General features: G+C 70.2%; 48 protein-coding genes and 2 tRNA genes (1 of these 50 running past the window's edge). 42 read left to right on the forward strand and 8 right to left on the reverse strand.

What is annotated here, in order from left to right; genetic code table 11:
• Positions 1-107: 107 nt before the first annotated feature.
• On the reverse strand, positions 108-242 hold the full coding sequence (locus tag ACGF8B_RS27820; protein ID WP_392712731.1) for a hypothetical protein: 135 nt from the start codon (positions 240-242) through the stop codon (positions 108-110).
• On the opposite strand from ACGF8B_RS27820, the gene ACGF8B_RS27825 reads away from it, so the two are divergent.
• Positions 228-1037, forward strand: a complete 810-nt coding sequence (locus ACGF8B_RS27825) for an Fpg/Nei family DNA glycosylase (protein WP_392712730.1) — start codon at positions 228-230, stop codon at positions 1035-1037. The two genes, ACGF8B_RS27820 and ACGF8B_RS27825, sit on opposite strands and share 15 nt — an antisense overlap.
• Positions 1038-1080: 43 nt before the next feature.
• On the opposite strand, the gene ACGF8B_RS27830 is transcribed toward ACGF8B_RS27825, so the two are convergent.
• Entirely contained in the window at positions 1081-2310 is a 1230-nt protein-coding gene (locus ACGF8B_RS27830) for a GNAT family N-acetyltransferase (RefSeq protein ID WP_392712728.1), read from the reverse strand.
• 107 nt (positions 2311-2417) lie between these two features.
• Here ACGF8B_RS27830 and ACGF8B_RS27835 point away from each other — a divergent pair, with 107 nt between their 5' ends.
• Positions 2418-3563 carry a PP2C family protein-serine/threonine phosphatase gene (locus ACGF8B_RS27835; protein WP_392712727.1) on the forward strand — a complete coding sequence of 382 codons (1146 nt, stop codon included), beginning with the start codon at positions 2418-2420 and terminating at the stop codon, positions 3561-3563.
• Positions 3564-3598: 35 nt separating this feature from the next.
• Positions 3599-4093 carry an HD domain-containing protein gene (locus ACGF8B_RS27840; protein WP_392712726.1) on the forward strand — a complete coding sequence of 165 codons (495 nt, stop codon included), beginning with the start codon at positions 3599-3601 and terminating at the stop codon, positions 4091-4093.
• On the opposite strand, the gene ACGF8B_RS27845 is transcribed toward ACGF8B_RS27840, so the two are convergent.
• Positions 4035-5201 carry an acyltransferase family protein gene (locus ACGF8B_RS27845; RefSeq protein WP_392712725.1) on the reverse strand — a complete coding sequence of 389 codons (1167 nt, stop codon included), beginning with the start codon at positions 5199-5201 and terminating at the stop codon, positions 4035-4037. The two genes, ACGF8B_RS27840 and ACGF8B_RS27845, sit on opposite strands and share 59 nt — an antisense overlap.
• A 423-nt stretch (positions 5202-5624) precedes the next feature.
• On the opposite strand from ACGF8B_RS27845, the gene ACGF8B_RS27850 reads away from it, so the two are divergent.
• Positions 5625-5819 carry a hypothetical protein gene (locus tag ACGF8B_RS27850; RefSeq protein WP_392712724.1) on the forward strand — a complete coding sequence of 65 codons (195 nt, stop codon included), beginning with the start codon at positions 5625-5627 and terminating at the stop codon, positions 5817-5819.
• 201 nt (positions 5820-6020) lie between these two features.
• Here ACGF8B_RS27850 and ACGF8B_RS27855 read toward each other — a convergent pair.
• Positions 6021-6094: transfer RNA gene (locus ACGF8B_RS27855), tRNA-Gly, on the reverse strand.
• Positions 6095-6259: 165 nt separating this feature from the next.
• Between ACGF8B_RS27855 and ACGF8B_RS27860 the strand changes: the two genes are divergently transcribed.
• The 5 genes from ACGF8B_RS27860 to clpX all read left to right on the forward strand — a co-directional run bounded on the left by ACGF8B_RS27860 (position 6260) and on the right by clpX (position 11030).
• Positions 6260-6336, forward strand: a tRNA-Pro gene (locus ACGF8B_RS27860).
• Between the two features lie 211 nt (positions 6337-6547).
• Positions 6548-7942, forward strand: a complete 1395-nt coding sequence (tig, locus tag ACGF8B_RS27865) for a trigger factor (protein ID WP_392743862.1) — start codon at positions 6548-6550, stop codon at positions 7940-7942.
• 265 nt (positions 7943-8207) lie between these two features.
• On the forward strand, positions 8208-8813 hold the full coding sequence (locus tag ACGF8B_RS27870) for an ATP-dependent Clp protease proteolytic subunit (RefSeq protein ID WP_164495234.1): 606 nt from the start codon (positions 8208-8210) through the stop codon (positions 8811-8813).
• Positions 8814-8890: 77 nt separating this feature from the next.
• On the forward strand, positions 8891-9574 hold the full coding sequence (locus ACGF8B_RS27875) for an ATP-dependent Clp protease proteolytic subunit (protein WP_392743865.1): 684 nt from the start codon (positions 8891-8893) through the stop codon (positions 9572-9574).
• Positions 9575-9731: 157 nt separating this feature from the next.
• Positions 9732-11030 carry an ATP-dependent Clp protease ATP-binding subunit ClpX gene (gene clpX / locus ACGF8B_RS27880; RefSeq protein ID WP_072483632.1) on the forward strand — a complete coding sequence of 433 codons (1299 nt, stop codon included), beginning with the start codon at positions 9732-9734 and terminating at the stop codon, positions 11028-11030.
• 66 nt (positions 11031-11096) lie between these two features.
• Here clpX and ACGF8B_RS27885 read toward each other — a convergent pair whose 3' ends face one another.
• Positions 11097-12158, reverse strand: coding sequence for a hypothetical protein (locus ACGF8B_RS27885; protein WP_392744606.1), 1062 nt, complete (start codon positions 12156-12158; stop codon positions 11097-11099).
• Between the two features lie 153 nt (positions 12159-12311).
• On the opposite strand from ACGF8B_RS27885, the gene ACGF8B_RS27890 reads away from it, so the two are divergent.
• From ACGF8B_RS27890 to ACGF8B_RS28005, 24 genes are all read left to right on the forward strand, one after another.
• Complete coding sequence (locus ACGF8B_RS27890) at positions 12312-14933, forward strand: valine--tRNA ligase (protein ID WP_392743869.1); 2622 nt, start codon at positions 12312-12314, stop codon at positions 14931-14933.
• A 348-nt stretch (positions 14934-15281) separates the two neighbouring features.
• The gene (locus ACGF8B_RS27895; protein WP_392743871.1) at positions 15282-16814 is read left to right on the forward strand and encodes a bifunctional folylpolyglutamate synthase/dihydrofolate synthase; all 1533 of its coding nucleotides are present in this window, start codon (positions 15282-15284) and stop codon (positions 16812-16814) included.
• A gap of 3 nt (positions 16815-16817) precedes the next feature.
• Complete coding sequence (locus ACGF8B_RS27900; protein ID WP_392743874.1) at positions 16818-17177, forward strand: DUF4233 domain-containing protein; 360 nt, start codon at positions 16818-16820, stop codon at positions 17175-17177.
• A gap of 96 nt (positions 17178-17273) precedes the next feature.
• On the forward strand, positions 17274-17687 hold the full coding sequence (ndk, locus tag ACGF8B_RS27905; RefSeq protein ID WP_342283052.1) for a nucleoside-diphosphate kinase: 414 nt from the start codon (positions 17274-17276) through the stop codon (positions 17685-17687).
• Positions 17688-17977: 290 nt separating this feature from the next.
• Positions 17978-18997, forward strand: coding sequence for a rod shape-determining protein (locus ACGF8B_RS27910; protein WP_124717728.1), 1020 nt, complete (start codon positions 17978-17980; stop codon positions 18995-18997).
• A 117-nt stretch (positions 18998-19114) separates the two neighbouring features.
• The gene (gene mreC, locus ACGF8B_RS27915) at positions 19115-20149 is read left to right on the forward strand and encodes a rod shape-determining protein MreC (RefSeq protein WP_392743878.1); all 1035 of its coding nucleotides are present in this window, start codon (positions 19115-19117) and stop codon (positions 20147-20149) included.
• 11 nt (positions 20150-20160) lie between these two features.
• Complete coding sequence (mreD, locus tag ACGF8B_RS27920) at positions 20161-20823, forward strand: rod shape-determining protein MreD (RefSeq protein ID WP_392743880.1); 663 nt, start codon at positions 20161-20163, stop codon at positions 20821-20823.
• 61 nt (positions 20824-20884) lie between these two features.
• On the forward strand, positions 20885-23050 hold the full coding sequence (mrdA, locus tag ACGF8B_RS27925; RefSeq protein ID WP_392743883.1) for a penicillin-binding protein 2: 2166 nt from the start codon (positions 20885-20887) through the stop codon (positions 23048-23050).
• Positions 23050-24240, forward strand: a complete 1191-nt coding sequence (gene rodA, locus ACGF8B_RS27930; RefSeq protein ID WP_124717732.1) for a rod shape-determining protein RodA — start codon at positions 23050-23052, stop codon at positions 24238-24240. The genes mrdA and rodA overlap by 1 nt, the downstream gene beginning before the upstream one ends.
• Positions 24241-24291: 51 nt before the next feature.
• The gene (locus ACGF8B_RS27935; RefSeq protein WP_392743885.1) at positions 24292-25857 is read left to right on the forward strand and encodes a CHAD domain-containing protein; all 1566 of its coding nucleotides are present in this window, start codon (positions 24292-24294) and stop codon (positions 25855-25857) included.
• Between the two features lie 50 nt (positions 25858-25907).
• A complete protein-coding gene (locus ACGF8B_RS27940) occupies positions 25908-27833 on the forward strand; it encodes a TIGR03960 family B12-binding radical SAM protein (protein ID WP_392743888.1) in 1926 nt (641 codons plus the stop codon).
• A 181-nt stretch (positions 27834-28014) separates the two neighbouring features.
• Positions 28015-28179 carry a hypothetical protein gene (locus ACGF8B_RS27945; RefSeq protein WP_392743891.1) on the forward strand — a complete coding sequence of 55 codons (165 nt, stop codon included), beginning with the start codon at positions 28015-28017 and terminating at the stop codon, positions 28177-28179.
• A gap of 437 nt (positions 28180-28616) precedes the next feature.
• Positions 28617-29399 carry a TIGR03936 family radical SAM-associated protein gene (locus ACGF8B_RS27950; protein WP_392743893.1) on the forward strand — a complete coding sequence of 261 codons (783 nt, stop codon included), beginning with the start codon at positions 28617-28619 and terminating at the stop codon, positions 29397-29399.
• Positions 29400-29630: 231 nt separating this feature from the next.
• Positions 29631-33530 carry an Rne/Rng family ribonuclease gene (locus ACGF8B_RS27955; protein WP_392743896.1) on the forward strand — a complete coding sequence of 1300 codons (3900 nt, stop codon included), beginning with the start codon at positions 29631-29633 and terminating at the stop codon, positions 33528-33530.
• A gap of 450 nt (positions 33531-33980) precedes the next feature.
• Complete coding sequence (gene rplU / locus ACGF8B_RS27960; RefSeq protein WP_030921216.1) at positions 33981-34301, forward strand: 50S ribosomal protein L21; 321 nt, start codon at positions 33981-33983, stop codon at positions 34299-34301.
• Between the two features lie 14 nt (positions 34302-34315).
• Positions 34316-34573: a 50S ribosomal protein L27 gene (gene rpmA, locus ACGF8B_RS27965; protein WP_018103204.1), complete on the forward strand. Its 258-nt coding sequence runs from the start codon at positions 34316-34318 to the stop codon at positions 34571-34573.
• Positions 34574-34735: 162 nt separating this feature from the next.
• Positions 34736-36172 (forward strand): GTPase ObgE, encoded by a 1437-nt coding sequence (gene obgE / locus ACGF8B_RS27970; protein WP_392743899.1) that lies wholly within the window; start codon positions 34736-34738, stop codon positions 36170-36172.
• A 380-nt stretch (positions 36173-36552) separates the two neighbouring features.
• On the forward strand, positions 36553-38052 hold the full coding sequence (locus ACGF8B_RS27975; RefSeq protein WP_392743902.1) for a D-ribitol-5-phosphate cytidylyltransferase: 1500 nt from the start codon (positions 36553-36555) through the stop codon (positions 38050-38052).
• Positions 38053-38200: 148 nt separating this feature from the next.
• The gene (locus ACGF8B_RS27980) at positions 38201-40231 is read left to right on the forward strand and encodes a hypothetical protein (RefSeq protein WP_392743904.1); all 2031 of its coding nucleotides are present in this window, start codon (positions 38201-38203) and stop codon (positions 40229-40231) included.
• Between the two features lie 157 nt (positions 40232-40388).
• A complete protein-coding gene (locus tag ACGF8B_RS27985; RefSeq protein WP_392744609.1) occupies positions 40389-41600 on the forward strand; it encodes a glycosyltransferase family 2 protein in 1212 nt (403 codons plus the stop codon).
• A 137-nt stretch (positions 41601-41737) separates the two neighbouring features.
• Complete coding sequence (locus ACGF8B_RS27990) at positions 41738-42808, forward strand: glucose-1-phosphate thymidylyltransferase (RefSeq protein ID WP_392743906.1); 1071 nt, start codon at positions 41738-41740, stop codon at positions 42806-42808.
• Positions 42805-43791 (forward strand): dTDP-glucose 4,6-dehydratase, encoded by a 987-nt coding sequence (gene rfbB / locus ACGF8B_RS27995; RefSeq protein ID WP_124717742.1) that lies wholly within the window; start codon positions 42805-42807, stop codon positions 43789-43791. Before ACGF8B_RS27990 ends, rfbB begins: the two co-directional genes overlap by 4 nt.
• Positions 43788-44672, forward strand: coding sequence for a dTDP-4-dehydrorhamnose reductase (gene rfbD / locus ACGF8B_RS28000; RefSeq protein ID WP_392743908.1), 885 nt, complete (start codon positions 43788-43790; stop codon positions 44670-44672). The genes rfbB and rfbD overlap by 4 nt, the downstream gene beginning before the upstream one ends.
• Positions 44673-44828: 156 nt before the next feature.
• Positions 44829-45623: a class I SAM-dependent methyltransferase gene (locus ACGF8B_RS28005; RefSeq protein WP_392743910.1), complete on the forward strand. Its 795-nt coding sequence runs from the start codon at positions 44829-44831 to the stop codon at positions 45621-45623.
• A 72-nt stretch (positions 45624-45695) separates the two neighbouring features.
• Here the strand turns inward: ACGF8B_RS28005 and rfbC are convergent, their stop codons facing one another.
• Entirely contained in the window at positions 45696-46295 is a 600-nt protein-coding gene (rfbC, locus tag ACGF8B_RS28010; RefSeq protein WP_392743912.1) for a dTDP-4-dehydrorhamnose 3,5-epimerase, read from the reverse strand.
• A gap of 84 nt (positions 46296-46379) precedes the next feature.
• Entirely contained in the window at positions 46380-48416 is a 2037-nt protein-coding gene (locus ACGF8B_RS28015) for a glycosyltransferase family 2 protein (protein ID WP_392743914.1), read from the reverse strand.
• Between the two features lie 308 nt (positions 48417-48724).
• Here ACGF8B_RS28015 and proB point away from each other — a divergent pair, with 308 nt between their 5' ends.
• The 5 genes from proB (at position 48725) to ACGF8B_RS28040 (ending at position 54348) form a co-directional block, all read left to right on the forward strand.
• On the forward strand, positions 48725-49810 hold the full coding sequence (gene proB, locus ACGF8B_RS28020) for a glutamate 5-kinase (RefSeq protein WP_392744612.1): 1086 nt from the start codon (positions 48725-48727) through the stop codon (positions 49808-49810).
• A 143-nt stretch (positions 49811-49953) separates the two neighbouring features.
• Positions 49954-50454: a hypothetical protein gene (locus ACGF8B_RS28025; protein ID WP_342283070.1), complete on the forward strand. Its 501-nt coding sequence runs from the start codon at positions 49954-49956 to the stop codon at positions 50452-50454.
• Positions 50455-50729: 275 nt separating this feature from the next.
• Positions 50730-52013 carry a glutamate-5-semialdehyde dehydrogenase gene (locus ACGF8B_RS28030; protein ID WP_392743917.1) on the forward strand — a complete coding sequence of 428 codons (1284 nt, stop codon included), beginning with the start codon at positions 50730-50732 and terminating at the stop codon, positions 52011-52013.
• Positions 52014-52080: 67 nt separating this feature from the next.
• The gene (locus ACGF8B_RS28035; protein ID WP_392743920.1) at positions 52081-52683 is read left to right on the forward strand and encodes a hypothetical protein; all 603 of its coding nucleotides are present in this window, start codon (positions 52081-52083) and stop codon (positions 52681-52683) included.
• Between the two features lie 522 nt (positions 52684-53205).
• Complete coding sequence (locus ACGF8B_RS28040) at positions 53206-54348, forward strand: hypothetical protein (RefSeq protein ID WP_392743923.1); 1143 nt, start codon at positions 53206-53208, stop codon at positions 54346-54348.
• Here the strand turns inward: ACGF8B_RS28040 and ACGF8B_RS28045 are convergent.
• Positions 54260-55402 carry a M48 family metallopeptidase gene (locus tag ACGF8B_RS28045; RefSeq protein WP_392743926.1) on the reverse strand — a complete coding sequence of 381 codons (1143 nt, stop codon included), beginning with the start codon at positions 55400-55402 and terminating at the stop codon, positions 54260-54262. The two genes, ACGF8B_RS28040 and ACGF8B_RS28045, sit on opposite strands and share 89 nt — an antisense overlap.
• A 110-nt stretch (positions 55403-55512) precedes the next feature.
• On the opposite strand from ACGF8B_RS28045, the gene ACGF8B_RS28050 reads away from it, so the two are divergent.
• The 4 genes from ACGF8B_RS28050 to ACGF8B_RS28065 form a co-directional block, all read left to right on the forward strand.
• On the forward strand, positions 55513-55665 hold the full coding sequence (locus ACGF8B_RS28050) for a hypothetical protein (RefSeq protein WP_326765550.1): 153 nt from the start codon (positions 55513-55515) through the stop codon (positions 55663-55665).
• Positions 55666-55749: 84 nt separating this feature from the next.
• The gene (locus ACGF8B_RS28055) at positions 55750-55914 is read left to right on the forward strand and encodes a hypothetical protein (RefSeq protein WP_164495212.1); all 165 of its coding nucleotides are present in this window, start codon (positions 55750-55752) and stop codon (positions 55912-55914) included.
• Between the two features lie 38 nt (positions 55915-55952).
• Positions 55953-56570 carry a nicotinate-nucleotide adenylyltransferase gene (nadD, locus tag ACGF8B_RS28060; RefSeq protein ID WP_124717753.1) on the forward strand — a complete coding sequence of 206 codons (618 nt, stop codon included), beginning with the start codon at positions 55953-55955 and terminating at the stop codon, positions 56568-56570.
• Positions 56571-56589: 19 nt separating this feature from the next.
• Positions 56590-57671 carry the 5' portion of an LCP family protein gene (locus tag ACGF8B_RS28065; RefSeq protein WP_392743931.1) on the forward strand. It continues 709 nt past the right edge of the window, so only the first 1082 of its 1791 coding nucleotides appear in the window; the start codon lies at positions 56590-56592; its stop codon lies off the right edge, out of view.

Below are 57671 nucleotides of genomic sequence, written 5' to 3' on the forward strand. Positions count from 1 at the left end.
CGAGCTCCCCCCGATCCCGGCCCACCACCCGCAGCAGGACTGAGCCCGTCCCACCCCGTGCCGCCGGATCCGTCCGGCGGCACGGCCGTGCCGCTGCCCACCAGCCGTCAGCAGCGGGTCGCCGGCAGCCAGCCGCCGGTCCTCAGCAGCCAACCGGTCCCCAGCAGCCAAGTCGTCAGCAGTCGGCCGCTCAGCCGCCAGTCGTCACGCCAGGAGAGCCACCCGCCATGCCCGAAGGGCATACGATCCACCGCCTCGCCGAGGACCACCTCGCGCGGTTCGCCGGCGGAGACGTCCGCGTCACCAGCCCGCAGGGCAAGTTCTCCGACAGCGCCGCCCTCCTCGACGGCCGCGTCCTCGACGGCGCCGAAGCGCACGGCAAGCACCTCTTCCTCGGTTTCCGGGACACCGGCTGGGTCCACATCCACCTCGGTCTCTTCGGCAAGCTCGGCTTCGGTACGGCACCGGCCCCGCCGCCCACCGAGACCGTACGGCTCCGCCTGCTCAACACCGGCCACTACGCCGACCTGCGCGGCCCCACCACCTGCGCCCTGATCACCGAGCCCGAGAAGCGGGCGATACACGACCGCCTGGGCCCCGACCCGCTCCGCGACGGGGACGACCCGGCCAAGGCGTGGCGCAGGATCTCGAAGAGCCGTACCACCATCGCCGCCCTGCTCATGGACCAGAAGGTCATCGCGGGGGTCGGCAACGTCTACCGCGCCGAGGTCCTCTTCCGGCACGGCATCGACCCGTACCGCCCCGGCAGGGACCTCACCGAGCGCGAGTGGACGGCGATCTGGGACGACCTCGTCGCCCTCATGCGCGAAGGCGTACGGCACAACCGCATCGACACCGTCCGCCCCGAGCACACCCCGGAGGCGATGGGCCGCCCGCCGCGTGTCGACGACCACGGCGGCGAGGTCTACGTGTATCGCAGGGCCCGTATGCCCTGCCACATCTGTGGCGGCGAGATCCGCACCGCCGATCTCGCCGCCCGCAACCTCTTCTGGTGCCCGGCCTGCCAGCCGGCCTAGCCCGCGCGGCATGCCCGGCGGGGCCCGCGGGCCCTCCGCACGGTCAGAACCCGTGCGGCAGCCACGGCTCGACCGGCGACCCGAACGCCACCGACGCCTCCGTCAGCGCCCCTTCGCGCAGCTCCCTCACGCGCCCGGCGGCGGCCATCGACGTCAGCGAGAAACCACCCAGGTACGCCGCGCCCAACTCCCTTACCGAAAGCGCCAGATCGGGCGCGTCGTCCGTACGGACGCAGGTAGCCCCCTTCGTGTCGCCGATCAGCCGCCAGCGGCCCGCGTTCCAGGGGCAGAAGGCGTCGTCGACGTCCAGGACCACGTCCACCGGCGTCTGGTACGTCCGGGCCTCCAGCGCCGCGCCCACCTCCACCAGCCGGACGTACATCCCGTCCTTCGGGCTGAGCCGGCAGCGGCGGACGTCGGAGACCAGGTGCTGCAGGGCGTCGTCCGCCGGGCGGTTCAGCGTCTTCAGCGTCGACGTCAGATCGATGCCGAACAGATAGCGCCACAGCGCGGCGTTCGACAGCGGGTCCACGGCACCCAGGTACTCCAGCCACACCGTGCCCCGGGGACCCGCCGCGTCCCAGTCCGGCTTGACGCGGTACAGCGCGTACCCCGTGACCTCGCCGTCCAGCTCCGCCAGCACGCACCGCAGCGGCGAACCGCCGTCCCGCTCCGACGGCGGGTCGAGCAGCGGAAGCCGCTCCCAGCCGGGCTGCCGGGCCGGCATGCCCGGCCGCTCCGGCACCATCCGCGCGTACACGGCCTCGCACGCCCCGGACGCGTCGGCGGGCGCGGCGAGCCGCAGCCGTACGCGATCCGTCCCCTCCGGGACGGACAGGGCGACCCGGGCCGTGTCGATCTCCGCCCGCAACTGCCGCGTCGCGGCGCCGTATCCGAACCGGCCGTAGATGTCCGGTTCGGACGCCGTCAGTACGGCGACCGGTTCTCCCCACGCGCGTACGTCGTCCAGTTGCCGTCGCATCATCGAGGTGAGGACCCCGCGCCTGCGGTGCGTGGGCGCCACCGTGACCATCGTCACGCCCGCCGCGGGCACCAGTGCGCCTCCCGGGACCGACAGCCGGAACGTGAAGGCTCCCGCCGTGCCCACACAGGTCTCACCGTCCCAGGCTCCGAGCGAACGGTCGCACTCGGTGAGCGCCTCCCAGAGCGCCCGCGCCTCCGGACTCTCGGGGACACCACCGAACCCGAGCTCCAACTGCCCGTACCACGGCTCCCATTCGGCCGGGTCGAGGACCCGCAACTCCGTCGTCATATGCCATGGGTACCAGGCCCCCGAACGCCGGGGCGACCCGATTTCGAACGCAATGTCACAGGGGTCCCCCTGCACGGGACCCGTCCGGGTGGATAGGGTCCAGGCCAATGGCCCACGGCGCACGAGTCCACGCGTTCACGGCCCGGTACCGGAAGTCGGTGCACCGGGCCCGCATCGCCCTGCGCAAATCAGCCGTCGACTACTTCCGCGGCGACGGCTCCGACTGGATCGCCATGGCAGGTCTCCTGCTGACCATCCCGGCGATCACCCTCGCCACGCTCGCCACCCCGGTGTGGTGCGCGCCCGAGGCGCTCGTCCTGCCGATCGTGGCGGGCGGACTGCTGCTGCGGCCCGCGAGCCTCCTCGGCCTGTACGCGGCGGCAGCCGCCGCGCTCATCGTCGAGTCGGTCATCCTCGGGCCGTACACCGAGGGCGCCGCGCGCGTCACTCCCGGCACCGTCCTGGTCGTGGCCGCGTGCGGGCTGTTCGGGCTGCTGATCGCCCAGTTCAGGGCGCGCGTCGGCGTGCCCTGGCGGCGCGGCGGCACGATGCTGTTCGACCTGCGCGAGCGCATCCGCGTACAGAGCGCGCTGCCGTCCCTGCCCAAGGGCTGGCACCGGGAGATGGCGCTGCGACCGGCCGGCGGCCAGTCCTTCTCCGGCGACTTCGTCGTCGCGGCCCGCACCCACGGCGGGCGCACCCTGGAGGTCGTGCTCACCGACGTGTCCGGCAAGGGCATGGACGCCGGCTCCCGGGCGCTGCTGCTGTCCGGCGCCTTCGGCGGCCTGCTCGGCTCCCTCCCGCCGCACGGCTTCCTCCCGGCGGCCAACGGCTATCTGCTCCGGCAGGACTGGGACGAGGGGTTCGCGACCTCCATCCACCTGGTCCTCGACCTGGAGTCCGGCGACTACGAACTGCTGTCGGCCGGCCATCTGCCCGCGCTCCAACTCCACGCGGGCAGCGGCCGCTGGGAGGAGAAGGCCGCGGACGGGCCGCTGCTCGGTGTGTACGACGGGGCCGAGTTCCACCCGGTCAAGGGCTCCCTACGGGCCGGTGACGTCCTCATGCTGTTCACGGACGGCCTCGTGGAAGCCGCCGACCGGGACATCGCCGAGGGCATCGACCGGCTCACCGGCGAGGCCGACCGCTATGTCTCCTCCACTTTCGAGGGCGCCGCCTGGCACCTCATCGAGGCATGCGCCCGCGACGTCAACGACGACCGCGCGCTGCTGCTGATCACCCGCGACTCCTGAGGCGCCCCGGCGCGGCGCGGGCGTACCCTCGCCCCATGCCGAACCTCACCCTCGCCCAGGTCGAAGCCCTCGCCCGGCACGCCCACGCGGGCCAGACCGACAAGGCGGGCCGGCCCTACGCCGAGCACCTCCGCGCCGTGGCCGAAGGGGTGAGGGCGCGGGGCGGCGACGACGAGCAGATCGCCGCGGCGTGGCTGCACGACGCGGTCGAGGACGACGCGCTGTCCGACGAGTGGCTCGCGGGCGCCGCGCTGCCCCAGCGGGTCAAGGACATCGTCCTCGCGCTCACCAAGCGGCCGGGCGAGGACCTCGCCGCGTACACGGGCCGCATCCTCGCCCAGCCGGGCGCCCGCCTCGTCAAGGAGGCGGACCTCGCGCACAACGCCGACCCGGACCGCCTCGCCGTCCTGGACGAGGCGACCCGGGCGCGGCTGACCGCGAAGTACGCGACGGTACGGCGGCTCCTCGGCCTCACGGACGGCGGGGGACCGCCTCAGGGCGGAACGCCCACGTCATCCGGGGCTCGGTGACGCAGCGCAGCGCCCGCCGCACCGGCGGCGTGCACAGGAGCGTCACGCCCACGGCCGCCGCCACCGTCACGGCGACCCGCCCGGCCGGCGCGGCCAGCCAGGGGTGGGCGTCCACGAGGCCCCAGTAGTCGACCGTCTTCACGGCGAAGCCGTGCAGCAGGTAGCCGCAGATCGACCCCGCCCCGAGGGCCGTGAACCAGGTCGCGCGGCCGGGCACCCAGGCGAGGAACGCCGCCGTCAGCACCAGCGCGCAGCCGCCGACGACCAGGGTCATCAGGGGCCCCGTCCACCAGGGCGCCCCGAGCTCCTCGGCGCTGGTGCTGCGGTAGAACCAGCCCATCCGGACGGTCGGCGCCACCTGGTAGGCGAGCGCGAGGGCGCCCAGCGCCACCGGCACCGCCGCCAGCCGCACCGCCCGCAGCCGCACCAGCCGGAAGTGCTCGGGCCGCAGCGAGAGACCCAGCACGAAGAACGGCAGGAACTGCAGCACCCGCTGAAGATCCAGGTCGGAGCCGATGCCGGGGGTGAGCGAGGCGAGCGCCGCGATCACCAGGGCCACCGGCAGCGGATGGCGCAGGGTGCGCCACAGGGGAGTGGAGAGCCGCCAGACGAACAGGGCCGCCAGGAACCAGGTCAGATAGAACGGGTCGGTCAGCGAGAACGGGTGCGCCGGGTCGTCGGCGGCCCAGCGCCTGAACAGCGAGTACGCCGTCTCGAACACCAGGTACGGCACGACGACCCCGGTGACCAGCCGCTTCACCTGGTCGGGGCGCCCGGTGAAACTCCGCGAGAAGTAGCCGGAGATCACGATGAACGCGGGCATGTGGAAGGTGTAGACGAGCAGGTAGAGGGCGCGGGTGGCCCGGCTGCCCTCCATGACCGGCTCCCAGGCGTGGGCCACGGCGACGAGCACGATCGCGAGGTACTTGGCGTTGTCGAACCAGGGGTCCCGCCGCGCCGCCGACGCAGGGGCCCTTTCCACGGCGGGTGCGGGTGCGGGTGCGGGCGCGGGTGCGGCGGGGGACGGTCCGGTCGGATCTGCGAAGGGTCCCGGTTCCTTGGCCGGGGGCGGTGGAGACGTGCGGTTTCCAGGCGGAGCGTGGAACATTCCCGGCACGCTAGTGGCGCCCGCCGGATGACGGGAAACGCGTCGTGAATCGCCTTCACAGGAATCCGGCACCACCGTTGCATTGCCGTAATGCCCGGATTAATCCGTACCGAACGGGACATTTCTCTGTCCTTCAGGTGAGGATTGCGTGACGGTGAATCGCCCCGCCCGGCCGCCTGGGAACGTCCTGTGCCCGACATGTGAGCGCCCGGAAACGATCGCGTCGCATTCCCGGCGGAAATTTCCCCCGGTCGTGCCTCATGCGTCCGGCAGTGCAGCCGCCGGCCCCCTGTGACGTGTCTCGCGATCCGTCACGGGGCAGAACCGGAGGGGCTGTTGATGGCACGATGGCCCGAGCGGGGGCGCGCTGGGCCGTGTGAGCCCCCGGGCGGCAAGGCGGACCGACCGAGGGTGGGATCAGTTGTGGCCATTTCACTGTCCGTGGTGCTGCTGTTGGCGATCGTCCTCGTGGTGATGATCCGCGGCGGCGCACTCAAAGCGGGTCCGGCGGTCGTCGCCGCCCTGTTCGGTTTCTTCCTGGCGTCCTCGGGCATGGCGCCGTCGATCAATCGTTTCCTCAACTCGATAGCGGAAACGATCAGCCGCATCACCTTCTAGCGCCCGCGCACCTTCTAGCGCCTGCTCACCTTCCGGCGCCGCGCACCCGCCGGAGCCGGTCGCCTTCCAGCCCCCGCGCACCCGCCGGAGCCGGTCGCCTTCCGACCTCCGGCCTCCGGCCCCTCGGCACGGAACTCCCCGGTCCGGGAAACACCTCGGGCCCTGTCCGGTGACGAGGTCACAGGACAGGGCCCGAGGCGATGGAGCGGGCGACGGGAATCGAACCCGCGTAGCTAGTTTGGAAGACTAGGGCTCTACCATTGAGCTACGCCCGCAAAGCCGCACCGCAGGCCCGGGGGCCGACGGCACGTGAAGCATCGTAGCGGGTCGCGGGCGCCGCCCGCACACCCGATTGCTGTCACCCGGTGTCGCGTTCGGTGACGCCCGCGCAAAGCGGCCGATGCACCGCCCGACTGCATGTACCCTACGTGTCGCACCGACGGGGTGTGGCGCAGCTTGGTAGCGCGTCCGCTTTGGGAGCGGAAGGTCGTCGGTTCGAATCCGGCCACCCCGACCACCGGCAAGATCCAGGGACCACCGCAAGCAGGATCAGGGACCACCCGCAAGATCGCAGACCACGGGCAAGATCGCATTGTGGGAGTCCGACCCCTTGCCGTTACTATGCAAAATGCGTGCCCGTGTGTCTGATGTACCGGGCTCGGTCCGCGAAGCCGCCTCCAGTGCGGTGGAGCAGAACCCCAAGAAGTCAGCCACAAGGAGACCGAACCGTGAAGAGCGCCGTGGAGACCCTGAACCCGACCCGGGTTCGGCTCACTGTCGAGGTGCCCTTCGAGGAGCTCAAGGACAGCCTCGACGCGGCGTACAAGAAGATCAACCAGCAGGTCACGGTGAAGGGCTTCCGCAAGGGCAAGATCCCTGCCCGGGTCATCGACCAGCGTTTCGGCCGCGGTGCGGTGCTGGAGGAGGCCGTCAACGACGCCCTTCCGAAGTTCTACACCGAGGCCGTCAACGAGGGTGAGCTGAACGTCCTCGGCCAGCCCGAGGTCGACATCACCGAGCTGAAGGACGGCGAACTGCTGGCCTTCACCGCCGAGGTTGACGTACGCCCCGAGATCGAGATTCCGGACTACTCCGGCATCGAGGTCACCGTCGACGCCCTTGAGGTCAGCGACGAGGACGTCGAGAAGGCCGTGGAGCAGCTCCGCGAGCGCTTCGCCTCCACCAACCCGGTCGAGCGCGCCGCCGCCGAGGGCGACGTCGTGACGATCGACCTGCAGGCCAAGGTCGACGGCGAGGTCCTGGAGGACGGCGTGGCCGAGGGTGTCTCGTACACCATCGGTTCCGGAGAGCTCCTCGACGGCATCGACGCCGCCGTCACCGGCCTGGAGGCGGGTGGCGAGGCCACCTTCACCTCCGAGCTGAAGGGCGGCTCCGCCGAGGGCAAGGAGGCCGAGGTCACCGTCAAGGTCGCCACCGTCGCCGCCCGCGAGCTCCCCGAGCTGGACGACGAGTTCGCCCAGATGGCGAGCGAGTTCGACACCCTCGACGAGCTGAAGGCGGACAGCCGCAAGCGCCTGGAGAGCACCAAGCAGTACGACCAGGCCACCCAGGCCCAGGAGCGCGTCCTGGAGGAGCTGCTCAAGCTCGCCGAGGTCCCGATCCCGGAGAAGCTGCTCGCGGACGAGGTCCAGACCCGCAAGCACAACCTGGAGCACCACCAGCTCGGCCAGATGGGCCTGACCCTCGACAAGTACCTGGAGATCCAGGGCAAGACGGCCGAGGAGTTCGACGCCGAGACGTCCGAGCAGGCGGTCAAGGGCATCAAGACCCAGTTCGTCCTGGACGAGATCGTCAACAAGGAGAAGCTGAACGTCAACCAGGAGGAGCTCACCGAGCACCTCATGCGGCGCGCTGCTTCCTCCGGCATGAGCCCCGACCAGTTCGCCCAGGCCGTCGTCGAGGGCGGCCAGGTGCCGATGCTCGTCGGCGAGGTCGCCCGCGGCAAGGCGCTGGCCGTGGTCGTCGAGGCCGCCAAGGTCGTCGACACCAACGGTGAGCTCGTCGAGCTGGAGGACGACGAGGACGTGGCGGAGGAGACCATCGAGGCCGTCGAGGCCGCCGAGGGCACCACCGAGGCCGCCGAGGAGAAGAACGAGGCCTGAGCCTCGCGCTGAACCCGAACGACGGGCTCCGGACGCATGTGCGTCCGGAGCCCGTCGCCGTATGGCATACGGTGCCCCACAACCCTTGCGCGGACTGCGGACCTTGCGCTCCCAGCGAACAGTTGCGGAAGCGGGATGGCGTTGTCCCACCTGCGCGTTAGGGTCCATGAATAGGAAGGGCAGGGGAGCCCCCGCCCACCCGGTACGAAGACGCTGAGACGGCCGGAGCCGTCAGAGACGAGCAGGTGGATACGTGACGAATCTGATGCCCTACGCCGCCGGAGAGCCGTCCCTCGGTGGAGGCCTCGGTGACCAGGTCTACAGCCGGCTGCTCGGCGAGCGCATCATCTTCCTCGGTCAGCAGGTCGACGATGACATCGCCAACAAGATCACCGCGCAGCTGCTCCTTCTCGCCGCGGAGCCCGAGAAGGACATCTACCTCTACATCAACAGCCCCGGCGGTTCGGTGACGGCCGGCATGGCGGTCTACGACACCATGCAGTACATCCCGAACGACGTGGTCACCATCGGAATGGGCATGGCGGCCTCGATGGGCCAGTTCCTGCTCACCGGCGGCACCGCGGGCAAGCGCTTCGCGCTCCCGAACACCGACATCCTCATGCACCAGGGTTCGGCCGGCATCGGCGGAACGGCCTCGGACATCAAGATCCAGGCCCAGTACCTGCTGCGCACCAAGCAGCGGATGGCGGAGATCACCGCCCGTCACTCCGGCCAGACCGTCGAGACGATCATCCGCGACGGCGACCGCGACCGCTGGTACACCGCGGAGGAGGCCAAGGAGTACGGCCTCATCGACGAGATCATCACGATCGCATCGGGCGTTCCGGGCGGCGGCGGCACCGGCGCCTGATCCGGTCACCGGATCCGGCTCCACCGCCCCGCGCACCTCTCGTACGCCGAGACACCCAGCCACAGAACGCCACCAGGATGGTGAACACCCACATGAACAACTTCCCCGGCGCCTCCGCGAGCGGCCTCTACACCGGCCCGCAGGTGGACAACCGCTACATCGTGCCGCGCTTCGTGGAGCGCACCTCGCAGGGCGTGCGTGAGTACGACCCGTACGCGAAGCTCTTCGAGGAGCGCGTGATCTTCCTCGGCGTGCAGATCGACGACGCCTCCGCCAACGACGTCATGGCGCAGCTGCTGTGCCTGGAGTCGATGGACCCGGACCGGGACATCTCGATCTACATCAACAGCCCCGGCGGCTCGTTCACCGCCCTCACCGCGATCTACGACACGATGCAGTTCGTGAAGCCGGACATCCAGACGGTCTGCATGGGCCAGGCGGCCTCGGCCGCCGCGGTGCTGCTCGCCGCGGGCACGCCCGGCAAGCGGATGGCGCTGCCCAACGCCCGGGTGCTGATCCACCAGCCGTCCTCGCAGACCGGCCGCGAGCAGCTCTCCGACCTGGAGATCGCGGCCAACGAGATCCTGCGGATGCGCACCCAGCTGGAGGAGATGCTGGCCAAGCACTCCACCACCCCGCTGGAGAAGATCCGCGACGACATCGAGCGCGACAAGATCCTGACGGCCGAGGACGCCCTCGCCTACGGTCTCGTCGACCAGATCGTGTCGACCCGCAAGAGCGCGGCCGGAGCGGTCGCCTGACATCCGCCTTCACCCCTTGGCACACCACGTTCGCCCGGTCTCTGCCGTGTGAACCGTGCCAAGGGGGGCCCGAACGGGGGGCAAGGCAAGGTACCGTCGGATAGAGGCACCAGGAGCCGCTGAACCAAGCTGCTCCCAGGCGAAGGGGAAGCACCTCGTGGCACGCATCGGTGATGGCGGCGACCTGCTCAAGTGCTCGTTCTGCGGAAAGAGCCAGAAGCAGGTGAAGAAGCTCATCGCGGGACCCGGTGTGTACATCTGCGACGAGTGCATCGATCTCTGTAACGAGATCATCGAGGAGGAGCTCGCCGAGACCTCCGAAGTGCGGTGGGAGGAACTTCCCAAGCCGCGCGAGATCTACGAGTTCCTTGAGGGGTACGTCGTCGGGCAGGAGCCCGCGAAGAAGGCCCTCTCGGTCGCTGTGTACAACCACTACAAGCGGGTCCAGGCAGGCGAGAACGGCGGCGCGCAGGGCCGTGACGACGCCATCGAACTGGCCAAGTCCAACATCCTGCTGCTGGGCCCCACCGGCTCCGGCAAGACGCTGCTCGCGCAGACCCTGGCCCGCATGCTCAACGTCCCGTTCGCCATCGCCGACGCGACGGCGCTGACGGAGGCCGGCTATGTCGGCGAGGACGTCGAGAACATCCTGCTGAAGCTGATCCAGGCCGCGGACTACGACGTCAAGAAGGCCGAGACCGGGATCATCTACATCGACGAGATCGACAAGGTCGCCCGCAAGAGCGAGAACCCGTCGATCACCCGCGATGTCTCCGGCGAGGGCGTCCAGCAGGCCCTGCTGAAGATCCTGGAGGGCACCACCGCCTCCGTACCGCCGCAGGGCGGCCGGAAGCACCCGCACCAGGAGTTCATCCAGATCGACACGACGAACGTGCTGTTCATCGTGGGCGGTGCCTTCTCCGGCCTGGAGCGGATCATCGAGTCCCGGGCGGGTGCCAAGGGCATCGGCTTCGGCGCCACGATCCGCTCGAAGCGGGAGATCGAGGCGAGCGACCAGTTCCAGGAGGTCATGCCGGAGGATCTGGTGAAGTTCGGGATGATCCCGGAGTTCATCGGCCGTCTCCCCGTCCTGACCTCGGTCCACAACCTGGACCGCGAGGCGCTGCTGCAGATCCTGGTCGAGCCGCGCAACGCGCTGGTGAAGCAGTACCAGCGCCTCTTCGAACTCGACGGCGTCGAGCTGGACTTCGACCGCCCGGCCCTGGAGGCCATCGCCGACCAGGCGATCCTGCGCGGCACCGGCGCGCGTGGCCTGCGGGCCATCATGGAGGAGGTCCTCCAGTCCGTGATGTACGAGGTGCCGTCCCGCAAGGACGTCGCCCGCGTCGTCATCACGGCCGACGTCGTCCGCAACAACGTGAACCCGACGCTGGTCCCGCGCGAGCCGCGGACGATCGGCAAGGGTGACGGCGGGCGGCACGAGAAGTCCGCGTAGCGGCAGACGCAGATACGGAAGAGGGGCGCCCGGCCGGGCGCCCCTCTTCCGTATGCCGCGGTCCGATCAGACCTTGGTGCGGGACGTGTTGTAGAGCTTGGCGGCGAGGGCCGCGACATCGTCCGTGGGCATGGCCTTGTTGGTCATGGCCGAGCCGACGTCGAAGCCGATGACTGCGCCGACAGTGCTGTAGTCGGCCCAGATGCAGACGGGCATGACCATTTCCTTGGGGCCGCCTGCCGCGGTGCCGTCGGCCTTGTCGTTGACCATCTTCAAGTTCTGACATTTCATCAATGCGTCCTTGAAGCCGGGCGGCGTGACGCTCTCGGGGCTGCCGACGAGAGAGGTCTTGGCATCGTCGTTCTTGGACATCCCCATCTTGGCTTGGGCGAACATGCCGTCGAGGGCCTTCGCCGGGTCGGTCACGTCGCCCCAGTTGCCGTAGACCATGAGCATCTTGGTCGTGAGCGGGTTCTTGTCAAGGTCGCCGCTCGCGTACTGGGCCTCGGCCTTGTGGGCGTCCTTGATCCCCAAGGCTTCGGCCTCGGACTTCTCCTTGCTCGTCATCTCGCCTGCTGACGACTTCGCGCTGTCCTTCTTGTAATCGTCCACCGCGGCGGCGAACGTCAGCTTGTACCCCTTGGTGGAGTCCGCCACGTCGCTGTTGCCCCCGCCCGACGTCAGGAAGTACGCGCCGCCCGCGATGACCGCCAGCGCCACGACCACGCCGACGACGATCAGGCCGGTCTTCTTCTTCGGCTCGGCCGGGGGCATCGGCATCGTGCCGTAGGCGGGCTGGCCGCCGTACGGGGGAGTGGGCGGCTGCTGGCCGTAGGGGCCGGGCTGCTGGGCCTGGGGGTAGCCGTAGCCCGGCTGGGGCTGCTGCTGGGGCGGGACACCCTGGGGAGCCTGCTGGGGATAGCCGTAGCCGGGCTGGCCCTGCGGGGGCTGCTGGCCGTACGGGCCCGGCTGCTGACCGTACGGGCCGGGCTGGCCCTGCGGACCGGGCTGGCCCTGCGGCGGCTGCTGGCCGTACGGTCCCGGCTGGCCCTGGGGCGGGCCACCGTAGGGTCCGGGCTGGCCCTGGGGCGGCTGGCCGCCGTACGGTCCCGGCTGGTTGTAGCTCATCTGCGGTGTCCCCTGTTCGGAAAAGCTCATCGGAATGCTTATGCGTTCCGAACATCCTGGCGGACGGCTCGCCCGGATGGAGCACCGGGAGTCACACCGTTACTCAACAAACCGGTTTCAGTGCATGACTGTGACGGCCCTAAACTGTCCCCCGTGACCGAGAAGACTCAGCAGACGCCAGCCAGCAACCCCGAACTGCCGACCCAGTACACACCGGCCGAGGTAGAGGGGAAGCTGTACGAGCGCTGGGTGGAGCGGGGTTACTTCGAAGCCGACGAGCACAGCGAGAAGCCGCCGTACTCCATCGTCATCCCGCCGCCGAACGTCACGGGCAGCCTGCACCTCGGGCACGCCTTCGAGCACACGCTGATCGACGCCCTCGTCCGCCGCAAGCGCATGCAGGGCTTCGAGGCGCTCTACCAGCCCGGCATGGACCACGCCGGCATCGCCACCCAGAACGTCGTCGAGCGCGAGCTCGGCAAGGAGGGCAAGTCCCGCCACGACCTGGGCCGCGAGGCCTTCGTCGAACGCGTCTGGAAGTGGAAGAACGAGTCCGGCGGCCAGATCTCCGGCCAGATGCGCCGGCTGGGCGAGGGCGTCGCCTGGTCCCGCGAGCGCTTCACCATGGACGAGGGCCTGTCCACCGCCGTCCAGACCATCTTCAAGCGGATGTACGACGACGGTCTGATCTACCGCGCCGAGCGCATCATCAACTGGTGCCCGCGCTGTCTGACCGCGATCTCGGACATCGAGGTCGAGTACCAGGACGACGACGGCGAGCTCGTCTCCATGACGTACGGGGAGGGCGACGACACCATCGTCGTCGCGACGACCCGCGCCGAGACGATGCTCGGTGACACCGCCGTCGCCGTCCACCCCGACGACGAGCGTTACAAGCACCTCGTCGGCAAGCAGATCAAGCTGCCGCTGACCGACCGCACGATCCCCGTCGTCGCCGACCACCACGTCGACCCGGAGTTCGGCACCGGTGCCGTCAAGGTCACCCCCGCCCACGACCCGAACGACTTCGAGATCGGCAAGCGCCACGACCTGCCGTTCCTCACGGTCATGGACGAGCGCGCGGTCATCACCGTCCCCGGCCCGTTCGAGGGCCTGGACCGGCTGGAGGCCCGTTCCGCGATCGTCGGCGCGCTGCGCGCCGAGGGCCGGATCGTCGCCGAGAAGCGTCCGTACGTCCACTCCGTCGGCCACTGCTCGCGCTGCAAGACCACCATCGAGCCGCGCCTCTCCCTCCAGTGGTGGGTCAAGGTCGCCCCGCTCGCCAAGGCGGCCGGTGACGCCGTCCGCGACGGCAAGGTCAAGATCCACCCGCAGGAGATGGAGAAGCGGTACTTCGACTGGGTCGACAACCTCCACGACTGGACGATCTCGCGCCAGCTCTGGTGGGGCCACCGCATCCCCGTCTGGTACGGCCCGAACGGCGAGGTCGTCTGCGTCGGACCGGACGACGAGGCACCCACCGGCGAGGGCTGGACGCAGGACAGCGACGTCCTGGACACCTGGTTCTCCTCCGGCCTGTGGCCGTTCTCCACGCTCGGCTGGCCCGAACGGACCGACAGCCTCGCGAAGTTCTACCCGAACTCCGTCCTGGTCACCGGCTACGACATCCTCTTCTTCTGGGTCGCCCGGATGATGATGTTCGGCCTGTACGTCAACGAGGGCGTCCCGCCCTTCGGGACCATCGTCCTGCACGGCATGGTCCGCGACGAGCACGGCAAGAAGATGTCGAAGTCCTTCGGCAATGTCGTCAACCCGCTGGACTGGATGGACAAGTACGGCTCCGACGCGCTCCGCTTCACCCTGGCGCGCGGTGCCAACCCCGGCGTCGACGTCCCGATCGGAGAGGAGTGGGTCCAGGGCTCCGCCAAGTTCTCCAACAAGATCTGGAACGCCACCCGCTTCGCCCTGATGAACGGCGCCACGATCGAGGGCGAGCTGCCGTCCGCCGACGAGATGTCGGTGACCGACCGCTGGATCCTGTCCCGCCTCAACCGGACCGTCGCCGAAGTCGACGCGTACTACGACGACTTCCAGTTCTCCAAGCTCAGCGAGGCGCTGCGGCACTTCGCCTGGGACGAGGTCTTCGACTGGTACGTCGAGCTGTCCAAGACCACGTTCTTCGCGGGCGGCCGTCCGGCCGAGGTCTCGGGCCGGGTCCTCGGCGAGGTCCTCGACGTGATGCTGCGGCTGCTGCACCCGGTCGTCCCGTTCGTCACGGAGACGCTCTGGACCGCGCTCACCGGCCGGGAGTCCGTCGTCATCGCCGACTGGCCCACCGACTCGGGCTTCCGCGACGGCGCGGCCGAGCAGGAGATCGCGCTCGTCCAGCAGGTCGTCACCGAGGTCCGCCGGTTCCGCTCCGACCAGGGCCTGCAGCCCGGCCAGAAGGTCCCGGCCGAGCTCACCCTGACCGGCACGCCGCTCGCCCCGCACGAGGCGGCCATCCGCCAGCTGCTGCGTCTCCAGCCCGCCGAGGAGGGCTTCCACGCCACCGCGTCGCTGCCCGTCGCGGGGGTCACGGTCGCCCTCGACCTCTCCGGCACCATCGACGTCGAGGCCGAGCGCAAGCGCCTGACGAAGGACCTGGGCGCCGCCGAGAAGGAGAAGGCCCAGGCCCTCGGCAAGCTCTCCAACGAGGCGTTCCTCGGCAAGGCCCCGGACAACGTGGTCGACAAGATCCGCGGCCGGCTCGCCAAGGCCGAGGCCGACATCGAGCGGATCTCCGGTCAGCTGGCGAACCTGCCGCAGAGCTGATGACCTGAGCACGGAGCCCCCGTACCCCTGACCGACCAGGGGCACGGGGGCTTCGCCCTTTCCGCGTACGGCGGGACCGCCCGTGCGGCAGCCGCCCGGGTACACCAGGACTCCGGCGCCACCGGGCCCGCGGTCACCGGCTCCGCGTCGCGCCGCGCCTTCGCCGGGCCGTTGCGGCCGCGCGCAGCCTCCGCCGTCGGGTGCGGCGAGCAGGACCAGTGGCCGGGACGCACATCTGCGCCATGTGCCCGCCCGGCGCGACATGCCGACGGCGCTTCCCGCGTGGGTGAACCGGGCCCGCCGCCGGGCGCTGCGTGCGATGTCCGTGCCCATCCGTAGACTGGCCCCGTGAGTGAGCCCCGCCCTTCCGACCGGCATGACGACTCCGATCCCGACGAGACCTTCGCGGAGATCGTCGACGAAGAGACCCAGCGCGACCCCGACCTGGCGGTGATCGAGGCCGGGAGCCGCACGCTGCGCACCCGCTCCGGACCCCCGCAGGGCGACGAGGTCCCGGCCCGCCCCGCCGACCCCGAGGTGGACAAGGCGCTGCGCGCCGTGGAGCAGGAGCTCGCCGGACGCTGGGGCGAGACCAAGCTGGAGCCCTCCGTCGCGCGCATCGCCGCGCTGATGGACGTGCTCGGCGAGCCCCAGCGCGCGTACCCCTCGATCCACATCACCGGGACCAACGGCAAGACGAGCACGGCCCGCATGATCGAGGCGCTGCTCGGCGCCTTCGACCTGCGCACCGGCCGCTACACCTCGCCGCACGTCCAGTCGATCACCGAGCGGATCAGCCTGGACGGTTCCCCGATCGACCCCGAGCGGTTCATCGAGGCGTACCAGGACATCAAGCCGTACGTCGAGATGGTCGACGCCCAGCAGCCCTACCGGCTCTCCTTCTTCGAGGTGCTGACGGGCATGGCCTACGCGGCCTTCGCCGACGCGCCGGTCGACGTCGCGGTCGTCGAGGTCGGCATGGGCGGCAGCTGGGACGCGACCAACGTCATCGACTCCTCGGTCGCCGTCGTCACCCCCATCTCGCTGGACCACACCGACCGGCTCGGCACCACGCCCGCCGAGATCGCCGGTGAGAAGTCCGGGATCATCAAGCAGGGCGCCACGGTCATCCTGGCCCAGCAGCCGGTGGACGCCGCGCAGGTCATGCTGAAGAAGGCCGTCGAGGTCGACGCCACGGTCGCCCGCGAGGGCATGGAGTTCGGCGTCGTCCAGCGCGAGATCGCGGTCGGCGGCCAGCTGCTGACGCTGCGCGGCCTCGGTGGCGCGGCCACCGAGTACACAGAGATCTTCCTCCCGCTGTACGGCGCCCACCAGGCGCACAACGCGGCGGTGGCGCTCTCCGCGGTGGAGGCGTTCTTCGGGATCGGTGCGGAGCGGCCCGGTTCGCTCGACGCCGACACGGTCCGTCGGGCGTTCGCCTCGGTGGTCTCCCCGGGCCGCCTCGAAGTCGTCCGCTCCAGCCCCACCGTCGTCCTGGACGCGGCGCACAACCCGGCGGGCGCCCGCGCCACCGCCGACGGCCTCTCCGAGGCGTTCGGCTTCTCCCGGCTGATCGGTGTGGTCGGCGCCAGCGGCGACAAGGACGTCAAGGGGCTCCTCGAAGCCTTCGAGCCGATCTTCGCCGAGGTCGTCGTCACCCAGAATTCCACCGCCCGCGCGATGGACGCCGACGAGCTGGCCGCCGTCGCGGTCGAGGTCTTCGGCGAGGACCGCGTCCAGGTGGAGCCGCGCCTGGACGACGCCCTGGAGGCGGCGATCACCCTCGCCGAGGAGGAGGACGAGTACGCGGGCGCCGGGGTGCTGGTGACCGGTTCCGTGATCACGGTCGGCGAGGCCCGGCTGCTTCTGGGAAGGCGCTGACCCATGCGTACGCTCTGTGCATCCACGCTGATCGGTGAGTTCTTCGTGATCGGCTTCGCCGGACTCGTCGCCATGAAGTCCGACGATCTGACCCATGCCACGGTCTGGACGGTCTGCGGCGTCGGCATGCTGCTCGCCGTGCTGCTCTGCGGGATGATCACCCGGCCCGGCGGGGTGCAGCTCGGCTGGGCGCTGCAGATCGCCCTGGTGCTGAGCGGCTTCGTCGTCCCGATGATGTTCATCCTCGGCGTGGTCTTCGCCGGTCTGTGGTGGGCCTCGGTGCACTACGGCCGCAAGATCGACGAGGCGAAGGCCCGGTGGGCGGCCGCGCAGGAGGCGGCCGGGGCCCCGGCCGGCGGCTGACCCGGTGCCCGGTGGCCAAACCCGGCCGCCGGGCCGCCCCCGTACCCCTGTAGCCTCGGTTCACCGCACCCGCATGCCTGCAAGGAGCCGCACACCATGACCCAGCGCACCCTCGTTCTCCTCAAGCCCGACGCGGTCCGGCGCGGACTGGTCGGCGAGATCGTCGGGCGGATCGAGCGCAAGGCCGGCTGGCGGATCACCGCACTGGAGCTGCGCACCCTCGACCGCGCCACGCTGGAGCAGCACTACGCCGAGCACGTCGGCCGCCCGTTCTACGAGCCGCTCGTCGAGTTCATGCAGTCCGGCCCGATCGTGGCGCTGGTCGCCGAGGGCGAGCGGGTCATCGAGGGCATCCGTACGCTGGCCGGCCCCACCGACCCGATCGCCGCCGCGCCCGGATCCATCCGGGGCGATTTCGGCACCATCACCCGGGAGAACCTCATCCACGCCTCGGACTCCGAGGAGTCCGCGGAGCGGGAACTGAAGCTCTTCTTCCCCGGAATCGTCTGATCCGCGATCAGCCGAACAGCGCTCATGACCTGGGGCGACCGAAGTAATTCGGTCGCCCTTCGGTATAGGGTCCCAGATCGCGGGAACGCATCCCTCCGACGTAACGTCACCATGAGTGGAACGGCCACCCGTTCCGCCCACAATGGCGAAGGACCCTCGCGCGGTGTCCGTCAATACGGCACTACGATGGAATCTTCCACGCCCACAGCGCTCACCTCGCCGTCCAGAACAAGCCACATCGCTTTCTCGGAAGGCCCGACGCATCCTCAATGGGGAACAAGGGGAAATCAATGTCGTTCATCGGCCGTGACATGGCTATCGACCTCGGGACTGCCAACACGCTGGTGTACGTCAGGGGGCGCGGCATCGTTCTGAACGAGCCGTCCGTCGTGGCCATCAACACCAACACCGGCGGCATCCTGGCGGTCGGCTCCGAGGCCAAGAAGATGATCGGGCGTACACCGGGCAACATCGTTGCCGTACGGCCCCTGAAGGACGGCGTGATCGCCGACTTCGAGATCACCGAGCGGATGCTCCGCTACTTCATCCTGAAGATCCACAAGCGTCGCTACCTGGCCCGCCCGCGGGTCGTGGTCTGCGTGCCCTCCGGTATCACCGGGGTCGAGCGACGCGCCGTCATCGAGGCGTCGACGCAGGCCGGTGCGCGCCAGGTGCACATCATCGAGGAGCCCATGGCCGCGGCCATCGGTTCCGGGCTGCCGGTCCACGAGGCCACCGGCAACATGGTCGTCGACATCGGTGGCGGCACCACCGAGGTCGCGGTCATCTCGCTGGGCGGAATCGTCACTGCCCAGTCGATCCGCGTCGCCGGCGACGAACTGGACAACGCGATCATCCAGCACGTCAAGAAGGAGTACTCCCTCCTCCTCGGCGAGCGCACCGCCGAACAGATCAAGATCACCATCGGTTCGGCGTACGACATGGACAAGGACGAGCACACCGAGATCCGCGGCCGCGACCTGGTCTCCGGGCTGCCCAAGACCGTGGTCATCTCGGCCGCCGAGGTCCGCAAGGCCATCGAGGAGCCGGTCAACGCGATCGTCGACGCCGTGAAGACCACGCTCGACAAGTGCCCGCCGGAGCTCTCCGGCGACGTGATGGACCGCGGCATCGTCCTGACCGGCGGCGGCGCGCTGCTGCGCGGACTGGACGAGCGGCTGCGCCGCGAGACCGGCATGCCGATCCACATCGCGGAGGACCCGCTGGACTCGGTGGCGCTCGGATCCGGCAAGTGCGTCGAGGAGTTCGAGGCGCTCCAGCAGGTGCTGGACGCCCAGCCCCGCAGGTGAGCAACTCCGCAGGTGAACAACACAATCGGTCCGCCGTACGGAACACTTCCGTTCCGTACGGCCGATCGTTGATATACAGGCACGAACATTCCGACGAGGAAGGCACGGCCGCCGCACGTGAGGGACACACGAGAGAGCCGGCTGCTCCTGGTGCTGCTGATCGCCATCGCGTTCGCATTGATCACGGTGGATATCCGCGGGGGCGAGGAGTCACCGGTGGACGGCGCCCGGCGGGCCGCCGCAGCGGCCTTCGGGCCGGTGGAGAACGGCGTCGCGGCAGCCGTCGACCCGGTGGGCAACGCCATAGGGGCGGTACGCGACTCCGGTGAACGGCACAACCGGATCGCCCAGCTGGAACAGCAGAACGCCGCGCTCAAGACGAAGCTCGGCAGCGACGACCGCAACCGCAACCGGGTCCGCGAGCTGGACCGGATGCTGAAGAAGTCGGCCGCCGGCCAGTACGGCATCAAGGGCGCCGAGGTCATCGCCATAGGAGCGGCCCAGGGCTTCTCCTGGACGGTCACCATCGACGCGGGTTCCAGCGACGGAATCAAGCGCGACATGACGGTCATCAACGGTGACGGCCTGGTCGGCCGGGTCACCACCGTCGGCCCGGACACCGCCACGGTGCTCCTCGCCAACGACCCCGACTTCACGGTCGGCACCCGCATGGAGAAGACCGACGAACTGGGCTTCGCCACCGGGCAGGGCTCCCAGCCGCTGTCCGTCCAGTTCCTCAACGGCAAGGCCAAGGTGAAGAAGGGTGACCGGCTGGTCACCTTCGGCTCCAGCAAGGACAAGCCCTTCGTGCCCGGCGTCCCGGTCGGCGAGGTCGTCCGCGTCGACCCGTCCGGCGGCGGCCTGACCCGTACCGTCTACGTCCGCCCGTACGTCGGCTTCACCAAGCTCGACATCGTCGGCGTCGTCGTCCAGGCCCCGCGCGAGGACCCTCGCGACATGGTCCTGCCGAAGCAGCCCGCCAAGCCCGCGAAGCCGAAGCCCACCCCCACGGTCACCGTCACCATCTCGCCCAACGGCGACGTCGTCGACACCGAAGGAAACGTGGTCGGGAACATCCACGAGAGCCCGGACCCCAGCGGCAGCACGGACGCCACACCGAACGCCGGCAACGCGGTCAACGAGCAGAGGTAGAGCTGATTCCCATGCGTCTGAACCGGATTCTGCTCTCCACCGTCCTGGTCGTCGTCGCCCTCGTCGTCCAGGTCTCCGTGCTCGCCCGCCTCCAGCTCCCCGGCGCCGTGCCCGACCTGCTGCTCCTCGTCGTCCTCGCCCTGGCCTTCGTGTACGGGCACGTCAGCGGCGCGCTCATCGGCTTCGGCGCGGGACTCCTCGCCGACCTGGCGCCGCCCGCGGACCACGCGGCCGGACGCTACGCACTGGTCCTGTGCGTCATCGGCTACCTCGCCGGACTGGCGAAGCCGGAGAACGGGCAGCTGAAGTCGGCGATGGTCCCGATGATCGGGGTGGTCACCGCGGCGATCGGCTCGACCCTGCTGTACGCGCTGGTCGGCGCGCTCGTCGGGGACACGGCGGCCCGTCATGTCGGCCTCGGCAGCCTGCTGTTCACCGCGGCCGTCTACGACCTGCTCCTCGCCCCCTTCGTCGTGCCGCTGGTCATGGCGATCGCCAGACGCACGGTGAACGACCCGCTCGCCGACTCCTCCGGCGGCGGCGACGTGGCCGCGGGCTGGCTCGCCTCCGGCACCGGACTGCGGATCGGCGGCCAGCGCGGCGGACTGCGCGTCAAGGCCGCCCGCAACCGAGCCTCCCGCGCCGGACGGATCAAGGGGGTCAAGCGACTGTGAGGCCGCACCACAGGCGGGACACCGCGCGTACCCCCGGCCCGACCACCACCGGGGGCGCCCCGTGACCAACATCCCCGAGACCGGCCGGACCCAGCGGGTCCAGATCCGGCTCATCGTCATCCAGGTCCTCGTCTTCTCCCTGCTGCTCACCCTCGGCGGGCGCCTCTGGTACCTCCAGATCCGCAACGGCCAGGAGTACAGCGACGAGGCGAAGAACAACCACGTACAGCAGGTCGTCCAGCCCGCGGTCCGCGGCTCCATCCTCGACGCGCGCGGTGTGCCGCTGGCCGACAACGAGACCCGTCTCGTCGTCTCCGCGAGCCGCACCGAGCTGATGAAGATGAAGGACGACGGCAAGAGCGTCCTGACCCGGCTCGCCGGCGTCCTCGGCATGAAGCCCAAGGAAGTCCTCGACAAGGTCCGGCTCTGCGACTCCAAGACCCCGCAGCCCTGCTGGAACGGCTCGCCGTACCAGCCGATCCCGGTCACCGACGAGGCCACCACCCAGCAGGCCCTGACGATCCGCGAACGCGCCGAGGACTTCCCCGGCATCACCGCCGAGCCCACCGCCGTCCGCCGGTACGCAGCCCCCGGAAAGGCCAACACCGCCCAGGTCCTCGGCTACCTCTCGCCGGTCACCGACGAGGAGATCACCAAGGCCCAGGACACCGACTCGCCGTACCTGCGCTCCGACCAGGTCGGCCGTTCCGGCCTGGAGCGCACCTACGACAAGGAACTGCGCGGCAAGGCCGGCGTCACCCGCTACGAGGTCGACAACCTGGGCCGGGTCATCGGCCAGGCCAAGAACGACAAGGCGGAGCCCGGCTCCAGCGTCGTCACCTCGATCGACGCCCGGGTCCAGGCCGTCGCCGAGTACGAGCTCAACGGGGCCATGAAGGAGGCCCGCAAGTCCTTCGACAAGAACACCGGCGAGAACTACAAGGCCGACTCCGGCGCCGTCGTCGTCATGGAGGCCAAGACCGGCCGCGTCGTCGCGATGGCCTCCCTGCCGAACTACGACCCCAACTCCTGGGTCGGCGGCATCTCCGCCAAGGACTACGCCAAGCTCACCGGCAAGAACTCCAACTTCCCGCTGCTGAACCGGGCCATCCAGGGCCAGGCCGCCCCCGGCTCGATCTTCAAGGTCATCTCCTCGACCGCCGCGGTCAACGCCGGATACCCCTTCAACGGCCACTACCCCTGCCCCAGCTCGTACAACGTCGGCGGGCAGACCTTCAAGAACTTCGAGTCCCAGGGCTACGGCGACATCACCATCGGCCGGGCCCTCGAAGTCTCCTGCGACACCGTGTACTACGGCATCGCGCACAAGGAGTGGCTGAAGGACGGCGGGATGAGCCCCAAGAAGGGCGCCAAGGACTGGTTCTACAAGACCGCCCACCAGTTCGGCCTCGGCAAGGAGACCGGCATCGACCTCCCCAACGAGGTCAGCGGCCGGGTCCCCGACCGCAAGTGGAAGCAGGACTTCTACAAGGCGAACAAGGACGCCTGGTGCAAGCAGGGCAAGAAGGGCGGCACGTACGTCGAGCAGATCGCGTACGAGAACTGCCTCGAAGGCAACAAGATGCGCGCCGGTGACTCCGTCAACTACTCGATCGGCCAGGGCGACACGCTCGTCACCCCGATCCAGATGGCCACCATCTACGCCGCGATCTCCAACGGCGGCACCCTCTACGACCCCACCGTCGGCAAGGCGGTCGTCAGCGGCGACGGCAGGACCGTCCAGGAGATCAAGCCCGAGTCGCACGGCAAGCTGCCCTTCACGCGCAAGACCCGCAACGAGATAGACGGCGCCCTCGCGGGTGTCGCGACCCGCGGTTCGGCCGCCTGGCGATTCGGCGGCTGGCCGCAGGACAAGATCCCGATGCACGCCAAGACGGGTACGGCCGAGGTCTACGGCAAGCAGACGACCTCCTGGTTCGCCACGTACACCAAGGACTACTCGATCGTCATGACGATCTCCCAGGGCGGTACGGGCTCCGGCGCCTCCGGGCCCGCCGTGCGCAACATCTACGACTCCCTCTACGGTCTCGACGACTCCGGCAAGCAGGACCTGAAGAAGGCGCTGCTGCCCACCCCGCAGAAGTCCCTGCCCAAGATCCAGCAGGACGGCTCGATCGACGCCCCGGAGATCAAGCCGTACAACCCGGCCTCGCAGAAGGCCCCGGAGGAACAGACCCTCGCCGCGATCCTGGGGAGGCGTGACTGATGGCCGGCTTCTCCGTCCAGCGGTACGCCCCCGAGCGGTCCGCCTGGGGCAAACTCACCGCCCGCGACTCCGTCGTACGCAAACTCGACTGGCCGCTGCTCGGGTCCGCGATCGCGCTCTCCTTCATCGGTTCGCTGCTGGTCTACTCGGCGACCCGGGGGCGCGACTCGCTCACCCACGGCGATCCGTACTACTTCCTCTTCCGGCATGCCCTGAACACCGGCATCGGCTTCGCCCTGATGGTCGGCACGATCTGGCTCGGCCACCGCACCCTGCGCGGCGCCGTCCCGATCCTCTACGGCCTCTCGGTGCTCCTGGTGCTGGCGGTGCTCACCCCGCTCGGCGCCACGGTCAACGGCGCCCACGCCTGGATCATCATCGGCGGCGGATTCTCGCTCCAGCCGTCCGAGTTCACCAAGATCACCATCATCCTGGTCATGGCGATGCTGCTCGCCGAGCGCGTCGACGCGGGCGACCAGCTCCACCCCGACCACCGGACCGTAGCCAAGGCCCTCGGCCTGGCGGCCGTCCCGATGGCCGTCGTCATGGGAATGCCGGACCTCGGCTCCGTGATGGTCATGGTCGTCATCGTGCTCGGCGTACTGCTCGCCTCCGGCGCGTCCAACCGCTGGATCGCCGGACTGCTCGGCGCGGGCGTGGCCGGCGCGATCGCGATCTGGCAGCTCGGCCTGCTCGACGAGTACCAGATCGCCCGCTTCGCCGCCTTCGCCAACCCCGCGCTCGACCCGGCGGGCGTCGGCTACAACACCAACCAGGCACGCATCGCGATCGGCTCCGGCGGACTCTCCGGAACGGGCCTCTTCCACGGCACCCAGACCACCGGCCAGTTCGTCCCCGAACAGCAGACCGACTTCGTCTTCACCGTCGCGGGCGAGGAGCTCGGCTTCCTCGGCGCCGGCCTGATCCTCGTGCTGCTCGGAGTCGTCCTGTGGCGCGCCTGCCGGATCGCCCGCGAGACGAGCGAGCTGTACGGCACGATCGTGGCCGCCGGAATCATCGCCTGGTTCGCCTTCCAGGCCTTCGAGAACATCGGGATGACGCTCGGCATCATGCCGGTTGCCGGGCTCCCGCTGCCGTTCGTGTCGTACGGAGGATCCTCGATGTTCGCCGTCTGGGTGGCCGTCGGACTGCTCCAGTCGATCAGGGTGCAACGGCCGATAAGCGCCTGAGCCGGTACCGCAGCACTGCCCATTCGCGCACATCACGTCTAGATTCGGGTCATGGCGGACTCGAAGCGTGAGATCGAGCGGAAGTACGAGGCCACCGCGGCCACCCGGCTCCCGGACCTGAGCCGGGTCGCCGGGGTCGTCGCCGTCGCCCACCGCGGCGTCACCGAACTGGACGCCGTCTACTACGACACCGAGGACCTCCGGCTCGCGGCGGACTCCCTCACCCTGCGCCGCCGCACCGGCGGGAGCGACGCGGGCTGGCACCTCAAGTTCCCGGTCGCCTCCGGCATCCGGGACGAGCTGCAAGAACCCCTCTCCGACGCCCTGCCCCGCTCCTTCGCGGAGCTGCTGCGCTCCCGGGTCCGCGGCCGCGGCCTCGTCCCCGTCGTCCGGCTGGTCTCCGCCCGCGACGTCCACCACCTCCTCGACGCGGAGGGCGCCCTGCTCGCCGAGGTGAGCGTCGACCGGGTGCGGGCCGAACGGCTGACGGGCGGCGGCTCCACGGCCGCCTGGACCGAGATCGAGGCCGAACTCGCGGACGACGGCGACCCCGCGTTCCTCGACGCCGTGGAGCGCCGGCTGCGCAAGGCCGGGATCCGCCCGTCCGCGTCCCCGTCCAAGCTGTCCAGGGCGCTCGCCGAGACCGCGCCGAAGCGGAGGAAGAGCCGGGCGGGCCGGGAAGAGGCCCCCACGGGCCGGAGGAAGAGCCCCACGGGCAAGCCACGGCGGAAGCCCACCGCGGGCGATCACGTTCTCGCGTACGTCCGCCACCAGGCCGAGGCGATCGTCGCCCTGGACCCCGCCGTGCGCCGCGATCTCCCCGACTCCGTGCACCAGCTGCGGGTCGCCACCCGCAGGCTGCGCAGCGCGCTGCGGACGTACCGGAAGATCCTCGACCGCGACATCACCGACCCGGTGGGGGCCGAGCTGAAATGGCTGGCCGCCGAGCTGGGCGTCGAGCGCGACCAGGAGGTGCTCGACGCCCGGCTGCGCTCCGGCCTCGACGCCCTGCCCCGCACTCTGGCCCGCGGCCCGGTCCGCGGCCGGCTCCGCGTCTGGGCGGTGGCCCGCCGCGACAGCTCCCGCCGCCGCACCCTCGCCGTGCTCGACGGGAAGCGCTACCTGGCCCTCCTGGAGAGCCTCGACGCCCTCCTCACCGCCCCGCCCCTGCTGCCCGCCGCGTCCCGCGCCCCGGAGCGGGCCCTGTCCCGCGCGGTGCTGAAGGAGTACCGGCGCCTCGCGACCCGGGTCGGCCGCGCCCTGGAGCTGCCGCCCGGCCACGGCCGGGACCTGGCCGTGCACGAGGCCCGCAAGGCCGCCAAACGCGTCCGGTACGCGGCGGAGGCGGCCCGGCCCGCCCTCGGCGGTCCCGCCAAGCGGTTCGCCAAACGGATGAAGGCCGTCCAGAGTCTCCTCGGCGACCACCAGGACAGCGTGGTGGCCCGCGAGGCGCTGCGCACCCTGGCCGCCCGGGCGCACGCGGCGGGGGAGCCGGCCTTCACCTGGGGACTGCTGTACGGACGGGAGGAAGCGGCCGCCGCCGCCCGCGAGCGGGAACTGCCGGAGGTCTGGGAGCGGGCGTCGCGGGCGGAACTCCGGGCGGCGCTGGGAGGCTGAGCATCGGGGTACGCTTGATGGTCACCCTTGCCGGCTCTCGAAAGTTCGCGATGTCTGTCGATTCGGTCTTCCCACAGCTCGAAGCTCTGCTCCCGCATGTGCAGAAGCCCATCCAGTACGTCGGCGGTGAACTGAACTCCACCGTCAAGCCGTGGGACGAATGCGACGTCCGCTGGGCGCTGATGTACCCGGACGCGTACGAGGTCGGGCTCCCCAACCAGGGCGTCATGATCCTCTACGAGGTACTCAACGAGCGGCAGGGCGTGCTCGCCGAGCGCACCTACAGCGTGTGGCCGGACCTCGAAGAGCTGATGCGCGAGCACCAGGTCCCGCAGTTCACCGTGGACAGCCACCGCCCGGTCAAGGCGTTCGACGTCTTCGGGCTGAGCTTCTCCACCGAGCTCGGCTACACCAACATGCTCACCGCGCTCGACCTCGCGGGCATCCCGCTGGAGGCCCGGGACCGCACGATCGACGACCCGATCGTCCTCGCGGGCGGCCACGCCGCGTTCAACCCCGAACCGATCGCCGAGTTCATCGACTGCGCGGTCATCGGCGACGGCGAGCAGGCCGTCCTGGAGATCACCGAGATCGTCCGCGCCTGGAAGGCCGAGGGCCGCCCCGGCGGCCGCGAGGAGGTGCTCTTCCGTCTCGCGAGGACCGGCGGCGTCTACGTGCCGGGCTTCTACGACGTCGAGTACCTCCCGGACGGCCGCATCGGCCGTGTCGTGCCCAACAGGTCGGGCGTGCCGTGGCGGGTCTCCAAGCACACCGTCATGGACCTCGACGAGTGGCCGTACCCGAAGCAGCCCCTCGTCCCCCTCGCCGAGACCGTCCACGAGCGGATGTCCGTCGAGATCTTCCGCGGCTGCACCCGCGGCTGCCGTTTCTGCCAGGCCGGCATGATCACGCGCCCCGTGCGGGAGCGAAGCATCACCGGCATCGGCGAGATGGTCGAGAAGGGCCTCAAGGCGACCGGCTTCGAGGAGGTCGGCCTGCTCTCGCTCTCCTCCGCGGACCACACCGAGATCGGCGAGATCGCCAAGGGCCTCGCCGACCGGTACACCGAGGACAAGATCGGCCTCTCGCTGCCCTCCACCCGCGTCGACGCGTTCAACGTGGACCTGGCCAACGAGCTGACCCGCAACGGCCGCCGCTCCGGACTCACCTTCGCCCCCGAGGGCGGCTCCGAGCGGATGCGCAAGGTCATCAACAAGATGGTCTCGGAAGAGGACCTCATCCGCACCGTCGCCACCGCGTACGGCAACGGCTGGCGCCAGGTGAAGCTGTACTTCATGTGCGGCCTGCCCACCGAGACCGACGAGGACGTCCTCCAGATCGGCGACATGGCGGTCAACGTGATCGCCAAGGGCCGCGAGGTCTCCGGACAGAACGACATCCGCTGCACCGTCTCCATCGGCGGCTTCGTGCCCAAGCCGCACACCCCGTTCCAGTGGGCCCCGCAGCTGAGCGCCGAGGAGACCGACGCCCGGCTGACCAAGCTCCGCGACAAGATCCGCGGCGACAAGAAGTACGGCCGCTCCATCGGCTTCCGCTACCACGACGGCAAGCCCGGCATCGTCGAGGGCCTGCTCTCGCGCGGCGACCGCCGGGTCGGCTCCGTCATCCGGGCGGTCTACGAGTCCGGCGGCCGCTTCGACGGCTGGCGCGAGCACTTCAGCTACGACCGCTGGATGACCGCCGCCGGGAAGACGCTGCCCGAGTACGGCGTGGACGTCGACTGGTACACCACCCGCGAGCGGAGCTACGAGGAGGTCCTGCCCTGGGACCACCTGGACTCCGGCCTCGACAAGGACTGGCTCTGGGAGGACTGGCAGGACTCGCTCGACGAGACCGAGGTCGAGGACTGCCGCTGGACCCCGTGCTTCGACTGCGGCGTCTGCCCGCAGATGGACACCAGCATCCAGATCGGCCCGACCGGCAAGAAGCTGCTGCCGCTGTCGGTCGTGAAGTAGCCGCCCGCTCCGCGAGTCCGTACCGCGAGGTGACGACTCGGTGACGAGGGCCCGGCCCGGGAAACTCCCGGCCGGGCCCTCGCGTCGTCCACGGCATGGGCTACGGCGGACACCGGGCCCGGCGGGGTGCGAGGCCGACGGAGGCTGTCCGGCCACGCTGACCGGGCTCCCGGCGCGGAACGTGGTGCTGGTCGTCGCCCTGCCCGTGCGAATGGCCTGGGACGCCCTGGTGGTGGCGGCCCGCGCCGTCGACCGGACTTTGTCGCGCCCGCTGGGCCGCGCGCTGACCCGGCTGGACGAGTCGGTGCTCACCCAAGTGCCCGGCACCTGGTCGGGGCGCCGCTGACCTGGGCCTACCGCACCGTCTGCACACCGGTGGGCATTTCGTGCGCGATCAGGTCCGGGCCCCGGCCGGGCAGGTCGCCGTCGAGACCGGGCGCGCGGTCCGGCCGGCGCGGCGCTCGGCGCGCGAGACCGTACGCGGGGCACGCCGCGGCGCGTGGCGGGCGCCGGCCGGCGGGCCGGGGGAGTCCGGTCCCCGGGAACCCGGGAGCCCTCTTGCGCGTAGGCTGGGTGCTACGCAACAAACAACGACTGTGCCCAGCGCGGCGCCCGAACCAGAGATCTCCCCGCCCGGAGCGAGAAAGGCCGGGTGGGGGTGAGCCGGACCGGACACCCCGGGCCACCGCATTTCGAGGGCGGCGTGCCACCGCGTCCGCCCCGCACCGAGGAGAAGAACCACTGGGCAAGCGACAGCCCGAAGGCCCGCCGCCCGCACCGGCAGTGCAGCGCATCCGACTGCGCTACACCAAGCGCGGCCGCCTCCGGTTCACCAGTCACCGAGACTTCCAGCGCGCCTTCGAGCGGGCACTGCGCCGCTCCGAGGTGCCCATGGCCTACTCGGCCGGTTTCACCCCGCACCCGAAGGTGTCCTACGCCAACGCCGCCCCGACCGGTACGGGCAGTGAGGCCGAGTTCCTGGAGATCGCCCTCACCGAGACCCGCGATCCGGCCGTCCTGCGCGATCTGCTCAACGCCTCGCTGCCGGACGGTCTCGACGTCACCGATGCGGTGGAGGCCCGGACCTCGGGTCTCGCCGACCGGCTGACCGCCTCCGTCTGGGAACTCCGTCTCGACGGGGTCGCCGTGGCGGACGCGGCGAAGGCCGTGGCCGCGTTCAACGAGGCGGAGACCGTCGAGGTCCAGCGCCGCGCGAAGAACGGCATGCGCACCTTCGACGCCCGCGCCGCCGTGGTCGATCTGCAGGCCCTTGATCCACAGGCTGATAGGCCCGAGGACAAGCCCTGTGCGATACTGCGGCTGGTTGTTCGGCACTTGACACCTGCCGTGCGACCTGACGACGTCCTGTCCGGTCTCCGCGTTGTGGCCGACCTGGCGCCGCCGGTCCCCGCAGCGGTGACCAGGCTGGCGCAGGGGCTCTTCGACGAGGAGTCCGGCACGGTGACCGACCCGCTCGCGCCCGACCGCGAGGCAGCCCCGGCCGCTCCATCCACAGCCGCCGGGAACGCCGTCGCGACGGCGCCGGAAGGTGCAGGTTCCGCGTAAGGCGGTCGTTGCAGCGCAGCCCCCGACTCGGGAGCCATCCGGTTCGGGCCGCGCGATGACCCATAAGACTTTCGCCAGGCCGTACGCACCACGCGTACGGAACCGGCGAGCCAGACATTGAGCTCCCGTGCGGCGCCCGCGCCCCGGACGGCGGAGCCGCGTACATCACGCGGACCGTGCCGGACCGGAACCAGACGCGGCGCCCGGGAGCCTGACGGGAGAACCGCCCGCATGCCCCAGTCCAACGAGCCCGGCACGACCGGGAACGCCGAAGAGAACAACGCACCCGGCGACAAGCTGCCGCCGCGCCGCAGGCGCCGCGCCGCGTCCCGCCCGGCCGGTCCGCCGGTGGCGGACGCCCAGGGCGCAGCCGCGGAAGCGGCCGCGCCGGCCATACCGGCCGTTGACGCCGCAGTGTCCGACAGCAAGCCCGCCGACGACGGCAGCGCCGCGTCGGAGGAAGCCGCGCCGCCCGCGCGTACGCGTCGTCGTGCGACCCGTAAGGCGACCGCTCCGGCGGGTGCGCCGCAGGCCGCCGAGGTGACCGGGGCCGCTGTGCCGGTTGCCGAGCCGGAGGCCGAGGCCGAGGTCGTGGAGGCGGCGCCGGCGCGTACGCGTCGTCGTGCGACCCGTAAGGCGACCGCTCCGGCGAGTGCGCCGCAGGCCGCCGAGGCCGTGGAGATCGTCGAGGAGGCTCCGGCCGCCGTCGAGCCCGAGCCGGCCGCCGAGATCGCCGAGCCGGAGCCCGCCGCGCCGCGCGGCCGTACCCGGCGCAGGGCGTCGGCCCCCGCCGGTGCCCCGCAGGCCGCCGAGCCGGTCGCGGAGACCACCCCGGCGGAAGAGCCCGTCGAGCCCGTCGAGCCCGTCGAGGCCCCGCGTACGCGTCGTCGTGCGACCCGTAAGGCGACCGCTCCGGCGGGTGCGCCGCAGGCCGCCGAGGCCGTGGAGATCGTCGAGGAGGCCCCGGCCGCCGTCGAGCAGCCCGCCGCGGAGAAGCCCGCGACCGAGCCCGCCGAGGCCGAGGACGCCGCCCCGCGCGGCCGTCAGCGCCGCCGGGCCACCGCCGCCGCCGGCCGCCCGGAGTTCACCGGCAAGGCCGAGGAGCCCGTACGCAAGAGCCGTCGTGCCGCGCGCCCCGCCGTGGCCGTGTTCCAGGCGCCGGTCTTCGCCGAGCCGATGTTCCAGACCCCGGAGACCGCGGCCGCCGCCGCGGCGGCTTCGCGCCACGAAGAGGTCGAGGCGGAGGAAGAGATCGAGACGGTCGAGGAGCCGGCGGCCGTCGTCGAGGCCCCGGCCGCCGAGGCCGCGCCGCAGGGCGGTTCGCGTCGCCGTCGCCGCCGTCGCGGTGAGGCCGCCGAGCCCGAGCAGGCCGTGGCTCCCGCTGAGGAGCCGGTCGAGGAGGAGCCGGAGGCCGAGGCCGAGGCCGAGGCCGACGCCGAGCACGACGCCGAGGGCGAGGAGACGGACGAGTACGGGGACCGGCCCTCGCGCCGTCGCCGCCGTGGTGGCCGTCGCCGCCGTCGTGGCGAGGCCGCCGAGGGTGACGAGGCCGCCGAGCAGCACGCCGACGAGGCCGCCGCCGACCACGCCGAGGACGACCAGGAGCGCGCCCAGGAGTCCGAGGAGGAGGACGAGGACCACGAGGCGTCCGCCTCCGGATCGAGCAGCAGCCGTCGCCGTCGCCGCCGCCGTCGTCGCAGCGGGGACGTCGCCGCCGACGCCGACAACGGCACGGACGACCCGGAGCGCACGGTCGTCAAGGTCCGCGAGCCCCGCAAGAAGGAGGAGCGGGAGCCCGGCACCGGCTTCGACGAGGTCCAGTCCATCAAGGGCTCGACCCGTATGGAGGCCAAGAAGCAGCGCCGCCGCGAAGGCCGTGAGCAGGGCCGCCGCCGCGTCCCGATCATCACCGAGGCCGAGTTCCTGGCCCGCCGCGAGGCCGTGGAGCGGGTCATGGTCGTCCGCCAGAACGGCGAGCGCACCCAGATCGGCGTCCTTGAGGACAACGTGCTCGTGGAGCACTACGTCAACAAGGAGCAGGCCACCAGCTACGTCGGCAACGTCTACCTGGGCAAGGTGCAGAACGTACTGCCGTCCATGGAGGCCGCCTTCGTCGACATCGGCAAGGGCCGCAACGCCGTGCTCTACGCCGGTGAGGTGAACTTCGAGGCGCTCGGCATGGCCCACGGGCCGCGCCGCATCGAGACCGCGCTCAAGTCCGGCCAGTCCGTCCTCGTCCAGGTGACCAAGGACCCGATCGGCCACAAGGGTGCCCGCCTGACCAGCCAGGTCTCGCTGCCCGGCCGCTACCTGGTCTACGTGCCCGAGGGCTCGATGACCGGCATCAGCCGCAAGCTGCCCGACACCGAGCGGGCCCGGCTGAAGACCATCCTCAAGAAGATCGTCCCCGAGGACGCGGGCGTGATCGTGCGCACCGCCGCGGAGGGCGCGAGCGAGGACGAGCTGCGCCGCGACGTCGAGCGGCTCCAGCAGCAGTGGGAGGACATCCAGAAGAAGTCGAAGAGCACCGGCAGCTCCAACGCGCCGACCCTGCTCTACGGCGAGCCGGACATGACCGTCCGGGTCGTCCGCGACATCTTCAACGAGGACTTCTCCAAGGTCATCGTCAGCGGCGACGACGCGTGGGAGACGATCTACGGATACGTCTCGCAGGTGGCGCCCGACCTGACGGACCGCCTGTCGCGGTGGACCTCCGAGGTCGACATCTTCGCGACGTACCGGATCGACGAGCAGCTGATGAAGGCGCTGGACCGCAAGGTCTACCTGCCGAGCGGCGGCTCGCTGGTGATCGACAAGACCGAGGCGATGGTCGTCGTCGACGTCAACACCGGCAAGTTCACCGGCCAGGGCGGCAACCTGGAAGAGACCGTCACCAAGAACAACCTGGAGGCGGCCGAGGAGATCGTGCGCCAGCTGCGGTTGCGCGACCTCGGCGGCATCGTCGTCGTCGACTTCATCGACATGGTGCTGGAGTCCAACCGGGACCTGGTGCTGCGGCGACTGCTGGAGTGCCTGGGGCGCGACCGTACGAAGCACCAGGTCGCCGAGGTCACCTCGCTGGGCCTGGTCCAGATGACCCGCAAGCGGGTGGGCCAGGGCCTGCTGGAGTCCTTCTCCGAGACGTGCGTCCACTGCAACGGACGTGGCGTCATCGTGCACATGGAGCAGCCGGCCTCGGTCGGTGGCGGCGGCAAGCGCTCGAAGAAGCGCGGCCGGGGCGGCGCGGACCACGAGCACGCGGCGGAGGCCGAGACCGGTACCGAGGTCGAGACCGAGGCCGAGCTCGCTGCCGAGGTGGCCGCCCCGGTGGCGCTGCCCGAGCCGGAGTTCGTACCGGACGAGGAGCTCTACAGCAGCCCGGCCGAGGCCGAGGCGGCCGCCACGCGCGGCCGCGGCCGTCGCCGTGCGACACGTAAGGCGACGGCCCCGGCCGGCGCCCCGAAGGCCGCGGCAGCGGCGGCCCCGGCCGTCGTCGAGCCGGAGCCGGTCGTGGTCGTGGAGCCCGAGCCGGTCGTGGAGCCGGAGCCGGCCGCCGAGGTTCCGGCCCCGGTGGTCGAGGAGGCCCCCGCGGCCGAGGCCCCCCAGGGCCGTACGCGCCGTCGGGCGACCCGGAAGGCGACCGCTCCGGCGGGCTCGCCCGCCCCGGTCGAGCCGGCCGCCGAGGTGCCGGCCGCCGAGCCGGTCCCCGCTCCGGTGGAGCAGCCGGAACCGGTCGTCGAGGCCGCACAGCCCGAGGCCGCACCCGAGGAGGTGGCCCCCGAGGCCGCCCCGCCGCGTGCGCGTCGCCGGGTGACCCGCAAGGTCACCGCCCCGGCGGGCTCGCCCGCCGGTACGGACGGTGCGGAGGTCGTCGTGGTGACGGGTCCGGCCGAGCCGAAGCCCGAGGCGGAGCCGGCGCCGGACGCCGAGGCCGGCGAGGCGGAGGCTCCGGCCAAGAAGGCGGCCCGCAAGACCGCCAAGAAGGCCACGGCGAAGAAGGCGGCCACCAAGAAGACGGCTGCCAAGAAGACCGCCGCGAAGAAGACGACGGCCAAGAAGGCGGCCACCAAGAAGACGGCCGCCGCGGGGAAGTCGCCGCAGCCCGCCGTCTCCGCCGACGCCGAGGCGTAGGCGCGGGCCGCAGAGCGGTTGCACGGCCGGTGGGCCACACTCCGACGGGGTGTGGCCCACCGGCCGTTCCCGGTTCGGACGGGGAAGCTGTCAGAAGTCCGCCAGGAGGGCGCCAGAAGGGCTTCGGAGGGGCGTCGGAGGGCCTTCCGGAGTGCTTGCCCCGGTACGGCCGCGACGGCGGCCCGTCGGCAGAAGAGCGGCAGAAGAGCAGAAGGGCGGCAAGGAAGCGGGAATGAATGGGGGAGCGGCGGGGAAGGACACAGGGCCCGGTTTGACCCTCCGGACGGCGGCCCGTAACCTTGCCCTTCGGCGTGTTTCCATGCGCCTGTCCCTGAGCAACCCCCTCCCTTCACAGGTGAGAGGCCGCTCGTCCATTCGGATCACCTCGGGCCCCGGCCCGTGTGAGCGGCTGGCATCAGGGGCCCCGTTCCGAGCGAGAGTGAGATCCGCGTGTACGCCATCGTGCGCAGCGGTGGCCGTCAGCACAAGGTTGCTGTCGGTGACATCGTTGAGGTTGACAAGATTTCCACTGCCCAGGTTGGCGACACGGTCGAGCTCTCGACCCTGCTCGTGGTCGACGGCGACGCCGTGACCAGCGACCCGTGGGTGCTGGCCGGGATCAAGGTCCAGGCCGAGGTCGTGGACCACCACAAGGGCGCGAAGATCGACATCCTTCGCTACAAGAACAAGACCGGCTACCGCCGTCGCCAGGGTCACCGTCAGCAGTACACGGCGATCAAGGTCACCGGTATCCCCGCGGCTGCGAAGTAAGGGACTGAGGAGACATGGCACACAAGAAGGGCGCATCGTCCACCCGGAACGGGCGCGATTCCAATGCTCAGCGGCTCGGCGTGAAGCGCTTCGGCGGTCAGGCCGTCAACGCCGGTGAGATCCTGGTCCGCCAGCGCGGCACCCACTTCCACCCGGGCACGGGCGTCGGCCGTGGCGGCGACGACACGCTGTTCGCGCTCGCCGCCGGTGCGGTCGAGTTCGGCACGCACCGTGGCCGCAAGGTCGTGAACATCGTTCCGATCGCCGGCTGATTTTCGGCGCTCGTCGAGCGGTTTCTGCGGAGGCGGACCTCACTTCCCGTACGGGAAGCGGGTCCGCCTTTCGCGTGTTTCTCCCATGAGAGACGGCTTTCTCCTCCGTGGGGACAGCACGAGTGAGACATTTCTGCACGTATGTAACTGGAGGTTTCAACCATGACCACCTTCGTGGACCGCGTCGAGCTGCATGTCGCCGCGGGTAACGGGGGCCACGGCTGTGCCTCCGTACACCGTGAGAAGTTCAAGCCGCTCGGCGGTCCGGACGGCGGCAACGGCGGCCGCGGCGGCGATGTGACCCTGGTCGTCGACCAGGCGATCACCACGCTCCTCGACTACCACCACCACCCCCACCGCAAGGCCACCAACGGCCAGCCCGGCGCGGGCGACAACCGTTCCGGCAAGGAGGGCCAGGACCTGGTCCTGCCGGTGCCCGACGGCACGGTCGTGCTCGACCGGGACGGCAATGTGCTGGCCGACCTGGTCGGCCAGGGCACCACGTTCATCGCGGGCCAGGGCGGCCGCGGCGGCCTCGGCAACGCCGCGCTCGCCTCCGCCCGGCGCAAGGCCCCCGGCTTCGCGCTGCTCGGCGAGCCCGGTGAGGCCCGGGACATCGTCCTGGAGCTCAAGACCGTCGCCGACGTCGCACTGGTCGGCTACCCGAGCGCCGGCAAGTCCTCGCTGATCTCCGTGCTGTCGGCGGCCAAGCCGAAGATCGCGGACTACCCCTTCACGACCCTGGTCCCGAACCTCGGCGTGGTCACCGCGGGCAGCACCGTCTACACCGTCGCCGACGTCCCGGGCCTCATCCCGGGCGCCAGCCAGGGCCGCGGCCTCGGCCTGGAGTTCCTCCGGCACGTGGAGCGCTGCTCGGTACTGGTGCACGTACTGGACACCGCGACGCTGGAGTCCGACCGCGACCCGGTCTCCGACCTCGACATCATCGAGGAGGAGCTGAAGCAGTACGGCGGCCTGGAGGACCGGCCCCGCATCGTCGTGCTCAACAAGATCGACATCCCGGACGGCCAGGACCTCGCCGACATGATCCGCCCGGACCTGGAGGAGCGTGGCTACCGCGTCTTCGAGGTGTCCGCGGTCGCCCGTACCGGTCTCAAGGAGCTGTCCTTCGCGCTCGCGGGCATCATCGCCGAGGCGCGTGCGGCCAAGCCGGTGGAGGTGGCGACCCGGATCGTCATCCGCCCGAAGGCCGTCGACGACGCGGGCTTCACCGTGACGCTGGAGGAGGACGGCATCTACCGGGTGCGCGGCGAGAAGCCGGAGCGCTGGGTGCGCCAGACCGACTTCAACAACGACGAGGCCGTCGGCTACCTGGCCGACCGGCTCAACCGCCTCGGTGTCGAGGACGCACTGGTGAAGGCCGGTGCCCGCGCGGGTGACGGCGTCGCCATCGGCGCCGAGGACAACGCGGTCGTCTTCGACTGGGAGCCGACCCTGGCGGCGGGCGCGGAGATGCTCGGCCGTCGTGGCGAGGACCACCGGCTCGAAGCACCGCGCCCGGCGGCGATGCGCCGCCGGGACCGCGAGTCGGAGCGCGACGAGGCCCAGCGCGAGTTCGACGACTTCAACCCGTTCTAGTCCGACGGCTTCGAACCCGTTCCAGTCCGACGGCTTCGACCCGTTCCGGGACAGGCCCGACCCGTTCTGGGACGAGCGCGGCTCGCTCCGGAACGGTCACCGGCCGCCGGAAGGTCCTGTTCCGCAGGCCCGTCCGGCGGTCACGCGCACTCTCCGCGTCATACGTACGAGGGAACCGAACCCGCTCAGGGGTGAATCATGCCGCTCACTCGTGTGGCGTCGATCACCTGGCAGGGAAGCCCCGATTCCGGTATTCGCCCTGATCGCAGGGCAACAAAAGGTTTCGGTACGGCATGCGACGGCCGACGTCCACCTTGCGAGACGGTAACGGAGAGTGCAACCATCGCTGTATCTCCCAGCCCTCGCAAGGTAGGTCGTCTGTGTCTGCTCAGCACATAGCCAAAGCCCGAACCACCGCAGTCGTGCTCGCCGGCGGTACCGGCCAGCGCGTGGGTCTGTCCATTCCCAAGCAGCTGCTGAAGATCGCAGGCAAGGCTGTCATCGAGCACACACTGTCGATCTTCCAGCAGGCCGACTCCATCGACGACGTCATCGTGCTGATGGCTCCGGGTTACGTGCCCGACATCGAGAAGATCGTCGCCAAGGCCGGGCTCACCAAGGTCACCAAGGTGATCGAGGGCGGCTCCACGCGCAACGAGACCACCGAGCGTGCCATCGCGGCGCTCGGTGAGGGCCTGGCCGAGGGCGAGGACCGCAACGTCCTCTTCCACGATGCCGTGCGCCCGCTGCTCTCGCAGCGCGTCATCAAGGACTGCGTCGACGCACTGGACCGCTATCAGGCGGTCGACGTCGCCATCCCGTCCGCGGACACGATCATCGTGACCCGCACCCACGGCGGTGACGGCGAGTTCATCACCGACGTGCCCGACCGCTCCCGGCTGCGCCGGGGCCAGACGCCGCAGGCCTTCAAGCTCTCCACGATCCGCCGGGCCTACGAGGTGGCCGCCGGTGACCCGAACTTCCAGGCCACCGACGACTGCTCGGTCGTGCTCAAGTACCTCCCCGACGTACCGATCTACGTCGTGGCGGGCGACGAGTACAACATGAAGGTCACTCAGCCGGTCGACGTCTTCATCGCCGACAAGCTCTTCCAGCTGGCCTCCACGGCCGCTCCGCAGCCGGCCGACGACGCCGCCTACCGCGAGCTGCTCACCGGCAAGACCCTCGTCGTCTTCGGCGGCTCCTACGGCATCGGCGCGGACATCGCGACGCTCGCCGAGTCCTACGGCGCCACCGTCTACGCACTGGGCCGCTCCACCACCGGTACGCACGTGGAGAACCCCGAGCACATCGACGAGGCGCTCTCCAAGGCGTACGCCGACACCGGCCGCGTCGACTACGTGATCAACACCGCCGGTGTGCTCCGCATCGGCAAGCTGGCCGAGACGGACAGCGCGACCATCCAGGAAGCGCTGAACGTGAACTACCTGGCACCCGTGCAGATCGCCCGCGCCTCGTACAAGTACCTCGCCGAGACCAAGGGTCAGCTGCTGCTCTACACCTCCAGCAGCTACACCCGGGGCCGCGCGGAGTACAGCCTCTACTCGTCGACCAAGGCCGCCATGGTGAACCTCACCCAGGCGCTCTCGGACGAGTGGGCGGCCGACGGCGTGCGGGTGAACTGCGTGAATCCGGAGCGCACCGCCACCCCGATGCGCACCAAGGCGTTCGGCGACGAGCCCGCGGGCACGCTGCTGTCCTCCGAGGCGGTCGCCCGGACCTCGCTCGACGTCCTGCTCTCGGAGATGACCGGCCATGTCATCGACGTACGCCAGCAGGACCCGACGCGGGGGGCCTCCGAGGCATCCGGCTTCGAGCAGGCGCTTGCCGCTGTCCTGGACCGACAGGCCGATGTGTAATACTGATTGACAATCGACTATTCGGACCCCTGCAGTCGCCGAGCGCGAACTGCAGGGGTCCGAATTCGTGAAGCTCTGTCTTCACATTCCCCTCGTAAGGTAATCAAGTCGGCACCCTCGGGAGCGGTACTTCGTGATTTCGAAAGCCATGCGTTTGGCTCGTGTGGGCAGCGGTTCGGAGCTGACCGCCGCGCTCCTGGTGGCTCTGGGGTTCCCGTGCATAATGCTCGCGGCAATAATCCCCAATCTCTGGTTCTTCGCCGCGGCCACCGCGGTCACCTATCTCGCGGACCGGTATCTGCACCACTGCGGCAGCTACCTGATCAACCGGCTCGCCGCCGTCCGGGCCGGGCTCTCGATCCGCTTCCTGGTCCGTCAGCTGCTGCTCATCCTGCTGCTCTCCCGCATGGGATACGGCGAGGAGACGCTCTTCTACGTGACGGTCGCCTGCCTCCTGGCGTTCTACGGACTCCAGGCGCCGCAGAGCGCGATGGTCACCCTGATCCGGCTCCGCCGCAAGCTTCCGGTGGTCACCCGCAACATCGACCTGTCGTCGGTGCGGATAGCGGATGCCCCGCCGCAGAGCCTGATGAACCGGCCCGCGGAGAAGATGCTGCACCTGGACGTCTTCGCGATCGTGGGCGTGCTGGTCGCCGTCGAGACCGGCAAGGACGTCATCGCGTACGCCGGCCTCGGCCTGACGCTCGTTCTCGCGGTCTGCTACCTGGTGGCGCTGCTGCCGTACGTCCGGCCGAGCCGGCTCGTACCGCCGGAGACCAAGGTCCTCAACGCGGTGGGCCACTGGCTGGCCGAGTACCGGCCGACCGTGCTGCTGTACTTCTCCGGCTCCAAGGACTCCGCCTACCAGGTCAACATGTGGCTGGAGACCATGGCCCAGCTCGGCGGCCGGCCGATGATCCTGCTGCGTGAGCGCAACATCGTGCCGCAGCTCGCCACGACCTCGGTGCCGGTGCTCTGTGTGCCCGGTGGCGTGCACCTGATGAACCTGGACCTCTCGTCGGTGCGGGTCGCGCTCTACGCGGCCAACGTCGGCAAGAACATCCACCTGCTCCGGGTGCCGACGATGAAGCACGTCTTCATCGGTCACGGCGACAGCGACAAGATCGCCAGCGTCAACCCGTACAGCAAGGTCTACGACGAGGTGTGGACCGCCGGCCGGGCCGGCCGCGACCGCTACGCACTCGCCGATGTCGGGGTGCGCGACGAGGACATCGTGGAGGTGGGCCGCCCGCAGCTGGCCGCCATCCGGTCCTGGTCCGGTACGCCGGGCAACCCGATCCCGACCGTGCTGTACGCCCCCACCTGGGAGGGCTGGGACGACAACCCGGGCAACACCTCGCTGCTGCTGGCCGGCGAGAACATCGTCAGGCGGCTGCTGGAGGCCGAGGAACCGGTGCGGCTGCTCTACAAGCCGCACCCCTTCACCGGTACCCGCAGCGCCAAGGCCAAGGCCGTGCACCTGCGCATCACCGCGATGATCGAGCAGGCCGCGGCCCAGCGCGCCACCGACCCCCGCTGGGCGCAGGAGTCGGCGGCGCTGCAGGGCGAGCAGGCCGGGGCACGGGCCGAGATGGTCCGTATCGAGGCGCGGCTGGCCGAGCTGGCCGGCGGCGGCCGCACCGCCCGGGACGAGGCGGAGCTGTCCCGCGACTCGCTGGCCGACCCGGCGCGCGAGGCGGAGACGGCGAAGCTCAAGGACGAGTGGAACGCGGCGTCCTGGCGTGCGCAGGGCTGGTGGGAGCACCGGGTCATCACCGGTGCCCAGATGCGGCTCTACGACTGCTTCAACGAGTCGGACGCGATGGTCTCGGACATCTCCAGCGTGGTCTCCGACTTCATCGCGAGCGGCAAGCCGTACGCGGTCACGGACTCGGCCGAACTGGGCGAGGAGGAGTTCCGCCGGCAGAACACGGCGGTGCGCGCCGCGGTGATCCTTTCCAACTCGGCGGCCGAGCTGAAGGCCCTGCTCGCCGCGGTGAAGGACCCGGCCGCAGACACCCTGGCGGATGACCGGCGCGAGCTGAAGCAGTACCTCCTGGGCCCGGACGAGCCCACCTCGATCGTGCAGTTCGACACGGCCGTGACGACGCTCGCGGCCAAGTCCGACGCGCGGAACACCGGGGTGGCGAAGAGCCTGGGTGAGCCCGTGGGCGGCTGAGAAGTCGACCGTTTGCTTTACACGATTGAGCAAGGCCCGGCATACCCTCGAAAGGGTTGTGCCGGGCCTTTGTGATGAGTGTCACCTTTTGTCGCTGTGAGGCAAGACAACCAACGGCCCGGGCTGACTGTCTTCTGTTTGTGTGAACGAGACGCAAATTCCTGACGTGACCGTGGTTGTCGGCGCATATGAGGCGATGCCCTACCTCATCCGTTGTCTCGAATCGGTGGAGGCGCAGACCATCGGTGCCGAGCGGATCGAAATCGTCGCGGTCGACGACGGCTCCACCGACGGTACGGGCGAGTACCTGGAAGAATTCGCGGCGAGATCGCAGGTTCCGACCAGGGTGATCAGGCAGAAGAACTCCGGCGGCCCCAGTGGTCCGCGAAACGTGGGCCTCGGTCTGGCCCGCGGCCGTTATGTGTTCTTCCTGGACGCGGACGACTACTTCGGCGAGGAGGCCCTGGAGCGGATGGTGGCCATGGCCGACCGGGCCGGCACCGATGTGGTGCTCGGCAAGGTGGTCGGGGTGAACCGGGGAGCGCCGCAGTCGATGTGGCGGGCCACCAAGGATCGGGTCGACGTCTACAACTCCAAGGTCATTTACACCCTGAGCGCCCAGAAGCTCTTCCGGCGTGAACTCCTGGAGCGTCTCTCCCTGAGGTTCGACGAGAATCTCAGGACCGGCGAGGACGCTCTCTTCACGATGGAGGCATATCTGCGCGGCGCCGGTGTCTCGGTGATCTCCAATTACGTCTGCTATTACCTGGTGGGCCGTGACGACGGGAAGCACGTCACCAAGAGCGGAACCTACGAATGGCGCTTCGACTCGATGCGCGCCATGATGTCGCTCATTCACCGGATCGAGCCCGCCGGTCCGAAAAGGGATTTCCTCATGGTCCGGCCCTTCACGGTGGGGATGCTCCAGCAGTTCGGCCCCGTGGTACTGAAGGATTCGGAGGAAGTCCGCCGGCACAAAATGGAACTCGCGGCTCCGCTGATGGAAAAGTACTGGGACGATGGTGTGGCCCGGCTGATAAAGGTCTCCGAGCGGCTGCGTCTCGCCTGTGTGGCGCGGGGCAGGACGGACCTGCTCGTCGAGGTGGTGCGGTACATCCGGGCGAAGACGGTCCCGGACGTGGTCGGTTCCCGCGACGGTGGGACGCTGTACCTCGCGTACCCGCACTTCCGTGACAAGTCGGCCGGTCTGGCCGATTCCACCTACGAGGTCACGGTGCCGGACTGGCACGACGGCAAGCGCATCGACCAGCCGAAGGTCGCCGCCCACCGGGCCTCGCTGTCCCGCCGGGTGGCCCGCAGGATGCGCCGTGACATGCGGCGTTGGAAGGAACGGTTGAACGTGGCGTGACGGTCGCTCGTCCGCCGGGTGGGTCCCGAGTACGCCCACCGGGCGGATTCGCGGAACAGCACACACGCAAGCTCAGTAAAATCGTTCGGACGTCGCGCCCGCGACAGGACCGACAGAACACCATGGGGACTGGTCACGTGAAGGCTCTCGTACTATCCGGAGGGGCCGGCACCCGCCTGCGTCCCATCACACACACCTCGGCCAAGCAGTTGGTGCCCGTGGCGAACAAGCCCGTGCTCTTCTACGGCCTGGAAGCCATCGCGGAAGCCGGTATCACCGAGGTCGGCATCATCGTGGGCGACACCGCCCCCGAGATCCGCGAGGCGGTCGGAGACGGCTCCGCGCTCGGCATCGAGGTCACCTACATCCCGCAGGACGAGCCGCTCGGCCTCGCCCACGCGGTGCTGATCGCCCGCGACTTCCTGGGCGACGACGACTTCGTCATGTACCTCGGCGACAACTTCATCGTCGGCGGGATCACCGGTCTGGTGGACGGGTTCCGCGCGGACAAGCCCGATGCGCAGATCCTGCTGACCCAGGTGCCCAATCCGACCTCCTTCGGTGTCGCGGAGCTCGACGCCGACGGCCGGGTGGCGTCGCTGGAGGAGAAGCCGAAGGAGCCCAAGAGCGATCTGGCGCTCGTCGGCGTCTACCTCTTCACCCCGGCCATCCACGAGGCGGTCCGCTCGATCGAGCCGTCCTGGCGCGGCGAGCTGGAGATCACCCACGCCATCCAGTGGCTGATCGACCAGAAGCGCGACGTGCGCTCCACCACGATCCGCGGCTACTGGAAGGACACCGGCAACGTCACCGACATGCTGGAGGTCAACCGGACCGTTCTGGAGGCCGTGGAGCCGTTCCAGGAGGGTGCCGACGTCGACGCGGACAGCGAGATCATCGGCCGGGTCCGGATCGAGCCGGGCGCCAAGGTCAGCGGCAGCCGCATCGTCGGTCCGGTGATCATCGGTGCCCGTTCGGTGATCAGCGGCGCGTACGTGGGCCCGTTCACCTCGGTCTCGGAGGACGTCCGCATCGAGGACAGTGAGATCGAGTACTCCATCGTTCTGCGGGGTGCCTCCCTCTCCGGTGTCCGCCGCGTCGAGGCGTCGCTCATCGGCCGTGACGTCGAGGTGACCCCCGCCCCCCGTTCCCCGTCCGCCCACCGACTCGTGCTCGGCGACCACAGCAAGGTGCAGATCTCTTCATGACCACCAACATCCTGGTGACCGGCGGCGCCGGCTTCATCGGCTCGCACTACGTCCGTACGGTGCTCGGCCCCGAGGGCCCCGGCGACATCGCTGTCACCGTCCTCGACAAGCTCACCTACGCGGGCAACCCGGCCAACCTCGACGAGGTGCGCGACCACCCCGGCTTCCGGTTCGTGCAGGGTGACATCTGCGACCCGGAGCTGGTCGCCAAGCTGATGGCCGAGCACGACCAGGTGGTGCACTTCGCCGCCGAGTCCCACGTGGACCGGTCCATCGACGGCGGCGCCGAGTTCGTCCGCACCAACGTGGTGGGCACCCACACGCTGATCCACGCCGCGCACCTCGCGGGCATCAAGACCTTCGTGCACATCTCCACCGACGAGGTCTACGGCTCGATCGACGAGGGCTCCTGGCCCGAGACCCACCCGCTCGCGCCCAACTCGCCGTACTCCGCGGCCAAGGCGTCCAGCGACCTGATCGCGCTCTCGTACCACCGCACCCACGGCCTCGACGTGCGGGTGACCCGTTGCTCCAACAACTACGGGCACCACCACTTCCCCGAGAAGGTCATCCCGCTCTTCGTCACCAACCTGCTGGACGGCAAGACGGTCCCGCTCTACGGCGACGGCGCCAACGTCCGCGACTGGCTGCACATCGACGACCACGTCCAGGGCATCGAGCTGGTGCGCACCAAGGGCCGGGCCGGCGAGGTCTACAACATCGGCGGCGGCACCGAGCTGTCCAACAAGGAGCTCACCGGCCTGCTGCTGGACGCCTGCGGCGCCGACTGGGACACCAGCGTCACCTACGTCGAGGACCGCAAGGGCCACGACCGCCGCTACTCGGTCGACTGCACCAAGATCCGCGAGGAGCTCGGCTACGAGCCCCGCAAGGACTTCCGCACCGGCCTCGCCGAGACCGTGCAGTGGTACCGCGACAACCGCGCCTGGTGGGAGCCGCTGAAGGACCGGGCCGCCCTGTGAGCGCCGTCTGGCTGGTCACCGGAGCCGCCGGGATGCTGGGCCAGGACGTCCTGGCCCGGCTCGCCGGTGAGGACGTCACCGCGGTCGCCGCGGACCGGGCGGCACTGGACGTCGCCGACCCGGAGTCGGTACGGGCGGCCTTCGCGAAGCACCGCCCGGCCGTCGTGGTGAACTGCGCCGCCTGGACCGCGGTCGACGACGCGGAGTCCCAGGAGGACGCCGCGCTGCGGGTCAACGGCACCGGCCCCGCCGTCCTCGCCGAGGCCTGCCGGGAGCACGGCACCGTGCTCCTCCAGGTCTCCACGGACTACGTCTTCGCCGGAGACGGCGAGAAGCCGTACGCCGAGGACGACCCGACCGGGCCGCGCAGCGCCTACGGCCGCACCAAGCTGGCCGGCGAGCAGGCCGTGCTGAGCACACTGCCGGAGTCCGGATACGTGGTCCGCACGGCCTGGCTGTACGGCGCGGGCGGCGGCAACTTCGTCCGTACGATGATCAAGCTGGAGGGCGTCAAGGACACCCTCGACGTGGTGGACGACCAGCGCGGTCAGCCCACCTGGACCGTCGATCTGGCCGACCGGCTGGTCCGGCTCGGGCAGGCGGCCCTCGCGGGCACCGCCCCGGCGGGCGTCTACCACGGCACCAGCGGCGGCGAGACGACCTGGTTCGGCTTCACCCGGGAGATCTTCCGGCTGCTCGGCACCGACCCCGAGCGGGTCCGCCCCACGACCAGCGAGGCCTTCGTGCGGCCGGCCCCCCGGCCCGCGTTCAGTGTGCTGGGCCACGACCGCTGGGCGGCGGCCGGGATCGAACCGGTCCGGGACTGGCGGGCGGCACTCGCGGAAGCATTTCCGGCCCTTGTCGCGGCAGAGCGGGCATGATCATCAGTTGATCGTATAGATGGTCAAATCTCGTCGAATTTCAAAGATATTCGCAACGAATGTTTACATCAGGGGGAACGCTTACATCACAGTGCGGTCATGAGGTAACTTCGCCGGGAACCGGACCAGTTGGTTTCCTTCGAAGGGCAGCTCCACGTGAACCGCCACGACTTCCTGCGCCATCTGCACCGCGTCTACCGGCCTCGGAACTATCTGGAGATCGGGGTCAACGACGGCAGAAGCCTGGCCCTCTCACGGGTACCTTCCGTCGCCGTCGACCCCGCCTTCCGGGTCGTGACGGACATCAGCTGTGACGTCCACCTGGTCAGAGCGACCAGCGACGACTTCTTCGCCCGCAAGGATCCGCTGCTGCACCTGCGCAACGGCAGGAACCCGTTCCGGGCGCTGGCCCGCCGCGATCCGCTCAACGTCCTGGGCGGGGACCCGAAGCTGGAGCTGTCCTTCATCGACGGCATGCACCTCTTCGAGTACGCCCTGCGCGACTTCATGAACGTGGAGAAGCACTCCCGCTGGTCGAGCGTGATCGTTCTCGACGACATGCTGCCGCGCGACGTCGACGAGGCGGCCCGCGACCGGCACACCAAGTACTGGACCGGCGACGTGTACAAGGTGGTGCAGGTGCTCCGCCGCTACCGCCCCGACCTGGTGGTCGTCGAGGTGGACACCGAACCGACCGGCGTGGTCGCCGTGTTCGGCGCCGACCCGGAGAACAACGTCCTGAAGAACGAGTACGACAAGATCATCGAGGAGTTCGTCGTACCCGACCCGCAGGACGTGCCCGAGGAGGTGCTCGTCCGCAAGAACGCGGTCCGGCCCGAGACGCTGCTGCGCGCCGACTTCTGGCCGACCCTGGCCCGCGCCCGCAACCTGCACCGCTCGCGCTCGGCCTTCGCGCCGCTGCGCTCGCGCATCGAGGCAGTGACGGGCTGATCCCACCCGGACGACGCCGAAGCCCCCGTGATCCGTACGGACCACGGGGGCTTCGGCGTATCGGCGGGTGGCTCAGCCGCGGGCGCGCAGCTGCGCGTAGTACGCCTGGCACGCCTCGTAGGAGGGCAGCAGGCCCTGCTCCTCGGCCTCGGCCAGCGAGGGCGCCGCGGCGTCCTTGTCGGACAGCAGCGGGGCGATGCCCTCGGGCCACTCGATGCCCAGCTCCGCATCGAGCGGGTTGATGCCGTGCTCGCGGCCGGGCGCGTAGCCCTCGGAGCACAGGTAGCTGACCGAGGCGTCGTCCGTCAGCGCCATGAAGGCGTGCCCGAGACCCTCGGCGAGGTAGACGGCGTGGTGGTCGACGTCGTCGAGCCGGACGGCCTCCCACTGCTTGTACGTGGGGGAGCCGACCCGGATGTCCACGATGACGTCGAGCACCGCGCCCCGCACGCACTTGACGTACTTCGCCTGGCTCGGCGGCACATCGGCGAAGTGCACCCCGCGCAGCGTCCCCCGGCTGGAGACGGAGAAGTTGGCCTGCGCCAGACGCAGCGTGTGGCCGACGGCCTCGCTCAGCTCCGACGCCTTGAACCACTCGTGGAAGCTGCCGCGGCTGTCCGGGAAGACCTTGGGCTCATGCACCCAGGCCCCTTCGATGGAGAGCTGCCGCATGCGATCACGTCCTTGTTCTGTTGCTCGTGGCCGATGCGCTCGGCCGGTGTTCTGGTGGGAGAGGTACGGCGGTACGGGCGCGGGTCAGCCGGTGAACCGGGCGGCCAGGCGACGCGCCCGCTTGCGGCTCTTGGCCGGGAGCCTGCGCACGATGGGACCGCCGACGGTGCGCAGCGCGCGGCGCAGCTTCGCCTTCCGGCGCCTGCTGGTGATGCCGAGCATGATCCCCGGGTCGATCGCCGGGAGGCTCGCGGGCAGGGTGATCCGGCCGTTCTTGGCGACGGTGACGTCGCAGAGGTGGAACGCGGGGTTCTTGTCGCCGTCCAGCCGGACCGCGAGCTTCCACGTACCGGCCGGGACACCCGGCGCGCGGTCGGGCACCGTGAGGTGGGCCCGGCCGTCGGTGGGCCGCAGGGTGGTGCGGAGCTGGTGCGAGGAGCCGCCCGCCCCGTCCGCCGGGCTCAGGACCAGGGTGGTCGGGGTCGGGCCGGTGCCGTCGACGGTGAAGAGGTCCAGCCGGAGCTCGGAGCCGCCGGGGGACCGCTGGAGCGGCCGCCCTTCGAGGTATTCGGTCAGCTTCTTGGCGCGCCGGGCCACATCGAGGGTGATGTTGCCGTGCGGGTCGGTGAAGTACGGGATGACGGCGCGGGCCGGCGAACCCAGCAGGGCGGGCAGGCAGGCCGCGTCCACCTCCGGGGCGCGGTCGGCGCCGAGCCGGGCCTTGCGGACCAGGCCGAGGCCGCGCAGCGGCACCCAGACGTCCCAGAAACCGCGCGACACCCGGCCGCGGCCCTTGACCGCCTCCGAGCCGATCTGGCCGCTGCCGTGCAGCACGACCTCGCAGACGTCGTCGCCGAGCTCCTCGACCCGGGCGGTGAAGCTCGCGGGGCAGGACCACTCGACGGCGGTCTCACGGTTGCGCAGCGACAGCTCGGCGGAGAATCCGTCCATGTCGTCGGTGACGTCCAGGAGCTCGCCGTCCGGCAGCAGGCCCTCGGTGATGTCGGGGTGCAGGAAGTAGCGCCCGTCGCGGCGCAGCAGCGTCAGCGGCCTCTGGTCCTCGCCGTGGACGAGGCGACCGCTGATGGTGAGGTCGATCCGGCCGTCCGGCCGCCAGGCGAAGCCCTCAAGACGGGCGGCCGCCTTGACCGACGCGGCGAACCGGGAGATCTCGACCAGGCCCTGGCGGTCGTTGTTGCGCAGCAGCGTGGAGCGAAGCCGGAGCACCGGGCCGAGCCCGTCGTGCACTCCGTCGTCCATGAAGTCGGTGGCCAGGCCCTGGACGGCGTCGCACATCTCGTCCAGGTACTCGGGGGCGTACTTGAGGACTGCGGGCTCGCTGAGCCGGCCGAGCATCTCGACGCGGTAGAAGCGGCGCAGCAGCATGTCCCGGAACTCGCCGGGCTCGGTGTTGTCCACGACGACGTCGAGGACCTCACGGAGGTTGCCGTAGTAGCCGGACGGCACGATCTTCGCCGAACCGGCGTTCTGGCCGTCGTCCCGCCGGGAGTAGTAGTAGCAGGTGTAGTTGCCGAGGATCGAGACGACCTTGGCGGGGAAGTACGCCTGCATCATGTAGAGCTGGTCCTCAAGCCGGCGCTTGCCCTCGGGGTAGGCGATGCCGTTCTCGCGGAGGAACTCCGTACGGAACATCTTGTGCGGCGTGAGGCTGTCGTACAGGGGCGCGTCGTGCAGGGTGCACTTCTCGCGGTTCTTCTTGAACACGCCGTGCGGGACGCCGCGGAAGTTGCTCGCCACCTTGCCGATGACGATGTCCGAACCGTTGCGGTGGCCCATGTCGTACAGCCGCTGCAGGGCGCCGGAGGCGAGGTAGTCGTCCTGGTCGACGAACTGGACGTACTCGCCCTTCGCCTCGTCCACACCGATGTTGCGGGGCTTCCCGGGCCATCCGGAGTTCGGGATGGTGATCACACGGAAATGCGGGTGCTCCCCGGCCAGCTTTTCGAGCCGCTCACGAGTGTCGTCCGTCGAGCCATCGTTGACGAAGAGGACTTCGAATTCCCCTGCCGGGAGGGTCTGTCGCAGCAGCGAGTCGATGCAGGGGTCGATGTACTTGCCCGGGTTGTATACAGGAATGACGACACTTACTTTGACTGGCATTGCTGCTGTCCCATGTCTGTGAGAAGTCCCTCTGGCCGGCGGCGGATGCGAGGCCTGCTGCTGAAAATGGCATAGGAAGCCACCCGCCGTTCACCCTATCGGCTGTTAGATGACTCAGAGGCCCCAACGGTTGCTCATGCCGACCCGGTGGGATTCTGCCGACAGTGCGCGGACGCGAAGGTCCAGAGGGCGGAACACCCGGGCGCCGGATTCGCCGCTCGCGTAGATTGCGGGGGCTGGGCGAGGCCGAATCATTGGGGATGGACGTGTCAGGGGCAAGGCAGGGCGTCACAGAGGCCCGCAGGATCGTGGTCAAGGTCGGTTCCTCATCCCTCACCACCGCGGCCGGCGGCCTCGACGCGGACCGCGTCGACGCACTCGTCGACGTACTGGCCAAGGTGCGCAGCGGCGGGGAGCGCGAGATCGTGCTCGTCTCCAGCGGCGCCATCGCGGCCGGGCTCGCACCGCTCGGACTGCTGCGCCGGCCCAAGGACCTGGCGAGGCAGCAGGCCGCCGCCAGCGTCGGCCAGGGACTGCTCGTCGCCCGCTACACCGCCTCCTTCGCACGGTACGGCGTACGCGTCGGCCAGGTGCTGCTGACCAGCAACGACACCAGCCGCCGCGCCCACTACCGCAACGCCTGCCGCACCCTCGACCAGCTCCTGGACATGGGCGCGCTCCCGGTCGTCAACGAGAACGACACCGTCGCCACCGACGAGATCCGGTTCGGCGACAACGACCGGCTCGCGGCCCTGGTCGCCCACCTCGTCCGCGCGGACCTGCTGGTCCTGCTCTCCGACGTGGACGGCCTCTACGACGGCGACCCCAGCACCCCGGGCACCTCGCGGGTCGCCGAAGTGACCGGCCCCGGGGACCTCGCGGGCGTCACCATCGGCAGCGCCGGGAAGGCGGGCGTCGGCACCGGCGGCATGGTCACCAAGGTCGAGGCGGCCAGGATCGCCACCGCGGCCGGAGTGCCCGTCGTCCTCACCTCGGCGAGCCGGGCCGCCGACGCCCTGGCCGGCCGCGACACCGGCACGTACTTCCACCGCACCGGACGCCGCTCGGCGGACCGGCTGCTCTGGCTCGCCCACGCCTCCACCCCGCAGGGCTCGCTGACCCTGGACGACGGGGCCGTACAGGCGGTCGTCGAACGCCACAGCTCGCTGCTGCCCGCCGGAATCTCCTCGGTCGAAGGGGATTTCACCGCCGGTGACCCGGTGGAGCTGCGCGATCCCGAAGGCCGGCCGGTGGCCCGCGGACTCGTCAATTTCGACGCCAAGGAGATCCCGCAACTGCTCGGCCGTTCCACCCGCGACCTGGCACGGGAGCTCGGCCCGGCGTACGAGCGCGAGGTCGTACACAGGGACGATCTGGTCGTACTGCACGGCTGACAAACCCCTGGAACGACTGAAAGTCCAGCCTCGGGGCAGAGACCTTCACGAAAACCGCCCCATCCCCGGCCGCGGGCTGGTCAACTTTGTAACGGGGAAACAGCGGGGTACAGCACAGCAAACGCATTCACAGGAGGCCGCCGGTGAGACGAGCGCGCCCGGGGGCGCCGCCCCGAGGAACGGGTGGCCGGGCCCTGACCAGCGTCGGAGCCGGTTCAGGCTTCGACGGGGGCCGGACCAAGGAGCGAGGGGACGACCGGACCACCGGGTCCGAGCAGACGGTGGTGAAGGAGGAACGCACCCCGTCGAGGCTGTGGCACATCACGCTCAGCGTCTCGGGAACCGCCACCCCGCTGGCGGAGATCAGACGCGGACTCGAACAGCTCGCGCACGACCATCCCTTCCTGCTGACCAGCAGGTACGCCGACGACCACGCGGAGATCCGCTACTGGGAAGAGGCCCGGGATCTGCACGACGCGGCGGCCGTCGCGCTGCGGCTGTGGGGCGAGCACCGTTCCACGGCCAAGCTCCCGCCCTGGGAGATCGTCGGTCTGGAGGTCATCGACCGGGAGACGTACCACCAGCGCATCGCCGAGGGGTACGGACCGCCTCCGGCCGCGCCGGTGGGGGTGCATCCGTACTGAGCCCGGCGGCCCCCGGGGGTGGCTCCGGGGGCCGGGTTCCGGGGGTTGCGGGGCGCCGCCACCGGTGGGACGCCGGGGGAGCCTCGACCTGGGGAGCCGCCGGTGTGGATCCGCTGGTGGAAACTGCGAGTGGGAGCCGCCGGTGGGGAGCCGCTGGTGGAAACTGCGAGTGGGAGCCGCCGGTGTGGACCCGCTGGTGGAAACTGCCAGTGGGAGCTGTCTCGCATCACGGGATACGTGCCGGATGCCCGTAGTGTGCGCACTACCCTGCGGGCATGACCACGCTCTCGCCGTACGACAACATGTCCCCGGTCGCTCAGGCCGCCTACCGGGCACGTTCCGCCGCCGCCGACATCGCGCCGCTGCCGCGCGCCGCGAAGGACGACGCGCTGCTGGCCATCGCGGACGCGCTCGAAGTGCGGACGGCCGAGATCGTCGCGGCCAACGCCGAGGACGTCGCCCGCGCCCGGGAGGCCGGTACCAGCGAGTCGATCATCGACCGGCTCACCCTCACCCCGGAGCGGATCCGCGCGATCGCCGCCGATGTGCGGGACGTGGCGGCGCTGCCCGACCCGGTGGGCGAGGTCGTCCGCGGCTCGACCCTGCCCAACGGCATCGACCTGCGACAGGTCCGGGTGCCGCTCGGCGTGGTCGGGATCATCTACGAGGCCCGGCCGAATGTGACGGTCGACGCCGCGGTCCTCTGCCTGAAGTCCGGCAACGCAGTTCTGCTGCGCGGTTCGTCCTCCGCGTACTCCTCCAACGTCGCGCTGGTACGGGTGCTGCGTGACGCCGTCGGCGGCTCCGGGCTCCCGGCCGACGCGGTGCAGCTGGTCCCGGGCGAGAACCGTGACTCGGTACGGGAACTGATGCGGGCCCGCGGCCTGGTCGATGTCCTCATCCCGCGCGGCGGCGCCTCGCTGATCCGTACGGTCGTCGAGGAATCCACCGTGCCGGTCATCGAGACCGGCACCGGCAACTGCCATGTGTACGTGGACGCGCAGACCGACCTCGACATGGCCGTGGACATCCTGATCAACTCCAAGGCGCAGCGACCGAGCGTCTGCAACGCCGCCGAGACGCTCCTGGTCCACAAGGACGTCGCCGCGAGGTTCCTGCCGCGCGCCCTGGACGCACTGGCCGACGCGGGCGTGACCGTCCACGGCGACGAGCGGGTCCTCGAATACGCCGCGGGGTCCAAGGCCACCGTGGTCGAGGCGACGGCGGAGGACTGGGAGACGGAGTACCTCTCCTACGACATCGCCGCGGCCGTCGTGGAGTCGCTGGACGCGGCCGTCGCACACATCCGGCTGTGGTCCTCCGGCCACACCGAGGCGATCGTGACCACCTCGCAGGCCGCGGCCCGCCGCTTCACCCAGCTGGTGGACTCCACGACGGTGGCCGTCAACGCGTCCACCCGCTTCACCGACGGCAGTCAGTTCGGCTTCGGCGCCGAGATCGGCATCTCCACGCAGAAGCTGCACGCCAGGGGACCGATGGGCCTGCCCGAGCTCACCTCGACGAAGTACATCGTCACGGGCGACGGCCATGTCCGGTGACCTTCCCGGGCCGGTGAATGTCGCGGGCTCCCTGCCCAGAACGTCCCTTCGGGGCTAGTCTGGAGCCGTGCCGGACGACGTGGGGGGCAGGCCGTTCCCGGACGGCTGGGAGCCCGACGACGACCGCGGGGGCGCGGACGAGGACTTCGCCTCCGTGGTGTTCGACGAGGACTTCGTACGGGCCGCCGAGATTCATGAGCCGACCGCCGTGGAGCGGCTGCTGGCGGCCGCCCAGGCGCGCGCCGAGGCGGAGGCATCCCGGGCGCGGGCGGGCGGCGGCCCCATGGACGACGAGCTCTACGACGACGGGTACGGCCCCGGCGAGTACAGCCGCGAGGGCGCCTACGACGACCCGCTGGACGGCGATGACGGCGCGTACGGCGGCGGCGGCCCCTACGGGCGCCACGGCGGCGCTCTGCGGCCCTACCGGGGCGCGGCGCGCTGGCACCGGCCGGTGGCCTGGCTGCTCGCCGTGCTGATGGGCATCGGCATGGTCGCGCTGGCCTTCAGCGCCGTCTACCGCAACACCTCCGGCAACCGCCAGGACCCCGCCCCGCCGCCCGCCACTACCGGCGTGGACAGCGCTCCGGGCTCCGTCCCCGACGCCACCCCACCGGCCCCCACGGGCTATCTGCGCCCCACCGTGTCCGCGATACCTCACACGGACTGAGGCACGCGCCGACCGAGGAGCGCACGGACCAGGAGCGCACGGACCGGGGAGCTTACGGACCGAGGAGCGTACGGACCGAGGAACTGCAGGCGGGGAAGACTCCTAGGCTGGGCGGCTCTGCAGGCGGGGGTGCGGGCTGCGGCACCCACGGGCCCTGGCACCCACGGGCCGTGGCACCCATGGGCCGCGGCCCCCGGGCTGCGGCACCCACGGAGGCCGAGGCACTCGCGGGCCGAGGCGCGTGCCGACTCGGTGTGCCCGCAGGGCTCCGGCGAAGCTCCCGGCCGATTCTCCTGTTTCTCCGTGGTTCGCTCACGGCTCGGCGTTTACCGCGGTCGCAATCGACCTACCCTGAAGGTGTGACCCCTCTCTTCTCTTTGAGGGGGCTTCTCACTCGTCCGTACATGCGCAGTCGTGCGACGTCATACGAACTCATGACGGGCAGGCCCTGTCCGAAGCCGTTCGGCCGAAGCAGAGCGAAGCGTTCCGGCCCAGGCCGGTGACGTGGAGTCGGGAGAAGTCATGGCAGACCGCGGAGAACCACCAGAAGGCTCGCCCGAGAGCCCGAAGGGCGGCGGTGAGGACGAGTACAGGTCGCTCGTCTTCGACGAGTCGTTCGTGCGCGCTGCCCGGTTGCAGGAATTCTCCGCCCAGGAGCGCATGGAGGACCACGCCCCCGCCGTGCGCAGCCTGCCGGCCCGACGCCTGCGCACCGGCCCCCGAGCCGCCATCGCCCTGGTCCTCCTGATCGCCCTGGCCTTCGGAACGGCCGTGTACATGGGCCTCCGCCACCCGTACGAGGCCCCCCTCGGCAGACGGGCCGAACCGCTGAGATCGACCGTCGTGCCCCTGGCACCACAGGGCGCCGTACCGGGCGGCACCGCTGCCGCCCTTCTCGCCAAGAGCCCCGCCGCCCACTTCGGAACAGGTGCCGACGGCATCAACCTGCCGGCGGTCAGGCGGACCGACAACTTCTCCGACAGCCAGGTGGCGACGGCCCTGACCACCGTCAAGGACTATCTGGTGGCCTCCTCGCTCGACTCCGACGTGCTCAACGGAACCGCGGCCCGCCCGGTGGAGCTGCTGCTCGACCCGGATCAGACGGCCCAGTTCGAGCGCAGCATGAGCAGGCCGCAGGACGACGGGCAGCACGCCGCCACCGGGTGGCTGGTGCGGTTCGATCCGTCGAAGGTGGCCCTGGCCTCCCCGGACATCCGGGTCCGTGGAACTCTGAGCTACACCGAGGAGGGCTCCGACACGCTGGAGGTGGTGTCGGACCACACCTTCACCTACACGCTCCGCCCGGCCGTCCCCGGGCCCCAGCCGACGGACGGCGCCTCGCTCTTCACCGTACGGCGCGAGCTGCACTTCCGCTTCGACCGGGAGGACCTGCGGCTGCACCGGCTGGAGCTGCGCAGCAGCTACGTCCAGGCCGGACCGCAGTCGTGCCCGGCCGACACCACCGGTGCGCTGACCCCGCTGCTCGCCGGGCAGCACGCCGTCTCCCGCGGCCCCGCGGGCACCGACCCGTACGCGACGGACCGGCCCACGGCGGCGTTGTGCGGAACCCTGGCGGTCAGCTCCCGGCAGGCCCCGACCCGGTCCCCGGCTCATCAGGATTCCGGGGCTCCTCCGGCCCCGCAGAGTCCGTCGAGCCGCCCGTAGCGCCGCCCCGGCCCGCCGATCCGCCCTGGCCGGTGAACTTGTCGCGGAGCTTGCCGCCCAGGTCCCCGGCGCCGCCCGCTATGTCGCCCACCAGCTTCATCAGCGGATCCTTGCTGGAGCGCACCGTGTCCGCGTAGTGGGCCGCGGACTCCCGGAAGGAGTCGGTCACCGAGGTGTCCTTGTCCTCGTCGCGCCGCGGGTAGTGACCGTCCATGATCCGCTGGTAGTCACGGGTCTCGGACCACTTCTTCAACTCGGCCGCACGCACCGTGGTGAACGGGTGCGAGCGGGGCAGCAGGTTGAGGATCTTGAGCACCGAGTCCCGCAGATCGCCGCCCTTCTCGTACTCGTCGGCCTGGGCGAGGAAGGCGTCCACGTTCATCTCGTGCAGGTGGTTGCCGCCCGCGATCTTCATCAGGCCACGCATCGAGGCCCGCAGATCCTGGCCGACGAGCAGTCCGGCCCGGTCCGCCGACAGCTCGGACTTGCGGAACCACTCGCGCAGTGCCGTCACGATCGCCATGATCGCGACATTGCCGAGCGGGATCCAGGCGACCTTCAACGCGATATTGGTGAGGAAGAGAAGAATCGTGCGGTACACCGCGTGGCCGGAGAGCGCGTGCCCCACCTCGTGGCCGACGACGGCCCGCATCTCCTCCTCGTCGAGCAGCTCCACCAGCCCCGTCGTCACCACGATGATCGGCTCGTCGAGGCCGATGCACATGGCATTGGGCTGAGGGTCCTGGGTGACGTACATCGGCGGGACCTTCTCCAGGTCCAGGATGTAACAGGCATCGCGAAGCATGTCGTTGAGGTGGGCGAACTGCGCGTCGCTCACCCGGACGGAGTCGGAGAGGAAGAGCAGTCGCAGACTGCGCTCGGGCAGCAGGCCGCTCAGCGTCTTGAACACGGTGTCGAAACCGCTCAACTTGCGCAGCGCCACCAGCGCCGAGCGGTCCGCCGGGTGTTCGTAGGCCCGGGACGAGATCCCTGCGAAGCGCCTGCGCTGCCGGCTCGGCACGTTCTCGTGGCTCTCGTGGCTGTGTTCGGTCATGAATGGCCCCCTGTTCGTACGAGATTTCGCTCGCCCCCCTGACAATTCCCAGCGTAGGTGCTGGGGCTACGGTGTGCGGGGGGCTGTGGACAACTGAGGAGACGCCCGACATGCCGCACACCGTTGCTCTGCTCGCCGCCGCATCCGGGGACCAGGGGCCAGGCAATACGCTCCGTATCGTGCTGCTTGCCTCGCTCGTCGGAGCCGTGCTGCTCGGCTGGTTCCTGCTCCGCGGATACCGCAACGACGACAACAACGACTGAGTCGGCGTGAGCGTGCCCAGGGCGCACGCATACGATGTGCGCGACGTCTTCCTTCCGACTCCCGATCGATAGGTCCTGCCGAAGATGAGCCTCACGAGCACCGCACACCAGCTGGTCACTCTCGCCTCCGAGGGCGGCGAGCACGGTGGCAACCACGAAAGCCTCAGCCCGTACGTGACCGGCGGCGGTGCATTCATCGCGCTGCTGCTCCTGCTGTGGATCACCACCCGCTTCAACCGCGACCGCTGAAACGAAGGCGAACAGCTGTGCCAGTAGGCTCTGCACGCATGGGAGAGCAGGAAGTGCCTACCGGCCGCGGAAAGCGCCGACTCGGCGTGATGGGCGGGACGTTTGACCCGATTCATCATGGACACCTGGTGGCGGCCAGTGAAGTGGCCGCCCAGTTCCACCTCGACGAGGTGATCTTCGTACCGACCGGGCAGCCGTGGCAGAAGAGCCACAAGCACGTCTCCCCGGCCGAGGACCGCTATCTGATGACGGTCATCGCGACGGCGTCCAACCCGCAGTTCTCGGTCAGCCGGAGCGACATCGACCGCAGCGGTCCCACGTACACCATCGACACGCTGCGGGACCTGCGCGCGATCCACGGCGACGCGGACCTCTTCTTCATCACCGGTGCCGACGCGCTCTCCCAGATCCTCACCTGGCGGGACGCGGACGAGCTGTTCTCGCTCTCCCACTTCATCGGCGTGACACGGCCGGGCCATGTGCTCACGGACGCCGGACTGCCGGAGGGCGGGGTCTCCCTCGTCGAGGTTCCCGCGCTCGCTATCTCGTCCACCGACTGCCGTGAGAGGGTCGCGCAGGGGGATCCGGTCTGGTACCTGGTGCCGGACGGTGTGGTCCGCTACATCGACAAGCGCCAGCTGTACCGCGGCGAATGAGCGACGCAGAGGGGCACCGGTGAACGACCGACAGAACGCGTACGACCCGTACTACCAGCAGCCGCAGATCATCGGCTACGACGAGTACGGCCAGCCGGTGTACCAGCAGCCGCAGCAGGTCCAGCAGCAGCCGTACGACCCGTACGCCTCCCAGCAGCCGCAGCAGCCGCAGCAGTCGCCACAGGCCGACCAGGGGTACGGATACGACCCGTACGCCCAGCAGCAGCCGCAGTCGCAGCAGCATGTGCAGCCGCAGTCGTACGACCCGTACGCCTCCCAGCAGCCGCAGCCGCCCCAACAGCAGCACCCGCACCAGCCCCAGCACCCGCAACAGCAGGCGTACGGCGGCTATGACGGCTACGGCTACGACACCGGCCGGCAGCCTGCCGCGGTCGATACCACCCAGCAGTGGAACATCCCGCAACAGGCGGCCCCTCAGCCCGCACCTGCCGCACCTGCCGCACCTGCCGCCCCGACCTCGCCGGAGTCCGCTCCCGAGCCCGGCGCCGGCGACGAGCCGGACGCCGCCGTCCCCGGGCAGCGCCGTGCCGACCGCGACTACCGCACCGAGCAGTTCTCCTTCATCGAGGAGCCCGACGAGGACTCCGAAGACGTCATCGACTGGCTGAAGTTCACCGAGAGCCGCAGCGAGCGACGCGAGGAGGCACGGCGTCGCGGCCGCAACCGCGTGGTCGCGCTGATAGTCGTGGTGGCCCTGATCGTGGTCGGCGGTGTCGGCTACCTCTGGTCCGCCGGAAAGATCCCGGGCCTGTCCGGCTCGGAAAAGGACAACACGGCATCGACGGGCCCGCAGAAGCGGGACGTCATCGTGGTCCATCTGCACAACACCAAGAAGGGCGGCACCTCCACGGCGCTGCTCGTCGACAATGTGACGACCAAGCAGGGCGCCACGGTCCTGCTCCCCAACTCGCTGGCGGTCGCCGACGACGGCGGCGCCACGACCACCCTCGGCAAGTCCGTCGACGACGACGGCGCCACCGGCACCCGCGAGTCCATCGACACCCTGCTCGGCACCGACATCAGCGGTACGTGGCGGCTCGACACCCCGTACCTGGAGACCCTGGTCGACCTGATCGGCAG

It is taken from the genome of Streptomyces sp. NPDC047917 (genome assembly GCF_043204345.1).
Lineage (GTDB): Bacteria > Actinomycetota > Actinomycetes > Streptomycetales > Streptomycetaceae > Streptomyces > Streptomyces sanglieri.

What these genes read in the sequence shown, in the direction of transcription:
- ACGF8B_RS27955 (WP_392743896.1), top strand. Translation starts at nt 29,631, where the DNA reads ATGCCCCAGTCCAACGAGCCCGGCACGACCGGGAACGCCGAAGAGAAC.
- ndk (WP_342283052.1), top strand. Translation starts at nt 17,274, where the DNA reads ATGACCCAGCGCACCCTCGTTCTCCTCAAGCCCGACGCGGTCCGGCGC.
- nadD (WP_124717753.1), top strand. Translation starts at nt 55,953, where the DNA reads ATGGGAGAGCAGGAAGTGCCTACCGGCCGCGGAAAGCGCCGACTCGGC.
- ACGF8B_RS27870 (WP_164495234.1), top strand. Translation starts at nt 8,208, where the DNA reads ATGCCCTACGCCGCCGGAGAGCCGTCCCTCGGTGGAGGCCTCGGTGAC.
- obgE (WP_392743899.1), top strand. Translation starts at nt 34,736, where the DNA reads ATGACCACCTTCGTGGACCGCGTCGAGCTGCATGTCGCCGCGGGTAAC.
- ACGF8B_RS27840 (WP_392712726.1), top strand. Translation starts at nt 3,599, where the DNA reads ATGCCGAACCTCACCCTCGCCCAGGTCGAAGCCCTCGCCCGGCACGCC.
- ACGF8B_RS27935 (WP_392743885.1), top strand. Translation starts at nt 24,292, where the DNA reads ATGGCGGACTCGAAGCGTGAGATCGAGCGGAAGTACGAGGCCACCGCG.
- ACGF8B_RS27825 (WP_392712730.1), top strand. Translation starts at nt 228, where the DNA reads ATGCCCGAAGGGCATACGATCCACCGCCTCGCCGAGGACCACCTCGCG.
- rfbB (WP_124717742.1), top strand. Translation starts at nt 42,805, where the DNA reads ATGACCACCAACATCCTGGTGACCGGCGGCGCCGGCTTCATCGGCTCG.
- ACGF8B_RS28050 (WP_326765550.1), top strand. Translation starts at nt 55,513, where the DNA reads ATGCCGCACACCGTTGCTCTGCTCGCCGCCGCATCCGGGGACCAGGGG.
- ACGF8B_RS28030 (WP_392743917.1), top strand. Translation starts at nt 50,730, where the DNA reads ATGACCACGCTCTCGCCGTACGACAACATGTCCCCGGTCGCTCAGGCC.
- rfbC (WP_392743912.1), bottom strand. Translation starts at nt 46,295, where the DNA reads ATGCGGCAGCTCTCCATCGAAGGGGCCTGGGTGCATGAGCCCAAGGTC.
- ACGF8B_RS27885 (WP_392744606.1), bottom strand. Translation starts at nt 12,158, where the DNA reads ATGAGCTACAACCAGCCGGGACCGTACGGCGGCCAGCCGCCCCAGGGC.
- ACGF8B_RS27980 (WP_392743904.1), top strand. Translation starts at nt 38,201, where the DNA reads ATGCGTTTGGCTCGTGTGGGCAGCGGTTCGGAGCTGACCGCCGCGCTC.
- ACGF8B_RS27830 (WP_392712728.1), bottom strand. Translation starts at nt 2,310, where the DNA reads ATGACGACGGAGTTGCGGGTCCTCGACCCGGCCGAATGGGAGCCGTGG.
- rodA (WP_124717732.1), top strand. Translation starts at nt 23,050, where the DNA reads ATGGCCGGCTTCTCCGTCCAGCGGTACGCCCCCGAGCGGTCCGCCTGG.
- rpmA (WP_018103204.1), top strand. Translation starts at nt 34,316, where the DNA reads ATGGCACACAAGAAGGGCGCATCGTCCACCCGGAACGGGCGCGATTCC.
- ACGF8B_RS27875 (WP_392743865.1), top strand. Translation starts at nt 8,891, where the DNA reads ATGGTGAACACCCACATGAACAACTTCCCCGGCGCCTCCGCGAGCGGC.
- ACGF8B_RS27835 (WP_392712727.1), top strand. Translation starts at nt 2,418, where the DNA reads ATGGCCCACGGCGCACGAGTCCACGCGTTCACGGCCCGGTACCGGAAG.
- ACGF8B_RS28040 (WP_392743923.1), top strand. Translation starts at nt 53,206, where the DNA reads ATGGCAGACCGCGGAGAACCACCAGAAGGCTCGCCCGAGAGCCCGAAG.
- ACGF8B_RS27900 (WP_392743874.1), top strand. Translation starts at nt 16,818, where the DNA reads ATGCGTACGCTCTGTGCATCCACGCTGATCGGTGAGTTCTTCGTGATC.
- mreD (WP_392743880.1), top strand. Translation starts at nt 20,161, where the DNA reads ATGCGTCTGAACCGGATTCTGCTCTCCACCGTCCTGGTCGTCGTCGCC.
- ACGF8B_RS28015 (WP_392743914.1), bottom strand. Translation starts at nt 48,416, where the DNA reads ATGCCAGTCAAAGTAAGTGTCGTCATTCCTGTATACAACCCGGGCAAG.
- ACGF8B_RS27820 (WP_392712731.1), bottom strand. Translation starts at nt 242, where the DNA reads ATGCCCTTCGGGCATGGCGGGTGGCTCTCCTGGCGTGACGACTGGCGG.
- ACGF8B_RS27940 (WP_392743888.1), top strand. Translation starts at nt 25,908, where the DNA reads ATGTCTGTCGATTCGGTCTTCCCACAGCTCGAAGCTCTGCTCCCGCAT.
- ACGF8B_RS27910 (WP_124717728.1), top strand. Translation starts at nt 17,978, where the DNA reads ATGTCGTTCATCGGCCGTGACATGGCTATCGACCTCGGGACTGCCAAC.
- ACGF8B_RS28055 (WP_164495212.1), top strand. Translation starts at nt 55,750, where the DNA reads ATGAGCCTCACGAGCACCGCACACCAGCTGGTCACTCTCGCCTCCGAG.
- ACGF8B_RS27845 (WP_392712725.1), bottom strand. Translation starts at nt 5,201, where the DNA reads ATGTTCCACGCTCCGCCTGGAAACCGCACGTCTCCACCGCCCCCGGCC.
- ACGF8B_RS28045 (WP_392743926.1), bottom strand. Translation starts at nt 55,402, where the DNA reads ATGACCGAACACAGCCACGAGAGCCACGAGAACGTGCCGAGCCGGCAG.